Annotated in this window: 55 protein-coding genes, 3 pseudogenes and 1 riboswitch (1 of these 59 running past the window's edge); of the genes and pseudogenes, 7 read left to right on the forward strand and 51 right to left on the reverse strand. The window is 38.1% G+C overall.

All coding sequences use genetic code 11. The features are described 5' to 3' along the window. Positions 1 to 24: 24 nt before the first annotated feature. A complete protein-coding gene (locus tag ED2_RS03145) occupies positions 25 to 867 on the reverse strand; it encodes a DegV family protein (RefSeq protein WP_005878537.1) in 843 nt (280 codons plus the stop codon). A 127-nt stretch (positions 868 to 994) separates the two neighbouring features. On the opposite strand from ED2_RS03145, the gene trhA reads away from it, so the two are divergent. Beyond that, entirely contained in the window at positions 995 to 1648 is a 654-nt protein-coding gene (trhA, locus tag ED2_RS03150; protein ID WP_005878539.1) for a PAQR family membrane homeostasis protein TrhA, read from the forward strand. Between the two features lie 118 nt (positions 1649 to 1766). Here trhA and ED2_RS03155 read toward each other — a convergent pair whose 3' ends face one another. The 8 genes from ED2_RS03155 to ED2_RS03190 form a co-directional block, all read right to left on the reverse strand. Then, positions 1767 to 2282: a dihydrofolate reductase gene (locus ED2_RS03155; protein ID WP_005878541.1), complete on the reverse strand. Its 516-nt coding sequence runs from the start codon at positions 2280 to 2282 to the stop codon at positions 1767 to 1769. A gap of 18 nt (positions 2283 to 2300) precedes the next feature. After that, the gene (locus ED2_RS03160; RefSeq protein WP_005878543.1) at positions 2301 to 3248 is read right to left on the reverse strand and encodes a thymidylate synthase; all 948 of its coding nucleotides are present in this window, start codon (positions 3246 to 3248) and stop codon (positions 2301 to 2303) included. 10 nt (positions 3249 to 3258) lie between these two features. Then, the gene (locus ED2_RS03165; RefSeq protein ID WP_060789690.1) at positions 3259 to 5145 is read right to left on the reverse strand and encodes an ABC-F family ATP-binding cassette domain-containing protein; all 1887 of its coding nucleotides are present in this window, start codon (positions 5143 to 5145) and stop codon (positions 3259 to 3261) included. Positions 5146 to 5413: 268 nt separating this feature from the next. Then, on the reverse strand, positions 5414 to 7513 hold the full coding sequence (locus ED2_RS03170) for a cation:proton antiporter (protein WP_016176821.1): 2100 nt from the start codon (positions 7511 to 7513) through the stop codon (positions 5414 to 5416). A gap of 12 nt (positions 7514 to 7525) precedes the next feature. Further along, complete coding sequence (locus ED2_RS03175; RefSeq protein WP_005878548.1) at positions 7526 to 7801, reverse strand: hypothetical protein; 276 nt, start codon at positions 7799 to 7801, stop codon at positions 7526 to 7528. A gap of 246 nt (positions 7802 to 8047) precedes the next feature. Beyond that, positions 8048 to 8503, reverse strand: a complete 456-nt coding sequence (locus ED2_RS03180) for a hypothetical protein (RefSeq protein ID WP_005878550.1) — start codon at positions 8501 to 8503, stop codon at positions 8048 to 8050. A gap of 301 nt (positions 8504 to 8804) precedes the next feature. Then, on the reverse strand, positions 8805 to 10016 hold the full coding sequence (locus ED2_RS03185) for a CCA tRNA nucleotidyltransferase (RefSeq protein WP_005878551.1): 1212 nt from the start codon (positions 10014 to 10016) through the stop codon (positions 8805 to 8807). A 22-nt stretch (positions 10017 to 10038) separates the two neighbouring features. Further along, on the reverse strand, positions 10039 to 10374 hold the full coding sequence (locus tag ED2_RS03190) for a nucleotide pyrophosphohydrolase (protein WP_005878553.1): 336 nt from the start codon (positions 10372 to 10374) through the stop codon (positions 10039 to 10041). A gap of 151 nt (positions 10375 to 10525) precedes the next feature. On the opposite strand from ED2_RS03190, the gene ED2_RS03195 reads away from it, so the two are divergent. Next, complete coding sequence (locus ED2_RS03195) at positions 10526 to 11401, forward strand: YitT family protein (RefSeq protein WP_005878555.1); 876 nt, start codon at positions 10526 to 10528, stop codon at positions 11399 to 11401. A 90-nt stretch (positions 11402 to 11491) separates the two neighbouring features. Here the strand turns inward: ED2_RS03195 and ED2_RS03200 are convergent, their stop codons facing one another. From ED2_RS03200 to ED2_RS03245, 10 genes are all read right to left on the reverse strand, one after another. Further along, positions 11492 to 12070, reverse strand: coding sequence for a ReoY family proteolytic degradation factor (locus tag ED2_RS03200; protein WP_016176822.1), 579 nt, complete (start codon positions 12068 to 12070; stop codon positions 11492 to 11494). A 5-nt stretch (positions 12071 to 12075) separates the two neighbouring features. After that, positions 12076 to 13335, reverse strand: coding sequence for a tetratricopeptide repeat protein (locus tag ED2_RS03205; RefSeq protein WP_005878560.1), 1260 nt, complete (start codon positions 13333 to 13335; stop codon positions 12076 to 12078). After that, a complete protein-coding gene (locus ED2_RS03210) occupies positions 13332 to 14381 on the reverse strand; it encodes a hypothetical protein (RefSeq protein WP_016176823.1) in 1050 nt (349 codons plus the stop codon). Before ED2_RS03210 ends, ED2_RS03205 begins: the two co-directional genes overlap by 4 nt. A 580-nt stretch (positions 14382 to 14961) precedes the next feature. Continuing rightward, entirely contained in the window at positions 14962 to 15237 is a 276-nt protein-coding gene (hbs, locus tag ED2_RS03215) for a non-specific DNA-binding protein Hbs (protein ID WP_002290178.1), read from the reverse strand. 244 nt (positions 15238 to 15481) lie between these two features. Next, positions 15482 to 16792, reverse strand: coding sequence for a ribosome biogenesis GTPase Der (der, locus tag ED2_RS03220; protein ID WP_005878566.1), 1311 nt, complete (start codon positions 16790 to 16792; stop codon positions 15482 to 15484). A 333-nt stretch (positions 16793 to 17125) separates the two neighbouring features. Beyond that, entirely contained in the window at positions 17126 to 18358 is a 1233-nt protein-coding gene (gene rpsA / locus ED2_RS03225) for a 30S ribosomal protein S1 (protein ID WP_005878568.1), read from the reverse strand. 135 nt (positions 18359 to 18493) lie between these two features. Further along, positions 18494 to 19171 carry a (d)CMP kinase gene (gene cmk / locus ED2_RS03230; protein ID WP_005878569.1) on the reverse strand — a complete coding sequence of 226 codons (678 nt, stop codon included), beginning with the start codon at positions 19169 to 19171 and terminating at the stop codon, positions 18494 to 18496. A gap of 185 nt (positions 19172 to 19356) precedes the next feature. Further along, positions 19357 to 19992, reverse strand: a complete 636-nt coding sequence (locus ED2_RS03235; protein WP_005878571.1) for an SAG1386/EF1546 family surface-associated protein — start codon at positions 19990 to 19992, stop codon at positions 19357 to 19359. A gap of 69 nt (positions 19993 to 20061) precedes the next feature. Further along, positions 20062 to 21468: a RecQ family ATP-dependent DNA helicase gene (locus tag ED2_RS03240; RefSeq protein ID WP_016176824.1), complete on the reverse strand. Its 1407-nt coding sequence runs from the start codon at positions 21466 to 21468 to the stop codon at positions 20062 to 20064. Continuing rightward, positions 21452 to 22477: a helix-turn-helix domain-containing protein gene (locus tag ED2_RS03245; RefSeq protein WP_016176825.1), complete on the reverse strand. Its 1026-nt coding sequence runs from the start codon at positions 22475 to 22477 to the stop codon at positions 21452 to 21454. The genes ED2_RS03240 and ED2_RS03245 overlap by 17 nt, the downstream gene beginning before the upstream one ends. Before the next feature lie 31 nt (positions 22478 to 22508). Here ED2_RS03245 and ED2_RS03250 point away from each other — a divergent pair, with 31 nt between their 5' ends. Beyond that, entirely contained in the window at positions 22509 to 22727 is a 219-nt protein-coding gene (locus ED2_RS03250; protein ID WP_005878576.1) for a ferredoxin, read from the forward strand. A gap of 126 nt (positions 22728 to 22853) precedes the next feature. Here ED2_RS03250 and ED2_RS03255 read toward each other — a convergent pair whose 3' ends face one another. The 22 genes from ED2_RS03255 to ED2_RS03355 form a co-directional block, all read right to left on the reverse strand. Next, the gene (locus tag ED2_RS03255) at positions 22854 to 23582 is read right to left on the reverse strand and encodes an alpha/beta hydrolase (RefSeq protein ID WP_016176826.1); all 729 of its coding nucleotides are present in this window, start codon (positions 23580 to 23582) and stop codon (positions 22854 to 22856) included. A 203-nt stretch (positions 23583 to 23785) separates the two neighbouring features. Continuing rightward, complete coding sequence (locus tag ED2_RS03260; protein WP_005878580.1) at positions 23786 to 25126, reverse strand: M20 family metallopeptidase; 1341 nt, start codon at positions 25124 to 25126, stop codon at positions 23786 to 23788. Between the two features lie 160 nt (positions 25127 to 25286). After that, entirely contained in the window at positions 25287 to 26810 is a 1524-nt protein-coding gene (locus tag ED2_RS03265; RefSeq protein WP_005878582.1) for a YfcC family protein, read from the reverse strand. A gap of 694 nt (positions 26811 to 27504) precedes the next feature. Then, positions 27505 to 27951, reverse strand: a complete 447-nt coding sequence (locus ED2_RS03270; RefSeq protein WP_016176828.1) for a hypothetical protein — start codon at positions 27949 to 27951, stop codon at positions 27505 to 27507. Between the two features lie 14 nt (positions 27952 to 27965). Next, positions 27966 to 28532: a hypothetical protein gene (locus ED2_RS03275; RefSeq protein WP_016176829.1), complete on the reverse strand. Its 567-nt coding sequence runs from the start codon at positions 28530 to 28532 to the stop codon at positions 27966 to 27968. Between the two features lie 395 nt (positions 28533 to 28927). Continuing rightward, a complete protein-coding gene (locus ED2_RS03280) occupies positions 28928 to 29185 on the reverse strand; it encodes a Txe/YoeB family addiction module toxin (RefSeq protein WP_005878588.1) in 258 nt (85 codons plus the stop codon). Beyond that, positions 29178 to 29447, reverse strand: coding sequence for a type II toxin-antitoxin system Phd/YefM family antitoxin (locus tag ED2_RS03285; RefSeq protein ID WP_005878590.1), 270 nt, complete (start codon positions 29445 to 29447; stop codon positions 29178 to 29180). The genes ED2_RS03280 and ED2_RS03285 overlap by 8 nt, the downstream gene beginning before the upstream one ends. Before the next feature lie 57 nt (positions 29448 to 29504). Further along, entirely contained in the window at positions 29505 to 29651 is a 147-nt protein-coding gene (locus ED2_RS15605) for a hypothetical protein (RefSeq protein WP_155854551.1), read from the reverse strand. A gap of 412 nt (positions 29652 to 30063) precedes the next feature. Next, positions 30064 to 30672, reverse strand: coding sequence for an ECF transporter S component (locus ED2_RS03290; protein WP_005878592.1), 609 nt, complete (start codon positions 30670 to 30672; stop codon positions 30064 to 30066). Between the two features lie 127 nt (positions 30673 to 30799). After that, a riboswitch (FMN riboswitch) is annotated at positions 30800 to 30921 on the reverse strand. 82 nt (positions 30922 to 31003) lie between these two features. Then, positions 31004 to 31720 carry a pseudouridine synthase gene (locus ED2_RS03295; protein ID WP_005878594.1) on the reverse strand — a complete coding sequence of 239 codons (717 nt, stop codon included), beginning with the start codon at positions 31718 to 31720 and terminating at the stop codon, positions 31004 to 31006. Next, positions 31720 to 32295, reverse strand: coding sequence for an SMC-Scp complex subunit ScpB (gene scpB, locus ED2_RS03300; protein WP_016176830.1), 576 nt, complete (start codon positions 32293 to 32295; stop codon positions 31720 to 31722). Before scpB ends, ED2_RS03295 begins: the two co-directional genes overlap by 1 nt. Continuing rightward, positions 32279 to 33049: a segregation/condensation protein A gene (locus ED2_RS03305; protein ID WP_025479929.1), complete on the reverse strand. Its 771-nt coding sequence runs from the start codon at positions 33047 to 33049 to the stop codon at positions 32279 to 32281. The genes scpB and ED2_RS03305 overlap by 17 nt, the downstream gene beginning before the upstream one ends. Then, entirely contained in the window at positions 33046 to 33417 is a 372-nt protein-coding gene (locus tag ED2_RS03310; protein ID WP_005878601.1) for a GNAT family N-acetyltransferase, read from the reverse strand. The genes ED2_RS03305 and ED2_RS03310 overlap by 4 nt, the downstream gene beginning before the upstream one ends. A gap of 18 nt (positions 33418 to 33435) precedes the next feature. Next, entirely contained in the window at positions 33436 to 34323 is an 888-nt protein-coding gene (xerD, locus tag ED2_RS03315) for a site-specific tyrosine recombinase XerD (protein WP_005878604.1), read from the reverse strand. Positions 34324 to 34416: 93 nt separating this feature from the next. Further along, positions 34417 to 34890 carry a ferric iron uptake transcriptional regulator gene (fur, locus tag ED2_RS03320; protein WP_005878606.1) on the reverse strand — a complete coding sequence of 158 codons (474 nt, stop codon included), beginning with the start codon at positions 34888 to 34890 and terminating at the stop codon, positions 34417 to 34419. 105 nt (positions 34891 to 34995) lie between these two features. After that, positions 34996 to 35859 carry a CvfB family protein gene (locus ED2_RS03325; RefSeq protein ID WP_016176831.1) on the reverse strand — a complete coding sequence of 288 codons (864 nt, stop codon included), beginning with the start codon at positions 35857 to 35859 and terminating at the stop codon, positions 34996 to 34998. Positions 35860 to 36067: 208 nt separating this feature from the next. Continuing rightward, positions 36068 to 38185, reverse strand: coding sequence for a cell division site-positioning protein MapZ family protein (locus ED2_RS03330; protein WP_016176832.1), 2118 nt, complete (start codon positions 38183 to 38185; stop codon positions 36068 to 36070). Positions 38186 to 38575: 390 nt separating this feature from the next. Beyond that, positions 38576 to 39685, reverse strand: a complete 1110-nt coding sequence (rpoD, locus tag ED2_RS03335; RefSeq protein WP_016176834.1) for an RNA polymerase sigma factor RpoD — start codon at positions 39683 to 39685, stop codon at positions 38576 to 38578. 23 nt (positions 39686 to 39708) lie between these two features. After that, entirely contained in the window at positions 39709 to 41553 is a 1845-nt protein-coding gene (dnaG, locus tag ED2_RS03340; RefSeq protein ID WP_005878616.1) for a DNA primase, read from the reverse strand. 211 nt (positions 41554 to 41764) lie between these two features. Then, complete coding sequence (locus ED2_RS03345; protein WP_016176835.1) at positions 41765 to 44110, reverse strand: cation-translocating P-type ATPase; 2346 nt, start codon at positions 44108 to 44110, stop codon at positions 41765 to 41767. A gap of 159 nt (positions 44111 to 44269) precedes the next feature. After that, positions 44270 to 45052, reverse strand: coding sequence for a DUF368 domain-containing protein (locus ED2_RS03350; RefSeq protein ID WP_205596692.1), 783 nt, complete (start codon positions 45050 to 45052; stop codon positions 44270 to 44272). 121 nt (positions 45053 to 45173) lie between these two features. Then, a complete protein-coding gene (locus ED2_RS03355) occupies positions 45174 to 45806 on the reverse strand; it encodes a lysozyme family protein (RefSeq protein ID WP_005878621.1) in 633 nt (210 codons plus the stop codon). A 209-nt stretch (positions 45807 to 46015) separates the two neighbouring features. Here ED2_RS03355 and ED2_RS03360 point away from each other — a divergent pair, with 209 nt between their 5' ends. After that, a complete protein-coding gene (locus ED2_RS03360) occupies positions 46016 to 46732 on the forward strand; it encodes an alpha/beta fold hydrolase (RefSeq protein WP_005878622.1) in 717 nt (238 codons plus the stop codon). A gap of 22 nt (positions 46733 to 46754) precedes the next feature. Next, on the forward strand, positions 46755 to 49343 hold the full coding sequence (gene mprF, locus ED2_RS03365; RefSeq protein ID WP_016176836.1) for a bifunctional lysylphosphatidylglycerol flippase/synthetase MprF: 2589 nt from the start codon (positions 46755 to 46757) through the stop codon (positions 49341 to 49343). A 238-nt stretch (positions 49344 to 49581) separates the two neighbouring features. Here the strand turns inward: mprF and ED2_RS03370 are convergent, their stop codons facing one another. From ED2_RS03370 to ED2_RS03405, 9 genes and pseudogenes are all read right to left on the reverse strand, one after another. After that, complete coding sequence (locus tag ED2_RS03370) at positions 49582 to 50373, reverse strand: ABC transporter permease (RefSeq protein ID WP_005878626.1); 792 nt, start codon at positions 50371 to 50373, stop codon at positions 49582 to 49584. A gap of 1 nt (position 50374) precedes the next feature. Further along, positions 50375 to 51286: an ABC transporter ATP-binding protein gene (locus ED2_RS03375; RefSeq protein WP_005878628.1), complete on the reverse strand. Its 912-nt coding sequence runs from the start codon at positions 51284 to 51286 to the stop codon at positions 50375 to 50377. Positions 51287 to 51561: 275 nt separating this feature from the next. Then, positions 51562 to 52749, reverse strand: a complete 1188-nt coding sequence (gene tuf, locus ED2_RS03380) for an elongation factor Tu (RefSeq protein WP_005878630.1) — start codon at positions 52747 to 52749, stop codon at positions 51562 to 51564. 367 nt (positions 52750 to 53116) lie between these two features. After that, the gene (locus ED2_RS03385; RefSeq protein WP_016176837.1) at positions 53117 to 53521 is read right to left on the reverse strand and encodes a GNAT family N-acetyltransferase; all 405 of its coding nucleotides are present in this window, start codon (positions 53519 to 53521) and stop codon (positions 53117 to 53119) included. Between the two features lie 77 nt (positions 53522 to 53598). Continuing rightward, on the reverse strand, positions 53599 to 53979 hold the full coding sequence (locus ED2_RS03390) for a VOC family protein (protein ID WP_005878633.1): 381 nt from the start codon (positions 53977 to 53979) through the stop codon (positions 53599 to 53601). Between the two features lie 154 nt (positions 53980 to 54133). Next, a pseudogene (locus ED2_RS16280) lies at positions 54134 to 54253 on the reverse strand (DUF3788 family protein); the annotation flags it as partial. A gap of 180 nt (positions 54254 to 54433) precedes the next feature. Then, complete coding sequence (locus tag ED2_RS03395) at positions 54434 to 54742, reverse strand: DUF1048 domain-containing protein (protein WP_005878635.1); 309 nt, start codon at positions 54740 to 54742, stop codon at positions 54434 to 54436. A 10-nt stretch (positions 54743 to 54752) separates the two neighbouring features. Next, complete coding sequence (locus tag ED2_RS03400; RefSeq protein WP_016176838.1) at positions 54753 to 55100, reverse strand: DUF1048 domain-containing protein; 348 nt, start codon at positions 55098 to 55100, stop codon at positions 54753 to 54755. Then, on the reverse strand, positions 55097 to 55450 hold the full coding sequence (locus tag ED2_RS03405) for a PadR family transcriptional regulator (RefSeq protein ID WP_005878639.1): 354 nt from the start codon (positions 55448 to 55450) through the stop codon (positions 55097 to 55099). The genes ED2_RS03400 and ED2_RS03405 overlap by 4 nt, the downstream gene beginning before the upstream one ends. Before the next feature lie 198 nt (positions 55451 to 55648). Between ED2_RS03405 and ED2_RS03410 the strand changes: the two genes are divergently transcribed. Further along, on the forward strand, positions 55649 to 55993 hold the full coding sequence (locus ED2_RS03410; RefSeq protein ID WP_025481344.1) for a YxeA family protein: 345 nt from the start codon (positions 55649 to 55651) through the stop codon (positions 55991 to 55993). A gap of 97 nt (positions 55994 to 56090) precedes the next feature. Here the strand turns inward: ED2_RS03410 and ED2_RS14715 are convergent. Next, positions 56091 to 57095: pseudogene (locus ED2_RS14715) on the reverse strand (nucleoid-associated protein). Between the two features lie 169 nt (positions 57096 to 57264). Between ED2_RS14715 and ED2_RS03430 the strand changes: the two are divergent. Beyond that, a pseudogene (locus tag ED2_RS03430) lies at positions 57265 to 57671 on the forward strand (aldo/keto reductase); it runs 447 nt beyond the window's last position.

The following is a 57671-nucleotide window of genomic DNA, read 5'->3' on the forward strand; positions in this document are numbered from 1 at the left end:
CCTGTCTTATCCTCTCAAATTAAATTAATCGACGTAATACATGATCGCAAAAGCGTTTTTACCTGTATGCGTAGCAATAACCGGATTTGTGTGCAGAACGGGGATATTCATATCTGGGAACAATTCTTGCAGCCCTTCCTTAAACTCTTGAGCGAGTTCTGCGGCATCAGCATGAGAGATACCGATTTGTCGAACATTTGGCAAAGCCTTTAGTTCTTTTTTCAAATTGTTGAACCATTTATCAAATGTCTTTTTGCCTCTGCCTTTTGCAACTGGGATCAATTCACCATGGGTAAAATTCATGACAACGCGGATATTCAAGACACTAGAAAGTAGCCCAGTGGTCCGACTGATTCTGCCACCCTTGACCAAATTGTCTAAAGTAGATATTCCAATATAAAGTGTTGTATTTTCTTGCACTTTTTGGACTTCTTTTAGAATTTCTTCTGCCGATTTTCCTTCTTTTGCTAATTCAGCTGCTCGAATTACTTGAAAGGACAGCCCTTGGTCGGTGGTGTCGCTATCGATCACCGTTACTTTTGTTTTTGTTAGATTACTTGCTTGGCGAGCCGCTTCGACAGTGCCACTTAATCCTTTTGTCATATGGATCGAAATGACTTCGCTGCCATCTTCTCCAAGAGAATCATACATCGAAATAAACTCCCCAATTGGTGGTTGACTCGTTTTTGGCAATGACTTTGCTTGTGCCATCATTTCCATAAACTTTTCTCCACTTAACTGATCATCATCAGGATAAACCACACCGTCGATCATTATCGCTAACGGCATCACGTGGATATCTAAATTATCTCGCACACTTTTTTCGATTGTACAAGAAGAATCTGTTACGATTTTTACGTTTGTCATTCTATCTCACTCTTCCTTTAACAAGATGCCCTCTTCGTGGTAAACTAAAATAAAGGCAATTACTCTTTTTAGTATAACAGACAAGTCTGGTTTTTTCATTAAATACATTCGGGAAGGAGCCGTTTTCATGGAAAACACAAAATTCAATCGTACCTATCGTATTTTAAACGAAGTCTTCAATGCTGTCACACATGGTATCGGAACTGGGCTAAGTATTGCTGGTTTAGCGATTCTTTTAGTGAAGGGTGCTAGACTCCATTCATCCGTCCATGTCGTCTCCTATGCCATCTATGGCTCTATGATGATTTTACTATTTTTGACTTCTACCTTGTTTCATGCGCTGATTTTCACGAAGGCAAAAACAGTCTTTCAAGTACTGGATCACAGCACTATTTTTCTGTTGATTGCTGGTAGTTATACTCCTTTTTGTTTGATAAGTATTCGTGGCTGGTTAGGTTGGACTTTGTTTGGGGCCATCTGGCTATTTGCGATTTTGGGGATCATTTATAAATCATTGACCCTTCATAAGCAACAGCGAGTCTCAAAAATCTCCACGCTTATTTATATTTTGATGGGATGGCTCTGTGTAGTGGCAGCGGGTCCTTTGTACCACTCATTAAGTCTAACTGGGGTGATTTTGCTAGTTGCTGGCGGTCTCTCCTATACCATTGGTGCCTTTTTTTATAGTTTGCATTCCATTCGTTTTATGCATGTGGTGTGGCATCTCTTTGTTATGTTAGGCGCTGGTTTTATTTACTTTTCAGTCTTGTTTTATACCTAAAAAAGAGACCGAAACAGAAGCAGTGAACTCTGTGAAAGTCACTTTCTGTTTCGGTCGTATATTCATGCTTGAGCGTGAGCCAAAAGTATTCTTTACTTTTGCCTCACGCTCATCTTTTTTATTCGGGAGATTCTTCTGATTGGGTTTCTTTTCTTTGATAGGTTTCAAACTGGTGATTGTAACGATTTTTTTCATCTGTTTCTCCTTGACTGACATTGATCATTGACCAATCCTCCCAGTCAAGCGTAGGAAAGTAGCTATCGCCTTCGAACGTGTGATGGATCACTGTACGATAAAGGACTGTACAAAAAGGGAGAAATTCCTTGTAGATCGTTGATCCTCCAGCAATAAAAATAATTCCATCCGTTTCCTTCTCATACGCTAACACTTCGTCTATACTATGCATCACCATTACACCTTCTGCTGTATAATCCCGATTGTGCGTCAATACAATCGTGTGACGATTTGGCAGCGGACGACTCCCCATTCCTTCAAACGTTTTTCTGCCCATGACCAGAGTGTTCGATTCAGTCATTTGTTTGAAGAATTTCAGATCATTGGGTAATCGCCAAGGTAGCTTATTCTCTTTTCCAATCAAACCATTCTCATCTTGTGCCCAGATTGCAGCTAACATACGCTCATCCTCTCTACCTTATACTGCGATAGGTGCTTTGATAGAAGGATGTGGATCATACCCTTCTACTTTGATATCTTCCATATCAAAATCAAAAACAGAGGCTTTTTCTGTGTTCAATTTCAATGTAGGAAATGCACGAACCTCGCGTGATAATTGTTCTTTCATTTGCTCGACATGATTGGAATACAAGTGTGCATCGCCTAAAGTATGGATGAATTCTCCGACTTCTAGACCTGTTTCATGTGCGATCAGATGTGTCAATAACGCATAACTTGCAATATTGAATGGTACGCCTAAAAAGATATCGCCACTCCGTTGGTATAACTGACAGCTGAGACGACCGTCAGCAACGTAGAACTGAAACATTGTATGACACGGTGGTAATGCCATACTTGGTACGTCTTCTGGATTCCATGCTGAAACGATCAAACGTCTTGAATCGGGTGTTTTTTTGATTGATTCAATCACTTCTTTGATTTGATCAATGAAGCCCCCTTCTTTTGTTTCCCAATGACGCCATTGATATCCATAGATGTGTCCAAGATCGCCAAATTTTCTAGCAAAGTCATCGTCAGTCAAGACTTTTTCACAAAATAGCTGATGTTGTTCTTTGTATTGCTCGTTGAATACTGGATCAGTCAAACTTCGATGACCAAAGTCTGTCATGTCAGGACCTTGATATTCGTCACTTTTGACATAACGTTCAAATGCCCACTCATCCCAAATGTGATTATTGTTTTGCAACAGAAAACGGATATTCGTATCTCCTTTTAAAAACCACAGCAATTCACTTTTGATCAATCCGAAAGGAACACGTTTAGTCGTCAGTAATGGAAAGCCTTTTTGCAGATCAAACCGCATTTGGTACCCAAATATGCTCCGTGTACCTGTACCTGTACGATCGCCTTTTTCATGTCCTTCTTCGAGTAGTTTTCTTCCTAAATCGAGATATGCTTGCTCCATGTTACTCCTCCTATTCTTCTGCCCATTCACTTAGGTATTCCCATCGTGCCATCTTTTCTTCTAGTTTACTTTCAGTCTGTGAAACCTCCGTTTGCAATTCCTGCAAGCGAGTAAAATCATCTCCTTGATGATTCATTTCTTCTTGAAGTTGGTCGATCTTTTCTTCAAGTACAGCGATCTCATCTTCAATCGTTTCCCATTCTTTTTGTTCCATATAAGAAAGCTTCTTTTTCGTTGCCGCTTCTTTTACTGGTTCTATTTTTCTTTTTGTTTTGTCACTTGTTTGCTCTGCTTCTTTTTGTTTGCTCAAGTAGCTCGACATATTTCCATAATATAATTCTTGTCTTGCATCTCCTTGGAACACCAACAGTTTTTCTGCAACTTTATCTAAGAAATAACGGTCATGGGAAACTGTGATCACAGCTCCTGGGAAACTTCTAAAATAATCTTCTAAAATCGTTAAAGTCGCAATATCCAAATCATTCGTTGGTTCATCTAAAAGCAACACATTCGGTTGTTGGATCAATAATTTCAACAAATACAAGCGACGTTTTTCGCCACCAGAAAGTTTCTTGATCAACGTTCCATGCATAAATCGTGGAAACAAAAATCGTTCGAGTAATTCTGCTACACCGATCTGCGTACCATCCGCCGTTTGTGCTTCCTCTGCCGCTTCCTGTAAATAAGCAATCATCCGTTTTTCAGGATTCATTTCTTCATTTTCCTGCGTGTAATAAGCGAAACGTACTGTTTCCCCTACCGAAAGAGTTCCTTTGTCTAATGGGATACGGCCAGCTAAGATATTCAGTAATGTTGATTTTCCAGCACCGTTTTTCCCAGTGATCCCTAGTCGTTCCTTTGATTGGATCAATAACTCAAAATGATCCAATAGCTGTTTGCCATCGATAGCATAGCTACCGTCTTTTATTTCTAATACTTTTTTCCCTAAACGTTTTGTTGCGATATTCAACTCAAGATCTTCTTCGTGATTCACTTGATAGAGATTTTCTTTGAGGTCTTCAAACCGATTGATCCGTGCCTGCTGTTTTGTTCCCCGTGCTTGTACACCAGCACGCATCCAAGCTAATTCCTGTTTGTAAAGACGTTTTCGTTTTTCTTCCTGCTCAACTCCCACACGGTCTCTTTCTGCCTTTTCTAGTACATAGGCTTCATAATTTCCTTTATATTCGTGGAGTTTTCCAAACGCAAGTTCAAAGATTCGATTAGTCACGCGGTCTAGGAAATAACGATCATGTGTGACCATCAGCAATGCGCCGCGGTATTGTCTAAGATAATTTTCTAACCATTCGATTGCTTTATAATCAAGATGGTTCGTTGGTTCATCTAATAATAATAAATCAGGTTCATCGATTAATACTTGAGCTAAACTTACGCGTTTCTTTTGCCCACCAGAAAGTTCACCGATTTTTTTCTCTAATTCACTGATGCCTAATTTCTGTAAAATGATTTTAGCATTTGTATCAGTCGTCCAAGCATCTTCTTTGTTCATCTGTTCTTCGGCTTTTGAGTAACGTTTTTGGATTGCTGGATCATCCCCATTTGCAGACAGAGCAATCAGCGCCTCTTCGTATTCTCTTACTACACTGATCATCGGGCTATTCCCTTGAAAAACAGCTTGTAGCACCGTCAATCCTTCATCCAATGCTGATGCTTGCGAAAGATAACCAATGCGGTAATCATTCGGATAAAAAACAGTCTGACGATCTCCGTCACCTGTATCGATTCCCGCTAAAATATTTAGTAGACTTGTTTTCCCAGTCCCATTTGTCCCAATCAGACCAATACGATCTTTTTCATGGATCAAAAACGAGATTCCATCGAACAAATCTTTTTCTCCATAAGTTTTTTTGAGGTCAGTTACTTTTAATTCTTTCAATACATTCCCTCCTCGTCTTGGACATTGTATCATAAACAATTTGTTTATAGATATGTTTTTCTAATAAAAAAGGAGCGGTCGAGACAGAAATATTTCACGCCAAGAAATAAAAAGGGAATCATGGAAATCGCTTTTCAAGTATTTGTGAATTTCCATTTATTTTCCGATGGATTAGCTTTTTACTATTCCAATTTTGTCTAGATCGTAGTATAAAAAACAGCGGATAGCCGAAAGAAAGTTTTCAACTATTCGCTGCCAATCAACAGATTCATTTTTTATTACTATCGTTCATTTCTGCTTCAGATAAAGGTTTTCTCCTCTTTCTTAAAGCAAATCTAAACGAAAAATTATCGGTTGGTTTATTCATTGTATAGGATTCTAATAAGTTGATATTTTTACGGTAAATGTTCGCAGAAAATGTCGTTATCTTTTCTGCTTCTTCATACTCATCAACGATTTTACGTTCAAGGTAATAGCCTCGCAGCATCCTTTTTGAAAACAGACTATCTTGTTGGATCAGCCACGCTGAAATAAGATTTCCTGAAACCATTTTGATTCCTTGGATTTTTCTTTGTTGAATAAAAAAATCAACCATTGTTTCATCGTAAACATCTGTTAAGTTTTCTAAACTTTCAATGATCAATTGTGTATTTTTTTGATAGGTATTTCGGATTTCCTGTATATCTTTTTCTGAAATAAATGTTTGTCGATCAGAATGGCGTCGTTCCCAGAACATCTTAGGATGCAAAATGATCCGGATCAATCGACGAACGAAGATAAACCAAAAACCAATGAATGAGAGAAATTGACTAGTGATCGAGTGCTCGAAGTTCGAAAGAAAACGAGAATAAAAACGATAGCCATTAGCAGAAAGCTTTCCTGAACGAAAACTTTCATCTAATCCGTCACGTTCGATCGATAGTATGAGTGCTTGGATCTCCTGTACTTCTTGTTTCTCATCGTCAGAAAGATCTGCTAAATATAAATCACGAATCCGTTCCTGATAGTTTTCGATCACCGCATCTGTCGCTAAAAATTCTTTGGAATCCTTGTCTAATTGTTTCATTTCAGATTTCAATATGGCAACAACTTCTTCTAAGATCATCAATGCATTCAGATCCGTGCTTTTCGCTTCTTCTGTTTCAGTCAACATTGGTAACACAACGATACCCACGATCAGAGTAACCAAGATCACTCCGGCGGTCAAAAACAAAAGTAACGATCGTTGGTAGAACATCATGTTATTGATCGAAAAAGGCAGGATAAAGATCGTTGCTAAACTCACTGTTCCTTTTACTCCACCAAACGTCAAGATCAATATTTCATTCAACTGTTTTTTACAATTTTCAAAACCATCTTTGAAGATATAAAAGAGGCTGATCGATACAAAACGGATCACAAACAAGATAACAGAAATCAACAAAATCGTTGCTAGGAGCAAGCCGTTTGGATAGACACCATCTCCCCAAACAGGTGAAAAGACTTGTGTAAGTTCGATCCCTAGAAAAATGAACACTAACGCATTAAGGGTAAAGGCAATCGTTGTCCATGTACTATTGGATAAACTCGATAATTCTGCATCAAACACCGTGATTTTTCTAAAACCGGAAGCCTGTAGTATTCCGGCTGCCACTGCGGCAATAATTCCTGAAACATCAAATACTTCTGCTAAAACATACGCTAAAAATGGCAATAACAATTCAATCAATAAATAGCCTGTGACATCCCTAGCCGAAGCTTTCTCAATCAAGTTGATGACTTTTCTTTTGACCCACACAAGTAAGAAACCTACAACTGCTCCGCCTATACTTGATATCACTAAACTAAATCCAGCATGGACTGCTGAAAATGAACCGGTGATCAAAGCAGCTAACGCAAATTGAAACGCGGTAACGCCAGATGCGTCATTCAGCAATCCTTCGCCTTCCAAAATGTGCATCGCCTTTTTAGGGATATTTACTCGTCCAGACAATGAACTGACTGCTACAGCATCGGTCGGACCGAGTGCTGCGCCAAAAGCAAAACAAGCGGCAATCGGGACACTTGGTAATAGAAAAGATAAGGTCACTCCAACTCCGACCAGTGTCAAAATCACACCACCGAAAGCTAAAAACAAAATCGTATCGAAGTTTTTAAGTATCGAGGAGATATCTGCTTTTTCACCTTCTCTAAATAGCAACGGGGCAATGATCATGACCAGAAATAATTCCGGTTCAAAATTGATGGATTGCCCCCATTTAGTCAAGCCTAAGACAATTCCTAGGAATATTTGTATCAGTGGAGCTGGAATCATTGGTAAGATGCGGCTAGCTATATTAGATAGCGTAATCGTTACTGCAAATACAATAACTAACTCTGCAAATTCCATGGTCCATCCCCTTTATTTTTTATTTTGAGCAAGTACCTTCAGAAATTGTTCTTTCTTTTTCAATATTTTATTTTCTACCGCTTCGACTTGAATCGCATTCCCTTCCAGTTCACACTGTACGCGTTTGGATTCCAAACGCAATAGATCATGTTTCAAGCGCTCTAACTGGCGGTACATGAGTATATTTCTTTTACGCAACTTACAAAGAATTTGACGACGATCTTCCATTGAAAATACGCCGTAACGATCATACAACAATTTTTTTTGTTGTTCAAAACTCTCTCTCATTTTTAAGATCTCCTATATACAAACTTTTACCATTATAACAAAAGCTAGTGTAAATGAAAAACAACCAAGTTTCTCTTAAACTATTCTATACTTTTAGCTGTTCATAAGTTTGCTTCAATTTCCGAAGCTTATTCTATTCCAAAAAACATAAAATAACAAGTACAGAAAAAAAGCCAAGAAAATGGACATTTATACGCGACTGTCCTCCCCTTCTTGGCTTATGATCGTCCGGCTTACATGACGGATCTATTCAAAAAATTCTCCATAAACATCGTCTACTCGTTGCTCTGGATTGATTACGATATAAAGATTGCCTGTTTTTTCACTGATTTTTGTTGATTGATATTGATTATCTAGACCTTCTGTTCCTTTATCAAGGTATGGGAAATAAACAAGGTCTGGTGTACCATTACGGTATAGGATTTCCATGCGTTCGATATCTTCATATTTCAATGCGCGATTGAACATTCCCATCTCAAGTCCGCCCAAATTGATATCATGCGTTGCTACTGAATCCCCTTCATGGAAGATTTCGATTTTAAATCCAGCACATGGATGGATCTCCATGAACTCACTGCCGTTGATCCGACCAAAGCTAGTTGTAATTTGTTTGATCCACAAGTCCCCGATATGACGACGGTTGATTGTCCAAGTTTCGCCGTTTCGGAAATAAAATTTTAGCGCTGTCATTTCTTTACTCATTAAAAAATCCCCTTTTTGACGTCATTTATTCTGGTTCATCTTTAGTTTAGCATAAACATCGCTTCATGGTCACATCTAACGTTTTTTACCAGAAAATCCTCTACAGGAATAAGGCTGGGACAGAAGCGTTTAACTCCGAGAAATAAGAAGAAATCAACGAAAATTGCTTTTCAAATTTTTGTGGATTTCGGCTTATTTAAGAAGGAGTTGCTTCTACTCCCACCGTTTATTCGTTTTTAAAGAATGAGACAAAAGTGTTTCTTACTTTTGTCCCACACTCGTGAGCAATACCTTTGAATTGTCAGATCCCTATATTTTGCTCTTTCAAATAAACAAGTAGTTCATCTTTGTCGTTAGCAACTGCTCCTGTAATAACGCCACGTTCAGCTAATTGCAACGCTTCACTTACCCATTTTCCAGGCTTTTTTTGACTTGTTTCTAACAATAGATTTCCATCAATAGAAAGTTCACTTAACGATTTGATAGGAAGCTTATCATAATTTGCCGTCACTTGCTGCAACTCAGGTGTTTCAGCAAAATAGCCGATCAGCTCCTCTACGTTCAAAGCGGATTCTCTTCCCAAACGGTATAAATCAAGTGCCTCTAAAAAGTGCTGTTTACGTTGTTTCAATCCATATACTAATAACTGGACCTCTTTGATCATCTGATTGGAACATTTCCATTGTTTTAAAAATGAACGGATTTCTTTTTCTTCAAGACCTAATTGATCGATCAGCAATGTCCATGCCTGACTTTCTGTTCTCAACGTTTTTTTAGGTAAATCAGCGAAACGCAATAATGCTTCACCATATTCCTTCAGTCCTGGACAATAAACGTAGCATTCTGTTTCAACAAAGGCACGAAGTCCTGCCGAACGCTCTTGTCCTAGCAACATCTTGACAAACTCGACATTGATACGTTCTACAGAGATTTTTTCTAATAGATGATGGTTTTCTTGAATTGCTAGCGCCGTCTCTGCCTCAAGTTCGAATCCTAACTGGCTAACAAATCTCAAGCCACGCATCATGCGCAACGCATCTTCATGGAATCGTTCATGGGGGTTTCCCACAGCTCGAAGGACCTGGTTCTCTAAATCAGATAGTCCGTCAAACAAATCAATGATTTGTCCATCTTCCTTTAAAGCAAATGCATTGATGGTAAAATCCCGTCGCTTGAGATCTTCTTCCAATGAACGGACAAATTCAACACTATCAGGTCTTCTATAGTCCTGATACGTCGATTCCGTACGAAAGGTGGTGATTTCGTATTGCTCATCGTCAACTAGAGCCAACACTGTTCCATGTTCGATACCAATATCGATTGTTTTCGGGAAAAGTTGTTTGATTTCTTCTGGAAATGCGCTTGTAGCGATATCCACATCATGAATGTTTTGTTTCAAAAGGGTATCTCTGACACTTCCTCCCACAAAATATGCTTCAAAACCTGCATTCTCTAGTTTTTTCAATACTGGGATGGCTTTTTCATACTCCTGTGGTAATTCTTTTAATTTCATCATTTTCCCTCTTCCGTGTCTCTTATTTCTCTTCATTTCGTTCAAATCGATCATGATCTCGTTGATTGAATTTCGCCATATTCTTTTCAAAGATCTCTGTTAGATCTATTTCTAAAGAATTCGCCATGATCATCGTCACAAATAATACATCTCCTAATTCTTCCGCAACAGAATTGTCAGGTTCAGAGGCCTTTTTACTTTTTTCTCCATATGTATGGTTCACTTCTCGTGCTAGTTCGCCTACTTCTTCGGTTAATCGAGCCATCTGCGCCAGCGGTGAAAAATAGCCCACCTTGAATTGTTGGATATAGTCATCTACTTCTTTTTGCATACTTTTTAATGAACGTTCGTCACTCATCTGTTTCACCTCACACACTATCTTACCAAAATTTTCTGCCAAATCCTAGGCAAGAGCAATTGTGAAAATGAATATTCCATGCTACATTATGTAAGGAAATGTAAAAAGTTGAAATATTTTGAAAAATTAATCATTTGAAAGTAGGGATTTGATGACTTCATTAAAAACAATCAAAGAGATAGTGCTTATCATTATCGGGACAAGCATCTATGCTTTTGGTTTAGTTTATTTGAATATCGCTAATCAATTAGCAGAAGGCGGTGTATCAGGTATCACCTTGATACTTAAAGCACTTTTTGGGATTGACCCCGCCTATTCTACCTTATTTATCAATATACCGTTGATCCTTATCGGTGGTAAGATCCTCGGTAAACGTTCCTTGGCTTACACCGTCTTAGGTACGCTCTCACTGTCTGCATTTCTTTGGATCTGGCAACGTGTACCTTTACAGATCAATCTGCAACATGATCTGCTGATCGTATCGTTACTTGCTGGATTAGTTGCTGGTATCGGTAGCGGTCTCGTTTATCGGATGGGTGGAACAACCGGTGGTAGTGATATCATCGCACGGATCTTAGAAAAAAATTATGGCATCTCCATGGGGCGTTCGTTGTTGGCGCTAGATGTCATTGTCCTACTTGCTTCCCTTTCCTATATTGATCTAAAACGAATGATGTACACCTTGATCGTCTCTTACGTATTTAGTCGAGTCATTGATTCGATTTTAGACGGTGGCTACGCTGCTAAGGGAATCTTGGTCGTATCGAATAAAAATGAAGAGATTGCGCCACTCCTTATGACGGGTTTAGAACGTGGTGTGACGTTTTTATCTGGTGAAGGTGGTTTTTCTGGACAGTCGAAGAAAATCATCTACATCGTCGTTAGTTCAAGTGAAATAACCGAAGTGAAGCGAATCATCCATGATATTGATGAAAAAGCATTTGTTTCTGTGATCAACGTCCATGAAGTAGAAGGAGAAGGGTTCACTTATCTTAAACCTCAAACAAAATTGTTGAAGCGATTATAATAACCAAACTGCCTGATTTCGCCCATCAAAAAAACCCCGTATTTCCTGACTTTGGAAATACGGGGTTTTAAAATACTTTTTTACGCCTTGTTACGGACGTTCTCGTGTCTGCTCGCTCATTTCCGAACTATTTTTGAGAATGAGCCGATTGACCTCATCTGACAATGCAAGAAATGCATCTTTGTCTTTTTTTTCTAATGCTTGATCGATTTGTGCATAGAGCATCTTCAACCGTGCTTCTTGCTCTTTTTCTTTAAAGTAATGTTCGATCAATTCTGCATCTTCTTCACTGATCGAATCATCCCATGAAGCAAAAGGATTATCTTCCAATATCATTAAATACTCTCGTGTTTGCCACGCATTCTCAAATAAGCATTCTACATATAATGGTCTTTTCCAATTCAAACGGATCTCATGAAAAATTTGATCTGTATCGGTAAATTCTTTTCCTTCCAAAAACAGCTTCATTGGTTCCCCATCGAAAGACAGATCACTAATCTGTAAGCCGCGGTTTGCTTGGTTGGCTCCCTCCACGAAGTGAACATTACTCAATATCGCTTCATGGTTTGCTAAATAATTTAAGATCCAAAAAACTTCCCTTCGACTAAAAGAGACGTGATTCACCATCCAAGTCAAAAAATTCTTTTTTTCTCTTACATCTATCAGCATCTTTCTCACCTCTCTGCTAGATCATCTAAGACTGACAGTGCCTCCAAATCTCCAGGTTCATGTTCTAAATAATGGGTAAGTAATTCTCGTGTTCGCTCTAGTTGTCCTTCCTCACGTAAGAAAAAGGCATACTCTTTCAGAAAGTCTGGTTCATGTTCTAGTTCATGATACGCTTGTTCATAATGGACAGCCGCTACAGCGAAATCTTCTAGTTCATTATACGCATGGGCTAGATTCCATTCTGCATAAGGATTAGCTGTTTCCTCCATCTGGTTCACGACTTCGATCACATCTTCATATCTTTCATCATCTAGATAAAGATTACTTAACGTCAATAACGTTTCATCTTGTTTTTCTCCTAACTCAAGCGCTTCTAACAGCAGCTTTTCAGCCTTTTCTTTATCATGAAGTCGAAACGCATTCTCTGATGCCAAATGATAAAGTTCTACTTGATATGGATTTTCCTTTATTCCTTCTTCTAAAACTTTTTGAGCCTCTTCAATCAGTTCTTCTTCCTGTAATGCTTGTCCTAAATAAAGATATAAAGACTGATATTGCGGATTGACTTCTCGCAACTCTTGGAGATAATTGATGGCTTTTTCATTTTCTTTTAGTTGAAGATTTGTAAAAGCAAGTTGGAAAAGACGGTCATCTGTTCGTTCCTCTTGGAGTGCTTTCTCTAATGGTTCGATCGCCGCTTCAAATTCTCCTTGCATGCTAAGCGATTGACCCATGCGTTCTTGCATAGAAATACCAGAGATTTCATCTATGTCAGAAGATAGCAGACGTTCATAGATCATTGCTGCTTCTTTAAAACGATCAACTGAAAAATAAAGTTCTGCTAAAGCAAATTGGATCAGCGGTTCTTCTGGTAATAACACTGCTGCTTCCTTCAATTTTGCTTCACTGACCTCTGGTATGCCAATTACTTGATATAGATCAGCAATCGCTAATAAAGCTTGTGGGTAATATTCACTGTCTTTAGAAATTCGTTCTAAATAATCAAACGCTTGATCGATCTCATTGTCTTCGATCGCAATCTCCGCTAATGGAATATTCAACTCGTCATTTTCAGGATATTGTACGAGTAACTGCTCATAGATTTGTTTCGCTTCTTCTAAGAAACCGAGTGCTAATAATTCTTCTCCCAATTCAGCTAATACATCTGCTGGATCTTCTTTTAGAGCCTGTGCTAGATATAGCTGTGCTTGCGTTAAGTCTTCCTCTGATAATGCTTGTAGCATCTTTTCACTATTTGTATTCATTTAATCCCTCTTATCTCATTGACAATCTTTTCGTAAGTTGCCATAGTTTTCAATAATTCTTTCTCAGTTGGTGATTGGTAACCACCTATTATACCGATTTCTTCCAAAATGAGAATTTTTTTGCTTTTTTCAGCTAATTGCAGAACATTTTCTAAATAATCCGTTTTCGATAGCTGCTCTGGCCAATCGATTGGATAATTGAGATGCTTTAACCATATAAAGAAATTTTTTAATTGAAAAGGCATATTTGTGATCTCTACGTTCCAAACAAGTTGGAAAAGCATCCCTAGCAATTTTTTCATACTGGCAGATAATAAATGCCCGTTTTCTGACAAATAAAAAGCTTGTTCAAACAGTTTACCATAATTTGCGAGTTTGTCAGCCTCTTCTTGATAAAAATAGATCATTTCTTCCAACATCCCAGTAAACGGTCGATGGTATAACTGCTGCGTAGTTGGATAATTTTTATATAATGTCTGTAAAAATGAGTGATCACATAGGATCCCACAAAAAACAAAAGTCAAAAAATCGATTTGTTTGCCACTGATTTGTTTTTCACTGATGGTTTGATCGTAGACGATTCGTTCTGGGAGGGTCTGCGTTTGAAGAACAACTTGGTTAGGCAGCTGTAAAATGATTCGCTCTGGCGTCAATGCCCGAGCCATCGAGCGAATAGATACCGGAATAAGCCATAGCTTCGATTCCAGCGGTGTATGTTTTTGAAAAAAGCCAGCCAAGTCCATGATCCCTTCATTTCCAAAACCGATAATGAGGAATGCTTCATTTTCAGGATAACGTTTGGCAAAAGTAAGTAGATTGCTTAATTCAATCAAATGATTGCATTGCGTGTTTGCACAGATGTACCAATCAATCTTACGAGGATTCACAAACAACTGATTGATTTTATCAGCAAATAAGTCATAATACCGCTGATTCGTCAAAAACAGCACAGATTGCTCGATCTTCATAGACTTTAACTGACTAACTAAAGTTTCTGCATAAAAGATTTTAGCTATTTCACCATGCAACTCATAATCCAATTCCATGTGCATCCCTCCTTTACCTTATTTTACCATTAGTAAGTAAAAACGAAAAAGGATAAGATATGTATAAAGGTTGTGAAAAGGCTGTTCTGCATCAAGCAATAAGAATGAACAGAGAAAAACAGCTTCTCATGTTTTTCATCTGTTTAGGCTTATTGTTGAAGATGCAAGCCTTTGAACACCGTGGATAAAGGTTGTGAAAGAAGCGTACAGCTCCGAGCAAATAAGAACTGGATTTCTAAAATAGCTTCTCATATTTTGGAAATCTAGAGCTTATTGCTGAGGAGTTGCTTCTTGAACACCGTGGATAAGGTTGTGAAAAGACAGTTCAGCTCCGCCGACAATAAGAATGGATTTTTTCGAAACAGCTCTCCATGTTTTGAAAAATTCAGACTTATTTCAAGGAGTTGGTCTTTGAACACTATGGGCTAAGTTGTAAAAAGATCCGCTCCACGAAACTTGACTAGTTCCTACAATTCATGAGAGCGAACGAGGAGCCTTTTTCATTTTTTTATGCTTAAGCCACGTCATGTATAAAGAAAAGCACCTGTAGCATGAGAGCTACAAGTGCTTTTTAGCTGTCTTATTTAACAGCATCTTTCAATGCTTTACCTGGTTTGAATGCAGGTACTTTGCTAGCTGGGATTTCGATTTCTTCACCAGTTTGTGGGTTACGTCCTTTACGAGCTGCGCGTTCGCGAACTTCAAAGTTGCCAAAACCGATTAATTGAACTTTTTCGCCGTTAGCTAAAGCATCTTGAATAGTTGAAAATACAGCATCTACTGCTGCAGTTGCATCTTTTTTAGTTAAGTCAGTAGCTGAAGCAACTTTTTCGATTAATTCTGCTTTGTTTGCCATGGATAGATTCACCTCCTCCACAAGAGATATGATGTAAAACATCAGTTTAGTTAAAAACATTCTGAGTGGTCCAGAAGTTTAAAAGAAATATTGATCAAGTTCAATATTCTGTTATCACGATATCATATGAACCGCTTAATAGCAAGGTTTTTACCAATTTTCACATGCTTTTTTTAGTCATGAAAACGTAATATTTAAAACCAACTATTTTTTTTGAAAAATTCTACTTGATGTGTTAAAATGCCTATTTTCTTCTTCTAGGAATGATGCGAATCGATGTCCCTTCAAAGGTAAATGCTTTTCGAATTTGGTTTTCTAAGAAACGTTCATAAGAAAAGTGCATCAACTCTTCTTCATTGACAAAAACAACGAAGGTCGGTGGCTTAACAGCTACTTGAGTTGCATAGAAGATTTTTAAACGTTTTCCTTTATCCGTTGGTGTCGGATTGATGGCCACTGCATCCATGATGATATCATTAAGAACAGCAGATGATACCCGTAAGTTTTGATTCATGCTTACATCTTCAATCATTTCAGGCAAACGTTCAAGGCGTTGCTTTGTGACTGCAGAAACAAAAACGATCGGTGCATAATCGAGATAGCGGAATTCTTCGCGGATTTCTTGTTCAAAATCACGCATCGTATTCGTTTCTTTCTCGACAAGATCCCATTTATTTACCACAATGATCACACCACGGCCAGCTTCATGAGCATAGCCCGCTACTCGTTTATCTTGTTCGCGGATTCCTTCTTCTGCGTTCAATACCATCAAAACAATATCAGAACGATCGATGGCACGCATCGCACGCATCACACTGTATTTCTCAGTATTTTCGTAGACTTTTCCGCGCTTTCTCATCCCAGCGGTATCGATCATCAAGAATTTTTGACCATTTTCTGATACAAAGTGCGTATCGATTGCATCACGTGTAGTTCCTTCAATATCAGAAACAATGACACGATCTTCTCCCAAGATTGCATTGATCAAAGAAGACTTACCGACGTTTGGACGACCAATCAGACTAAACTTGATCGTATCATCATCTTCCTCTTCATTCTCATCAGAAAAGAATTTCACTGCCTCATCCAAGATATCACCAATACCTAATCCATGGCTCCCAGATACTGGGTATGGATCGCCTAACCCTAATGAGTAGAACTCATAGATGTCATTTCTCATTTCAGGATTATCTACTTTGTTAACAGCTAATATCACTGGTTTGTTACTACGATATAATATTTTTGCAACGACCTCATCCGCATCAGTGACACCTTCACGTCCACTAACCACACAGATGATCACATCCGCCTCTTCGATGGCGATCTCAGCTTGGTGTTTGATCTGATCCATAAATGGTTCATCACCTAAATCGATCCCACCTGTATCGATCACGCTAAACTCACGACCTAACCATTCACCTTTTGCGTAAATGCGATCGCGAGTTACTCCAGGAGTATCTTCGACAATCGAGATACGCTCACCAGCGATGCGGTTAAAAATCGTAGACTTACCGACGTTCGGGCGGCCAACGATTGCAATTGTTGGATTTGCCATAGTTATTTCCTCCTCACAAGTTTCCAATCTTATTCAGTTTAACGAATGTCTCACTAACTTTCAAGCATAGACTGACAAATAAACAAAGTATTTATCTTCCTTTCAGGCAAAAACAGCTTTTTGATCGTAAAACCTGTCCTATTTGAAAGTTACAATCAAAAAAAAGTCTATTCTAGCCTACTATACTAAAAAGTTCTCTCGAAGTTACGGATTCATATTTACTATTTCCGCTACTTCCCCCTAACTTCAAACAACCATCAAAAACAAAAAACGAATCAAAAACCTTTTTAAGATTTTCGATCCGCTTGCTTTTGATTTTACCAAACGATACGATTATTTTTCTGAATCGTCTGATGTGTTTCCTTCTACTTCTTCTTTTAATGCATCCCCTAAAAGATCTCCCATTGTAAATCCAGTATTTTCTTCTGGCAATTCATAAGATTCTACATCTTTAGGTTCTTCTTCAGAAGCTGGTTTTTCTTCTAAAGCTTTGATGCTAAGAGCAATACGATGCTCTTCAGGATTTACTTCTAGCACTTTCACTTTCACATCATCGCCTTCATGAAGAACTTCATGAGGTGTAGCGATATGTTTGTGTGAGATTTGAGAAATGTGAACAAGTCCTTCTACCCCAGGGAATACTTCCACAAAGGCACCAAAACTTGTCAAACGCTTCACTTTACCGTCTAAGACTGATCCAGCTGGCGCTTTTTCTTCGATATCTGACCAAGGTCCAGGCAACGTATCTTTGATTGATAATGATACACGTTCCTGTTCTGGGTTGATAGATAGTACTTTCACTGTTACTTCATCGCCTACAGCTAAGACATCACTTGGTTTAGCAACATGGCTATGAGAAATCTCAGATACATGGACTAGTCCATCGATTCCGCCTAAGTCAACGAAAGCACCAAAATCAGTAAGACGTGCTACACGACCATCGATCGTGTCGCCTTCATGAATATTTGCTAAAACTGCTTTTTTCTTCTCTTCTTTTTCAGTTTCGACAACTGCTTTATGTGAAAGGATCAAGCGATTTTCTGAAGGTTCGATTTCAACGATTTTGAACGTCAACGTTTGCCCTTTGTATTCTGAAAAATCAGCAACAAAATGGTCTTCCACCATTGAAGCTGGTACAAAGCCACGAACGCCTACATCAACGACCAATCCGCCTTTCACGACGTTTGTCACTGGTGCTTCGATCACATTTCCAGCTTGGAAATCTTTTTCGATATCTTCCCATACTTTTTTTGCATCTAAACGACGTTTGGAAAGTAAATAGCTCCCGTTTTCTTTATCTTTGCCAATCGTACTGATAACAACTAGATCCAAGACATCTCCAACTTTTACTATATCGTTGATTTCTTCGACAGGTGAAGTTGACAACTCTTTTGCAGGAATGACGCCTTCTACTCCAGCCCCTTCGATCCCTACAACCACTTGTTTGTCTTCGATTACTAACACTTCGCCTTTGACAACATCACCGACATTTACTTCTTGGACGCTATTCATTGCATCTTCCATCGATTGATTGCTATCTGTTTGATTTTGTTCAAATTCTGTCATAACACTTGTCCTCCTAACCAACATTCTGCCGTAACCACGGTACTGCTTTAAGTTTAATTGATTATTTAAAAAAAATAAAGCGATTTCGTTTGTTTTACTCTAAAAAAAGCGGAATTTTCGTAATTTTTCATTTTTTTACAAACGATAGCCTTTTTCGTTGACTACATCTTTGATTGCTTGCACGACTTGCGGGATCGATTTACCAGTAGTATCGATTCGAACTGCATCTTCTGCTTGTTTCAATGGAGATGCTTTTCTGGTGGAATCATAATGGTCGCGTGCTTGGATCTCTTCCGTCAATGTCGCTAAATCTGTAGGGATTCCTTTTTCGAGATTCTCTTTATATCGTCGCTGTGCTCGTTCAGTGACACTGGCAACTAAAAAGATCTTCACTTCTGCCTGTGGCAATACTGAAGTTCCGATGTCACGTCCATCCATCACGACTCCTCCGTCTTTAGCAATTTGACGTTGGATCGCCACTAACGCTTCACGCAGCTTTTTATGTGCTGAAACTTCCGAAACAGCTCGAGTCACATCTGGTTGACGGATAGCTGTTGTAACATCTTCGTCTGCTACCCATACATGCTGCCCATCAATTTCTTGACTAAAAGAAATCGGATAGTGATCCAATAATTCTACTAACTTCGTTTCGTCTGAAAAAGCAATCTGATGAGTTATAGCCAGATAGGTCACTGCGCGATACATTGCTCCTGTATCAGTATAAATATAGTTGAAATCTTTTGCTAAAATTTTCGCAACAGTACTTTTTCCTGAAGAAGCAGGTCCGTCTATTGCAATACTGATTCTTGTCATTTTCTAACTCCCTTTTCTCAAAAAAGAAGGGGCTGCGACCAAAGTCACTGCGCCTTCTTTTTTTACAGTCAACAGTGCAAACAACTTCATGGATGCACTCTTTTTTTATCTACCTTCATACAAAAAGAGACTGTAGAAAAAGAGTCTTGAGTATCAGATGACTCTTTTTCTAACATGTCTCATGATTATTTAATTCGTAACTCTTGTCCTGGGTAAAGGAAGTAGTTGTTTGGATCGATCCCATTTAATTCAAACAGTTGATCGATCGTAATACCTGCACGCTCTGCAACTTGTTTAGGACCTTCACCTGATTGGACCGTTGTAGTTGAACCTGCTGGCGCAGTAGATGAAGAAGATGGTGTCGTTTCAGCCGCCGCACTACTTGAAGGTTGTACTTCCTCTTGATCTACAACAGATGAAGAAGGAGTTGCTTCTCCTTGACTAACACTGCTGCTTGAAGGAGTAGTTTCCACTGCTGCTTGACTCTCAGAAGTACTTTCAGATTCTTTACTTGATTCTACAGCCGAAGATTCTTCTTTTGTGGAAGAACTTTCAACCAATGATGATGTTGTCGAAGAAGATGATGCACTTGATGCACTATTCGTTGAACCGTTTCTGATCCAGAAATAAGCTCCTGCTGGAATCGCGATACATAAAACTAATAGAACTAAAAAGAGAGACAAGAATAATGTATTGCCTTTCTTTTGTTGTCGTTGAGAACTTCTTGAAGAAAATTCATCTTCCGTATCATAGATCGGTTGTTCCCATGGTTCTTGTGTTTCGTTATTTTCTGATGATTGATGTCGATCTTTTCTGCTCACCTTGTTAACCTCCTAAATTCTTTCGTGAGTATTATACCATAGTAAGAACTCCATTGTCTTAAAAAAATGCTATCCTTTGTTTTTTTTAAACAAATTTAGTAAAATCTCCTGCCACGAGCTTTTCTGTATAATTGGTGGTGTTATTGTTTTTGCTTCTCCATATAACTCTGCTCCGTCTTTATCACAACATTGTATTGGCTTGTCGACCAATTTTTCACCAAAATAATCAAGAATCAATTCTCTTCGACAAGTTTCACTATTGATATAATGAAGCATTTGCTGTAAGCGATACTGCTTTGCTTTTTCTTGTGCCTTTAATCGATCCACCCATTGTTGCGGATCAGTCATTTTTTCAACGACCTCCAACCACTTTTGCTGTACTTCATCAAAAAATTCGTTGTTATCAAGATCATTTTCTAGATAAAATTCAAATACTTGGCGTTGTTCTCTTGACAATTGGTTAAAGAAATAATGGATACGCTCATTGTTTTTTTTGTATAACAAAATTGCTTTGCTTGGTTGCTGATCCCTGCCGGCTCGACCAATCTCTTGAACATAATTTTCTAAACTATCTGGCAGATCATAATGGACGACTGCTCGGATATCTGGTTTATCGATACCCATTCCGAAAGCATTGGTAGCAACTAGAAATTGTAATTTATTTTGACTGAACTGTAACTGCAACTGTCTCCTTTGTGAAGCATCTAATCCACCATGATAATAGCCAACTGAAAATGATCCTCGATACAATTGATACAGTCGTTCCACTTCTTTTTTAGTCGCACAATAGATGATCATTGAGCCATTCGCCTGTTTCATCAAAGTAGCTAATTCTTCATCTTTGTCTTCCGTTTTTCTGACAAATAAAGAAATATTTTTACGATTGACAGAATGACTCACTACTTGCGGTGGCAAATCAAAAAGCACCTTTTCGATATCCTGTTGAACAACCGTTGTCGCCGTTGCCGTCAATGCGAGCGTCACGGGTGATCCTAACCGTTTACCAATCACTCCCAATTGCTGATATTCCGGACGAAAATCCACTCCCCACTGAGAAATACAATGGGCTTCATCAATGACATATAAGCCTATTTTTTGTCGTTGCAAAACATTCAGAAGCTCTTTTTGAGTCAACATCTCTGGACTTAAAAACAAAAATTTATATTCTGCTAGATGTTGCAGCACATAAGCTTTTTCTGATTTAGACAATAAACTATTGTATGCAACTACTCTTTTCTCTCCTTGCTTTTGAAGCTGTGTGACCTGATCTTCCATCAGCGATAGAAGCGGGGAAACGATGACTACTAGCCCTTCCCTCAAATAGCCAGTTAGCTGATAGCATAGACTTTTCCCATTGCCAGTTGGTAAGACAGCTAGCACATTTTGTTCTTGCAAAAGGGCTTGGATAATTTCTTCTTGACCTGGTCGAAAAGATGAAAAACCAAATCGTTTGCGTAGCTCATCGATCAGTTCCATGTTCAAGTTCTCCTTTCAATAGACCAAGTTGATAAAAGCGGAATTCTCCGTAATCTAGAGAGAACTGCGCATTTATTTCTCGATAATTCCAAGAACGGACATCATTCAACCGACTAAGAGAGTCCACTGTTTTCTTTGAAATCATCGTTGTGTAAGGAAAATCATCAAAAAAAAGCAACCATTCAATCAAGTGATCTGTTACTGTTCCTTTTTTTAGTTGACGCACAGACATCACTTGTTCAACAGAATATCCTTCTAAAATAAGCTTTCGCGTAATCAGCATACTCTGATTTAGATTCTGATCAAATAGCGGCTTGAGCAATCTAAAAAGTAAGAAGTCATTTCTTTTTTCGAGATTCTGTAACATGACATGAATTGCTTTTGCTTCGAATAACGTTGCTTGAGTTTCTTGTTTATCCGTCAATTGATAAGGTAAAAGCCCTAAGTCATGTTCTCCTGAAAATTGATTGGCTAGAAAGTCAGCCAATTCTTCTGGCATCCCAGTAAACAACGCTACGAATTCCTGATAGATTTTTTCTGATAATTCTTCTCGGTTCAACTTTGTACTAGCTAGCCATCTTTTTATTTGGAATGTATAAAACGGACTTGTTTCAATCGGTAAATAATTTGCTGTACCATTTGTCAGATTCGAGACTACTTGGACAGCAAACTTGAGGAGACGCCAGCAAGTCAAATAGGTCCTGCCATATCGATCATAGTGGACTCCTTGATAAGAAAATTCGATTTTTTCTAATTTCTTCTTCCCAAGCGTGGTGATTGATGCGTGGTTATCAATCAGAACAATCAGCTTTTCTTGCTCCAAGCGAGTAATGATCGCCAAAAATTCTTCTTGCTTCAATGTTGGAAAACTCCCATGAACCAATAAAAGATCATTCAAAAAACTATAAATCAAAACAGACGTCGTACGCTTTCCACTAATTAGTTGAAATAGGCTAGATACCCTTAGCTTGTTTCTTGATAAAAATAAAGATAAAATAAATTCAGTCATATTAATCCCCTTAAGAATAGGATGGTTAGAAATGTCATTACTATGTAAACTCGTCCCTGAGCGTTGTATCGCTTGTGGCCTTTGCCAAATCGAGGCGCCAGATATTTTTGATTATGATGAAGAAGGCATCGTGCTATTTGCACAAGAGCCAGAAGCCCATCAACAATTCGTCTCTGAAAATGAAAAAGAACCCATACAAAAAGCCTACCAAAAATGTCCGGTAAGAGCAATCTTACTAGAAAGATCATAATACAGCTATCTCATTAACAAGAAAAAATTTAGAAGAAAGAAGAGGCTGGGACAGAAGTGTTTCTTACTTTTGTCCCACGCTCCTTCTTCTTGTGTCTTATTTGACCCTAAACAGCGACTGAGCAGATCACAGCCCAGCTAACCAATTCAGTAGAGTGTTGACGATTGCTGTTTGTTGATCTGCGTTCGTGATCTCCGCTTTTCCATCTCCCTTTTGTTCGCCATAACTACCAAAGCCCCCATGATTTCCACCTTCGATCGAAACATATTCTGTCTGCGTTGGCAAATATTCTTTTGCTGACTCATAAGCTTCTTGGTCCAATACCTGATCGTTGGAAGCAGTGATGCTCAAGATAGGTAGTTTACTTTTTGCAAGTGTTCCTTTTTTGTCAGGGTAACTTGCTAAATAAAAGATCCCTTTTAATTGTTGTTCTTTTGAGTTTGCATTCGCATAACGGCTTGCCATCACGCCACCCAGCGAATGGCCACCAATCACGTAATTTCTATCGGGAAAATCTTCTCTGATTTTATCTGCGCGGTTTCCACTCAAAATGGCTAAATCTAGCGGCATTTTGGCAATAGCAACAGTATAGCCGTTTTCTGCTAAATCATTTGCCCAAATACTGTAACTTTCTGGTTCTACTAATGCACCTGGGTAAAAGATCACTAAAGGTTCCTTTTTATTGTTCTTTTGTCCAAATAATAAGTAGTCTCCATTATCTTTGCCATGTTGAGAAGCTTGAGTTGCTTGCATGGAAGGCTCATACGTACTCTGTTGCAGATAGTAATAACCAGCGCCGCCTGCTATGCCTAATATGATGACTAAACCTATAAGTATTCGTTTAAATAATTTCACTGTCTCTCCCCTTTTTCAATCAATTTTATCTGATCATTATAAAGTTACACTAAGGAAATTACGCTGAAAATGCAACTATTTTTTACTGATTCCTGAGGTAAATAAATAAAGCGATCCTCAAGTGTTAGATTTTGCACTAACCTTTGAAGATCACTTCAAGAAATTTCTGATTCACACTATTTTTCAAAAAAACCTAGTGAAACTTATTTCCCACACAAACGATAAATCGCTTCTGCATAGATTTCCATCGTTTTATACATACTGCTCAATTCCCATTTTTCGTTTGCTTGGTGCATTAGGTCTGGTGTATCAGGGAATAAGGCACCAAAGGCTACACATTGATTCATCGTTCGCGCAAAGGTAGCTCCACCAGACACAAGTGGTTCGGTCATATCACCAGTGATATCACGATACGTTCCTAACAATTGTTGGATCAATTCGCTATCTTTTGGAACATAAAGTGAATCAAGGAAGTCGAACTCTTCATATGTCAAATCATATTTTTCAACAGTTTCTTTCATTTTTTCAACAAGATCTTCTTTTTTGAATGAAACAGGGATACGCATATCTACACCAATTTTTGTATGTTCTGGTGTGATTTCCAAATTAGCAAAGTTCATTGTCAATTCGCCTGACTGTTCATCGATTGTTTTACCTACCACTTTTTCACCAGTCGCATTTTCTTGTACTAATTGACCTAAAAATTGGATAGGTGCAAAATCAAATACTTCTGAAAGGGCAATGGCTAAACGTGAGATAGCATTGACACCTTCTGCCGCATCTTTTGCATGGATACTCTTACCAAGGACCACGATGCCATCACCTTTGTCTTCAAAATCGAAGTGATGTTTGTTCAATGCATCTTTAACTTCCGCTAATTTTTCACCTGAATAAGGTGCTTCATCAGGAACAACATTTAATGCTCCACCAGCATGAACAGAGAATTCACTTGTTCCAGGTCCAGTTAAATAAGCTTGTAATAGGCCTTTTTCTGCATAGATCAATGGGAAAACAGCATCTGGCGCAAAACCTTGTGTAACGCCTTCTTCTTTTTCATTGTATTTTTCTAGGCAACGCCATAGATTTTCTTCGTCTGTTCCGAAAATGAAACGAATACGCGTTTTGAATTCAACACCTGCATCCATCAGAGCTTTAACAGCATACATCGCCGCCATAGAAGGCCCTTTATCGTCTTCTGATCCACGTCCGATGATGAAGCCATCTTTTACAGTTGGATCAAATGGTTTTGTCTTCCAGTTATTTTCATCTCCGGCAGGCACCACGTCCATATGACATAAAATACCAAAGAGTTCATCTCCTGAACCAACTTCTGCATAGCCATAGTAACCTTCAGGATCTTTAAATGATTTGAATCCTAAACCTTCGGCGATTTCCAACACTTTGTCTAAAGCCGCAACAACTTTTTTACCAAACGGATGACCTTCACCAGAATCTCCTTCATCTAAAACAGACGGGATTCGAATCAACTCACTTAAAGATTCTACTGCTTGTTCATGATGTTGTTCAGTTACAAATTGTTTCATGTTTTTAACCTCCTAATATAATAAAAAGGTCATGTCAAAACAACAGACACAACCTCTTTTTTCAAAAATAATTAGTCTACAAGAGCTTGGATCTTGTAACGTGTAGGTTATTGCTACACCCCATATTTCCTCTACAAATCTAAAATTTGTTAGGAGAGGATCATAACATTGCTGCTACACCTAAGATAACACAAATGGCTACAAAAAGTATAGCAATCAACTTACCAGTAAATTTCCACCATACTGAGATATCGAAGCGGGCAATTGCTACGGCACCCATCACGATTGCAGAAGTTGGTGTGATCAAGTTCACTAAACCTGATGCAGATTGATAAGCCGTGATAACTAAGTCTTTGCCGACTCCAGCAAATTCACCCATTGGTCCCATGATTCCCATCGTAGCAGCTGCTAAACCAGAAGTTGATGGGATCAAGAATGACATTGGGATATAGAAGATGAATGTCAAGATCAAGAAGACACTTGATGATAATGAACTTAGTCCTTGTTCGCCCCAATGTAAGATCGTATCTGTGATCAAACCATTGTTCATTACGACTTGGATACCGCGAGCTACTGCTACAACGATTGCTACACCGATCAAGTCAGAAGCACCAGCTAAAAACTCAGAGATAAAATCTGATTCTTTCATCCCATAAGTAAATGCCACAACGATTGCCATTACTAAGAATAGCATTGTGATTTCAGGGAAGTACCAATCACCTAGCGGAAGCATGTTCTTACCTAAAACTGTACCAACAACAGGTATACCTGTTATCCATTTTGTCAACGATTCAAAAATAGTGAAGTTTGAATTCAAAGTCGTCCAAGGAATCAAACTGATGATCATGATACCAAATGTAATAAAGAATAGAACGTTTACATGTTTTTGACGTTTCGTGATCGTTTCTTGGCGACCAATCGAATCGATATCAAAATGTTTCATGTCTTCGTCGCGTTGGTTGTAAACCAGTGATTTTGTCGGATCTTTTTCGATCTTTGATGCATAACGATAAACATATAGAATAGAAATCGTGATTAATACAACGAACATCAAGAAACGTAAGCCAATTCCTTCACCCATAGAGATACCTACAGCCTGTGAAGCAACCCCTGTGGCAAATGGGTTAACTGTTGAAGCCAAACAACCCACTTGTGAGCCTACTAAAACGATTGCAACAGCAACTACAGTATCAAAACCAACTGCCATCATTACTGGAATAAGCAACGCATAAAATGGAATCGTTTCTTCTGCCATCCCATAAGTTGATCCGCCTAGAGCAAACAAGATCATCAATACAGGAATCAACATTTTTTCTTTACCTTTAAATTTTTTCACTACAGAAGCAATCCCTGCATCTAGTGCCCCTGTCTTGTTGATGATCCCTAGGAATCCCCCAACAACCAAGATAAAGAAAGAAATCGGAATAGCCGCTGGTGTTTCTTTTGTTAGTTCTCCAGCAGGAACCCCTAACATCCCATTGATTGGTGCCATGAAAATATCCCATAGTCCTTGGGGATTTTGTTGCACTCGTTCATAAGATCCAGCAATAATATTCCCATCAGCGTCAACACCATAATGTCCTGCCGGGATGAACCATGTCAATACAGCGATAATCGCAATAATGATGAATAAGACCGTATACGCTGAAGGCATCTGAAATTTTTTCTTTTTTGTTTGTTCCATGTTCTTCTTCCTTTCTTATTTCTTTAAAATCTTTTTAGTTTCGATTCAAATGTTATTTTATCAAAAATAGCTAAATAACAAAAATAATAACTCGTGGAATCGAAAAGTTTTATTCAAAAAGGTTCGTTTTTTCTATACCTCCTTCTATAAAATTATTGGAAAGCTTTTTCATCTTTATTGTAGCGGTTTCTTTCAGCTAATAAATAAACCTATTTATCATTCAAAAAGCGATGATTTTCACACTTGTTTGTATAAAATACATTTTTATGCATTAAAGAAGAAAATACTCAAACACTATCTATAAAACGCTTACATTATTTTATATAATGTATTTTTTTTCATAAAAATAATGCGAGAAAATTTTCATTTTATTTGTTGATAACTATTCTATTCACATTTTCAGTAAAAAAATTGAGGCTGGGACAGGAGTGTTTAACTCCGAGAAATAAGAAGAAATCCACGAAAATTGCTTTTCAAATTTTTGTGGATTTCGGCTTATTTAAGAAGGAGTTGCTTCTGCTCACACCGTTTATTCGTTTTTAAAGAATGAGAAATGAGACAAAAGTGTTTCTTACTTCTCACGTTCATCGGGAAATCTGGTTGGGTCCACTAAAAATGTTGGTCTTTACGTTTATTCATGATTTTCTCAAATCTTACTATCATTTTTCTATTTCACTGTCGGTGATTCTTCCAATCAATACGTATACAAATGAAAATTATCCAATAGTTCTTTGCTGCGCTGATATTCTAAATACCAATCATTTTTTTCTTGCCGGTCTTTCTCTGTGACACCGATTGCTACATATATTTCTAGAAAAAGGCGTACACAGTTGAGGTGAAAGTAGTCGACTTGTTCTTCCACAAAAACCAATAAAAGTTCTTCCTTATTTTCCAATGAAGGGATCGGATTAAAATGACTCTGACCAACCGAAAAATACAGTTCTGATGCTGTTTCTCGTTTGATTTGATACACTTTGACATGTAGCTCCATCCACGAGAGTTTTTGCGTATTTTTCATTGAGACAAGAGCGTTGAAACATTCTCCTTCATAAGTAGACTTTGGAATCATCTCTGGGTTGATCTCTGTTAAGGTAAATCGTTCGTTCAAAATTTTTAATGCCTGTGGCACAAGTCCTCTCATTCTCCGTCCCCTCCTTAATTGATCGTTGCCCCACCTGAAAAGTTCATTAAGGTTCCCCAACCATCTTTCATTGATTCAACCATCGTACCTGTAGTTGTTACATACCCTCTCGTTTCTCCTAATGGTATGGACAAATGGCCGATTCTTTCCGTTCCATAACGATTTGCATCCAAACTTCGTAGTACTGAACGAAAAGTAGCGTACGTTTGTTTATTGATCAAATCCAAGTTTTGCACCTTTACTTGTTCCCACCAAAGAGTCTTGATTGGACTAGTCGCATTAAATCTTGTTAGTAGCTCACAATTTGTTGTATTGCCACTGCGAATAATGAAATAGGTCAAGGCAACACCAGTTGCTCTCGGCAAGAGCTGTCTTCTACTCTCATGTATTCTCTCTAATAACTCGTGCTTTTCTGTTTCTGTTAGTGGCACGTTTGAATCAATGAAAAATGTTTGGCTTACTTCATTGGTTGTTTCTTCGATCGTTAGTTTCTTCGTCATCGTTCGATTTTTTCCTCTCTCACTGATAGCGATATCTGCAAATGCATACTCTGAAAAACCAATAATAAAAAAGTTAAACAAATCAAGATGATTCCTTCTATTTTTGACATCATAAGTCACTTACTCAATTTATTGTCATTAGCTACTTCTTTTTGCTATACTCCTTCCTGATTTATTTTTTCAATGTAGCTAAGTTCAACCATTCCTTGTATCTCGAATGACTATTTCAAGAATGCTAATCACCAGTCAAAGGGAATAAATGTTATTTAAAATAGGATTTTTCTGATTTTCCCCTTATCTAATTTATATGTACAGTATAATTCATCCTCTGTATCTTTACTATAATAACAAGGTATATGTAATTTTAAAACAGCAAAAAAGCTTAGAAGAAGTGGCTCTATAATTTATGAGAGTGGGACAAAAATCAGAAAAAAACTGATTTTCGTCCCACTCTCCCTTCATTTATTTTCTATTAATTAATAATGGTCTTTTGCAGAATAGATAAATATCGTTTCATTTTCAACTCTATATATCAGTCTGTGTTCATCTGTAATTCTTCTTGACCATTTCCCAGATAAATCGTGCTTTAACGGCTCAGGCTTTCCTAATCCATTAAAAGGGGAACGATCAATGTCTTTTATCAATTTATTAATCTTTTTTATATTGCTTTTGTTTCCTTGCTCATACCAATAAAGATAATCGTTCCATGCGTCATCAGACCATGCCTTAATCATCAGATTCGACCTCAATTAAGTCATGTTTCTTAAATGTACCTTTTGAAAACTGTTCGTCCCCTCTACGAATTTTTTCCATCACGTAATTGTTAGAAAGTGTTCTCAATGTTTCTTGCATAGAATCATAATCTCTTTTTGATAATACAACAACTGTATCATCAACATCTTTACTTGTTACGATAAGTGTTTCAGCATCTTCATTTACTTGTTTCATATAACCACGCAAATTTTTTCGGAAGTTTGAATAAGATACTGCTTCCATTCCTATCACCCTTTTTTATTTCTATACAACATACTGTACAATATGTTGTACAATTATTCAAATGATAAAGCCTTCATTAGGTTCATTTTTTATTTCCTGGTTACGTCTATCTTTGTTGTTTTCTTCGTACTTATCAATTTTATCTATTGCTTTTTCTTCCCTATCAATTCCATCGACAAAGTAAGGTCGATATTTTTCTACCAATCCAAAATGATCAAGTTTCGAGATATCAAGTAACTTATTTCGCGTATCTTCATAAAACTTACAACCTTCAACAATCGCTTTTCATTCTTTTTCTACAACGTCACGTAGTCGTTCTTGTAAGTCAGGAACTGAAATAATATTTTTAGCTTTAATGATATTTAAAGCCCTAACAAATTGAAATGAATTGATTTTTCGTTGATTATTCGTTTTACTACCGCTATTTTCTGTACGAATATTCCAGTGACCCCATCTCTAGCAAAAAAATGGTAGAAACAGAGCTATCTTCTTTTCCTGACATTGTACGATTTGCTTAGGCACATTAATAAACAGCAAAAAAGCTTAGAAGAAACATCATTATCTACATGAGAATCTTCCAAGCTTTACATTTTATAAGTTATTTAATGATTGATAGCTATTTTATTACCGTATGTCGCTGTTCCAGTTTATGTTGTTTGCGACTTAACCAAGGGAGTAGTTTTGCATGCAACACTAGGAACGCTGCACTAACGATAAATCCTTTGATCAAATTAAACGGTACGATACCGATCAACACGTAATTTGTTAAAGGCATCCCCAACATCTGATTCGCATTTAAACCAAGAAACATCAGGTATAATGGCGTGATCACGAAATAGTTGGCTACGCTCATGAACAAAGTCATCGCAAGAGTACCAGAAATCACTCCAGCAAATTTATTTCTACCTTCATTTTTTTTCTTTCTAAAGAAGTAGAATATCGGTAATGTAAAGATCGATGTTGCTAAGAAACTTGCCGCATCTCCTACTAGATTATCTGGTGAAAAGCCAGTAGTCACTAGATGTAGGATTGAACGCAAGAATGCTGTGACTACGCCTGCTAGTGGTCCAAATAAAAACATACTGATCAGTACTGGGATATCACTAAAGTCGATCTTTAGAAAACCAAAAGCTGGCATGATTGGAAATGCAAAATATTGCAAAACCAAACCGATCGCAGCAAACATTGCTACAGCGACCATTTTTTGTACACGGGTGTTCTTCATTTGAAATCCTCCTGTTAGGACTCCTCTTCAGCGAACTTTTTTAACGACTCGATCATTTGCAAATAAAAAAACTCTCCTTAGCACAGGGAGAGTTAGAGTTATTTGGCAAAAGTCTGCGTCAAATAAGCTCTATCTTCTTTATCCAGACTGTACTGTCGGTACCGGAATTTCACCGGTTCAGCTACTTGAAAAGTAGGTCGTGGACTTTAACCACCGGTCGGGAATTTCACCCTGCCCCTGAAGACGAACCATTTATGATTTTTTGTTTACCCTTTCATTATACATACCTTTAGAAAAAATGCAATCTTTTATACTTATAATTAGTAAGTAATTATTTTGAGTGATTCAATAAACTGCTTACTTCCTTTTTGTTCAACTCACGATAGTCTCCAGGACGCAAGCCTTGAAGCGTCAAATCACCATATTTTTCACGCTTTAGTTTTTGGACGGGTAGCCCTACTGCCTGCAGCATATTTTTGACTTGGTGGTTGCGGCCTTCATGGATAGTCAATTCCACGATACTATGGTTTGTCTTTGGATCTACAGACAAGATTTGATATCTAGCTGGAGAAGTCCATTTTCCTTCGATTTTGACACCTTTAGTGATCGGTGCTAGGTTAGACTTCGTGGCAATACCTTTTACTTTAGCAACATATACTTTATCTACTTCATGTTTTGGATGGGTCAAACGTTGTGCAAAATCACCGTCGTTTGTCAATAACAGGATGCCTGATGTATCATAATCCAAACGTCCAACTGGGTAGATCCGTTCCTTGACCATCGGAAGAAGATCGGTCACAACTTTACGTCCTTTATCATCAGCGACTGCTGAAATGACCCCTCTTGGTTTATACAATAGATAGTAGCCAAATTCTTCTTGATAGATCGGCACTTCATCTACTTCGATCACATCATTTTTCGTTACTTTGACCCCTAGTTCTTTGATGACTTGGCCATTGACTTTCACTCTGCCAGCTAAAATATATTCTTCTGCTTTGCGTCGTGAAGTTATGCCAGCATGGGCAATTACTTTTTGTAGTCTTTCCATTACGATTGTTCTCCTTCATTCGTTCCATCAAAAAATAGATCTAATGGTGCATCTTCTTTTAATGAAAGTTCCATTTCTTGTATATCCGGTAATTCTTTCAGCGATTTGAGACCAAAGTAATCTAAGAAATAAGAAGTTGTCCCGTATAATATCGGACGTCCTGGTCCTTCTACTCTCCCTTTTTCCTCAATCAGATTGTGGGCAGATAGACGTTGAACGGCCCCTGAAACTTGTACACCTCGGATTTGTTCGATCTCGACTCTTGTGATTGGCTGTTTGTAGGCAATGATTGCCAAAGTTTCAACAGCTGCTTGGGAAAGCGTATTTGACGTTCCTTGAGCATACCGTTTCAACAACGGCGCTAGCTCTTTTTTGGTCGTCAAAACGATATGCGCCTCTGTCTCCAAAATATGTAATGCACTCGTTGTGTCATTTTCATATCTCTCTTCTAGCTCTGCGACCAGTCGTAGTACTTCCTCTTTGTCGATTGCTAAAATATGGCTGATTTCATCTAAGGCGATTCCTTCTTCACCGACTATAAAAAGAATCGCTTCAAGTTCACTTAATTTCGTCATTGTTGGTATCTCCTATTGCTGGATAAAGCATGATTGATTCATAATTTTCTTCTTGTTGGGCAACGATCTGTCCATTTTTCATCATCTCTAATATTGCCATAAAGGTTGTCACGATCTCTGTTTTTGAGGGCGATTCAAAAAAAGAATCAAAAGTGCAACCTTGTTTGTTTCTTTTTAAACGCTCTTCAACAAAGATGATCCGCTCCTCGATCGTTGTATCGTCTGGCGCAATGGTCTTTTCAATTTTTTTCGAAAATTGCTTTCGTTCCAAAATCTTCTGCATTGCACGAAACAAATCGACTTGCTTCACTTGTCCACGTTTCAACGGCCTTTCCTGTCCGATCAAGTCATCAACGGCTAGTGGTTCTTTTGTAAAATACAAGCTTCTTTCCTGTGCTTTTTCTGTTAGTTTTTCAGCAGCATATTTGTATTTCCGATATTCAAGCAACTGATTCACTAACTCATCGCGCGGATCTTCTTCCCAATAGCCGTCTTCTTCAATGATTGTTTCTTGAACAGGCAGTAAAGTCTTGCTTTTGATAGCCATCAAGGTAGCAGCCATCACCAGGTATTCTCCCGCAACTGCAAGTTCTAGCGTCTTCATGGTATGGATATAATTCATGTATTGTTCCGTGATCGTCGCAATAGGGATATCATAAATATCGATTTCCATTTGCTGGATCAAATGAAGAAGGAGATCCAATGGTCCTTCAAATACATCTAATTTGATATTGATCTCTGTCACCGTGTTCACTCTTTCTTCTTTTTCTCATTCAGCCATTTGGTAAAATAAGGCTCTGTGATCTCTGTGGCACGAATTTTCTTTTCAGGATATTTCTGTTCAAGTTCATCCAACATTAGAAAGCCCATCTTTTCTCCACGATAAGAAGGATTCAACGCTACATCATGAATGACTAGTTCCTCTTCATCTCCCCAATAAACGCCAATGATCCCTTGGATATTGGTTGAGCCTTCAGGAGTGAAGAAGAAAATCTCATACTTTTCTTCTGTTTCATACGTATCGATCTCTTTCAGCCGGTTTTCTTTATCCGCTAATTTCTTGTGGAAACTTAAAAGTCCCATAGCGATTTTACGATTTTCTTTTCGGTAATGTGTTAACATTTTTTCACCTTCCTATGACTAAGCCCTTGGAAAATGCTGCTTATAAACATCCGTCATTCTTTTCTTCGTGATATGTGTATAGATTTGGGTCGTTGATATATCCGCATGGCCTAGCAATTCTTGAACAGTTCGGAGGTCCGCACCGTTTTCAAGTAAATGAGTAGCAAAACTATGGCGTAAAGTATGTGGCGTCACTTCTTTTGTGATACCGGCATCACGCACTAATTGTTTCAAATTTTTCCAAATACCTTGTCGTGATAATCCTGAACCATGATTATTCACGAAAACGTGGACTTCAGTAGCGTCTTTGACAAGTAATGGTCTCACTTCGTCTAAATAACGTTCCAACCATTGGATTGCATAATCACCTAAAGGAATGATTCTTTCTTTATCTCCTTTACCGATCGTCTGTACTAACCCTAAAGATAAATGCAGATCGCTCAATTTCAAACCGATCAGTTCACTCACCCGCATTCCTGTAGCATACATGACTTCCAGTATTGCGCGATCTCTGATCCCCAGATTTTTGGTTGTATCTGGAGCTTCGATCAGACGTTCAACTTCTTTCAAAGACAGTGTGCTAGGTAACTTTTGGGCTTTTTTAGGTGTATCGATATGCTGCATCGGATCATGATCAGTAATACGTTCTTGGCGTAAGAATTGATGAAATCTTCTTAAACTTGTGATCATCCGTGTGACAGTCGCGGGTGCTTTTTTTTCATCATGCATCTTCTCTAGATAACTGATCACTATGAAACGATCGACATCTTGCCATGCAGTAATTTTTTTTTCCTCCAAAAAATGAAGGTATTGCGCTAAATCACGTTCATAACTTTTTCTAGTATTTAATGATAATCCTCGTTCAATCGTCAGATAGTGGAGATAATCATTGAGTTCTTCTTTCATAATAATCCACCTCGTGCTACTCTATCATATCAGATAGCCTTCTTTTTCGATAGTCTCTTTTAGGTGCAGACAAAGAAAAAGCCGTCTGTTCCATTAGACGGTTTTACTTTCTTTTTCCTGATTATAACATTTTTGGCAGATACCGTGAAAAGTTAAGCGATGATCTTTTACTAAAAAGTGATAGCGGTCCTCTACTACTTCTTCTACCTGAATCAATAGATCTTCTTCCACTTCTTCGATCGTTCCACATTTCAAGCATAATAAATGATGGTGGAAATGTTTAGCCCCTTCTTTTCGCAAGTCATATCGTGCAACACCGTCGTTAAAGTTCACCTTATCGATGATTTTTAGATCAGTTAATATTTCTAATGTACGATACACCGTAGCTAAACCAATTTCTGGGCTTTTCTTTTTTACTAGAAAAAAAACTTCTTCTGCGGATAAGTGTTCTTTTTCATTTTCTAACAGAACAAGCAAAGTTGCTTCTCTTTGCGGGGTCAGTTTAAACCCAGATTCGTGTAACTGCTGTTTTGTTTTTTTCATTACTGACATAGCGTTCATAACCATTTTTTTCAACCCCAACAATTTATAATAATTATAATTAACCAGACTATTTTTACTCTCTAAATTAAAATAATTATAAGCTAGTTAAGAAAAACATGCAAGCCATTCTCAATTAGAATTTTTATTTCGTTTCGTTACACCATCTTCTTGCTTGATCAATCCTTGTTTCAATAGATTGCCTAGTGCACGTTTGAATGCTCCCTTGCTGATTCCAAATGCTTTCATGATCTCTTCTGGATCTGATTTATCTGTGAAATTGATTTGCTGATCGGCAGACCGTTCGATGATCGTTAAAATCATTTGTGCATCATCAGAAATTGCTTCATATGCTCTTGGCTTCAAAGAGATGTTTAGTACCCCATCTGGTCTGACACCGACTACCCGGCCTTTTACCTGTTCTCCGAGTCTTGGTTCATTGTATCGTTCAGATGGATGGATGAATCCTAGGTAAAAATCATCTGTCAATATATAGGTACCAGTTAATTTTAAGCGATACGCTGTCCCAGTGATATCTTTGTTTTTCATTTCTTCTGTTCCAAATTTACTTAATGATTTAAAGATTTTTTCATCCGCTAAACTACCCCAAATACGATCCTTCGCATCCACTTTTAGAGAAATCATCAAACGGTCGCCTTTTTTAGGCCAGAGTTCTGTCATTGTAGGTAATTCATCTAGTGAAACGACAAAATCTTTATCGGGCAAGCCGATGTCTACAAAAACCCCTAGATCTTTTCTGGAAGAAGTGACTGTGCCAAACGCGTAATGTCCGATCCGACTTTTCGGTATCACTGTTGTAAAACGGTTTTCGTGCTTTTGATTTTGGTAGCCGAATCCCTCAACCGCTTCACCGATCCGATGTTCGCCTTCTACTTTACTTAATCCAAAAGTTTGTCCATTTTTTTGAACAAAATAATTTTTTTCATTTTCATCAATTACCATACCGGTAAATATCGTTGCTAATAATTCATTCATTTTATTTCTCCTTTATACGAAAGACAGATTATCTCTGCCAACTTTCTTTGCTATCATACCATAATGTCCCTTTGATTAGTAGCGGGTTACCCAGCAATAACTACAAAAAAACTTAGGCTCCTCATTTCCCAACATACTGAATAGAGATCCCCTACTCATGTTGAATAGAAAAATAAAGTAAACCTAAGTTTTTGTTCTGCGCATCCTTTTAACGACTGCCGTTACCGCCAAACCAGCCTGTTTTACAGTTGATCGTCACAATATAAAATGGTAACGCACTTTCACCGATTCCATTCATTAATGAGGATTTGGTAGAAGTTGCATAAAGATTGTAATACCCTTGGCCATTTTCGATTCTAACTTTTTCCAACCGATAACCGCCTTGAACGATGTATCCTCGCTGAATACATGTATTAATCACGCTTTCTTGAACACCGGGTGCCCAATTCCAAGCTGCATTTGCTGTATCTGCTACATCACTTTGACGTGTAGCCATGATTGGCTGATTCGCAGAATTTTTATTTACTGAAGAAGAATTCGCTGCTTGCTGTGCAGCTTGCGCTTGTGCTGCTTGTGCTGCTTGTGCTGCAGCCTGTGCTTTTCTTGCTGCCTCTGCTGCTTCTGCTGCTTTCTTCGCTTCTTCTGCCTTTTTCGCTTCCTCTTCTTTTTTCTGTTGTTCCTCTTTCTTGGTCAATATATCATCTACTTGTTTTAACTGATCTTTTAGAGTCACAGCTAACTCTTGATTTTTCACCTGATCTACAGCCTTTTGTGCATCTGTATATTGCTCACGAGTTGCAGAGTCTGCGACTTTATCATCAGCGAAAACGATATTGGTTTTCTCTTTCGCTGTTTGCAGTTGATCGTATTGTGCCTCAGCTTCATCTTGCGCTTTTTTTAGCAGTTGTCCAAAATCAGAATCGTCTGTTGCGAAACGTTTGATTTCTTGGTCCGCTTTTAATTTCAGATCATCAGCTAAGTGATCATCAATGATCGCCTCAGTAGTAAACAACTCGTTGACACCTTTGATATCTTTTACCTTTGTTTGGATATCTTCATACGTTTTTTCTAGATCAGCATAGCCTTTTTCTCCTTTGACCTCATTCAACGATGTTTTTAACTTCGTCAAATCTTGATTGATCATAGAAGTACGTAAAAACTGATGCGCCCCATCATAGTAAAAAGTAGCGAGTGTCTTCTTCAACTCATTTACTTTTCGCTGTTGCTTTTTCGCTTCTGCTGCAATTTGTGCTTGAACCGTTTGCTGGTGATCATAATACGCCCAGCCGCCCGCTCCAATCAGTACCGCAACTGCCAATACTATATACGGGATTTTTTTTGATTTTTTCTTTTTAGCCGCTTTTTTGTCATCCTCATTTTCTTCTGATAATGGCAATTCTTCCTTTTGAGACTCTGTTTCAGGAATCACCGTTTCAGGAGTCGGCTGTTGTGTTTCATTTTCTTTCGTATCAGTTGCCTCTTCGCTCTTCTTGATAGAAACAGCAATAGGTGTATCTATCTCTTTTTCCGAATCAGAAAGTGGCTTATTCGTTTTTATTGTCTCTAATGGTCCACTGTTTTCTTCTTTTACTTTGTTTTCTTCTTTTACTTCTTCTACTTCTTTTCCCGCCTTTTCCTCTTCCTTTATGGATTCGATTACTGGCGGTACCTCTTCTTCCAATCGTGCTTTTGCTTCTAGCGGTTTTGATACCTCTGCTTTTTCTGATACAGATGCATCTTTGTCTTCTTGCATTTGATCTGAAGATCGACCCTCTTTTGCTGCGATTTTATCGTTGATCATCTTCATCAATTCTTTTGCATGCTCTTCAGTCGTATCTTCACGATGGGCTTTGATGTAGGCAGCTAAGATGGAATTTTCTTCTTCCTGATCCACAAATTCCTTTAGTTCCGCCACTCGTTTTTTCTGTTCAGTATCTATTGTTTTTTCAAGAGACTGGTCTTTTGGCTGATCTTTTGTTTGTTCTTCTTTCACCAGCTTTTTCTCTATCGTCAGCGATTGCTTTTCTTCTTTATCATTCAAGTTCGTTGCCGTTTGCGACATTGTGTTTTCTTCAGGGGTTACATCATTTTTAAAGATTTCCATCACAGATTCCAAAGGTAGATCTTTTAGTTCTGACCACTCGATTGGATCATTTAATTCACTATCTGGAAAAACTTCTTCTGAAGAACCCTCGTGTGACTGGGTAATTGATTCGTTTTCTTCATTGGTGTGTTGATCTATCTCTTCGATTTGATAACCGCAATCAGGACAAGTCGATTTGTCCTCGATTTTATCTGATCCACACTTTGGACATTTTTTTATCACTTAGGGATCGGCTCCTTTTGTTAGGTTTACGCTATCATTAAATCTACCATATTCTGAACCTCACGCCAATAGCCTATTTTTATGATTTCCATAAAATTGCTTGAAACAATTATTTTCTTTTTTAGAATTATTGGTTTTTCCAACAATTGATTCTAAAAAATGCTTGATGTAATGTGATGGTCTGTGATCGAGAAATTCTTATTTATTCAGTAAAGATGGATATTCAATAGTGAATCGAAAAAGCAAAAAACCAGGACAGAAATGTATAATTTCTGTTCTGGTTGTTCTACTTTGAGTGATTCCACGAAGAGTGTGGGAGCAGAAGCAACTCCGAGAAATAAGCCGAAATTCTCGGAGTTAAACACTTCTGTCCCAATCTTATTGCAGATACTATTCTAAGAAATCTTTCAATTGTTTTGAGCGAGAAGGATGGCGTAGTTTTCTCAATGCCTTCGCTTCGATTTGACGGATACGTTCTCTTGTAACCCCAAACACTTTTCCGACCTCTTCTAATGTTCTAGTGCGTCCGTCATCTAAACCAAAACGCAAACGCAGAACATTTTCTTCACGGTCAGTCAAGGTATCTAATACATCTTCTAATTGTTCTTTCAATAATTCATACGCTGCATGTTCCGCAGGACTCGTTGCTTCTTGGTCTTCAATGAAATCACCTAGATGTGAATCGTCTTCTTCACCGATTGGTGTTTCTAAAGAAACTGGTTCTTGCGCAATTTTCAATATTTCACGTACTTTTTCTGTAGGGAGATCCATTTCTGCACCGATTTCTTCAGGTGTTGGTTCTCTTCCAAGGTCTTGCAGTAATTGACGTTGGATACGGATCAATTTATTGATTGTTTCAACCATATGCACTGGGATACGGATCGTACGCGCTTGGTCAGCGATGGCACGAGTGATTGCTTGACGGATCCACCAAGTAGCATACGTAGAAAATTTAAATCCCTTACGGTAATCAAATTTTTCAACAGCCTTCATCAATCCCATGTTACCTTCTTGGATCAAGTCTAAAAATTGCATACCTCGTCCTACATATCTTTTAGCAATACTTACAACCAAACGAAGGTTTGCTTCAGCTAAACGCTGTTTTGCTTCTTGGTCGCCTTCTTCGATTTTCAATGCTAGAGCTACTTCTTCTTCTGCTGTTAAAAGGGACACACGGCCGATTTCTTTTAAATACATTCTTACAGGATCATTGATCTTTACACCCGTTGGCGCAGATAGATCTTCAGTCTTCGCTTGTTCTGCTTTTTTCTCTGCACTCTTTAAACTGTGAACAGATGGTTCGCCGTTTTCATCAACGACACTGATTCCTGCATCTTCCACTTTTTGGATCAATTTATCCATTTCGTCTGCATTCAACGTGAATGGTGTCGCAAGTTTATTTGAAAGATCATCATATACAACTTGTTTTTTTGGTTTGTTTTCTTTGATAAAAGCTGCTACCGCTGCTTCATACTTTTTCTTTTCTGTTACATTTGCCATAAAAGAAGGCCCCCCTTGAGTAGCTATTCGGCTTTTTTTAACTGTTTTGTTAAATCAATGATTTCAATCGTCAATTCCAACTCCAACTGCTTATTACCAGTTCTTCTAGCTTCTTGCTGCATCTGTTTTTTTATCATTATTTCATCAGCTAAACCAGATTTACTGATCACTCGCAATAGGTCTTGGATCTCCCTTGGCGTACTTTCTTCTGCCACGCGCAAGTATTCGATCTCCACCACTAACCGCCTTAATTTTTCATCTTGCAAAAAGTCTAAAAACTCTGCAAGGTTGAATTCATCATGTTGTGATACAAATGCATCGAATAAAAAATAGACCTCTGCATAAGTATCATGGATAAACTGGAAATTCTGCTCTTTTAGAAGATTACGAACAGAAACCTCTTTGAATATCCGATACAAAAGTATCTGTTCTGCTTTTTCAACCTGGGTCAGCGGTCTTTTTTTCGCTGTACTTGTTTTGACAGCTTGTCTTTCTGGGACCACCGTTGGCTGTTGTTCTGTGCGACTTCGCTGATTTTCTCGTCGAAGTTCTCTCAATTGCGTCTGGATCGTTTCACGGTTCACTTGAAATTCAGCTGCTAATTGCGAGAGATACATATCTTGTTCGATCGGTGACACGACCTTACTTAACTCCGTGATCACCTCTTCAAGATATTCTATTTTATCTTTTTCATTATCTAAATTCTTTTCTTGCTTCAAATAGCGGCTTTTAAATGTAAATACCGTTTCTCGACCATGGGAAAGCAATTCATTGAAAGACTCGTTTCCATATTTACGTAAATATTCATCAGGATCAAGTTTTTCTGGTATCACAATGATCGATAGGCGTAATCGACTATTTTGCCGAAGCAATTCAATTCCTCGATTTGTTGCTTCAAAACCTGCCTTATCACCATCATAACAAAAGACTAGCTCTTTTGTTAAACGTTCGATATGCTGGATCTGTTGATTTGTTAAACTAGTCCCCATAGAAGCAATGCCATTTTTTATGCCTGCTTGCCACGCTGCAATCACATCCATGAAACCTTCAAATAAAAGAACTTCACCACTTTTTCGGATTTCACTTCTGGCTTTGTCTAAATTAAACAACACTTGTCTTTTATTGAACAACTCTGTTTCAGGACTATTTAAGTACTTAGGCTGGTCTTTTTCTTGTCCTTTTTTCGGTGCGAGCCAGCGCCCAGAAAAACCAATCGTTCGTCCCTGTGGATTCTTGATCGGAAACATGACTCTTTGATAAAACCGATCTGATAATCGGCCATCATCATGGGATACAAATAAACCAGAACGTTCCAAAACTTCTTGATCATAGTTTTCATTTTTAAATACTTGATTTAAAAATGACCGCTCATTTGGTGCAAATCCAATTTTGAACTCGGCAATCAGTTCCTCTGTCAGCCCTCGTTGGAGCAGATAGTTCAAAGCTTGTTCACCTGCTTTTGTATGAAGCAACATGTGATGATACACTTCTTCTGCTTTTTCATGGGCTAAAATCAATTTTCCGTTTATTGAGTCACTGTTTTCAACAGGCAACGCTTGATTACGCCACTGTTCTTCCAAAGGGATTTGTTCAAAATCAGCAACTTTTATCACTGCTTCCGGAAAATTAAGCCCTTCTAGCTCTTGGAGAAAGGTAAAGACATTTCCTCCTTTTCCGCAACCAAAGCAATGAAAAATCTGCTTATCTTCAGCCACTGAAAAAGATGGCGTTCTTTCTTCATGAAATGGACATAACCCTAAGTAATTTTTTCCAGATTTTTTTAATTGGACATATTGCCCAATTACCTCAACGATGTTCGTTTGACTTCGGATCGATTCAATGACTTCTTGAGGTATTCGCTGAGCCATGTTTTCACCCCCTGTAAGCAATACTTGTAGTATCTTAAGAGAGATACTCTCAGGAGAATAACCGGTAAAAAATCGCACTAACGAAAATCAGTGCGATTTTAAGGGACACAATTATACATCGTTCATTGTACCATAATTCAATACTTTTTCAAGCATTATACTCACGATTCATTTTTTGCCCATCTACTCCTACAGAAAGTAGCACTATTGCTTACTCAAAAACTTTAGTTGTTGCAAATTTATTGAGCAAATAACTTTGGATATCTGCCTTCCAATAAAGCAAACGTAAGACGATATTTATTCCCATGAACCCGACAAAGTATGGCCAAGTCGTTCCTAGACCAAGATTGACTTCTAGTAAATGATGGAAAAGCATTGCTGCAACATATATACCGATCACTGTCGTGACTGCTAAGAATATACGTAACGGATTGAATGGGTAGCAAGCTTTGATTACTGCCATACAACTGATCCCTATCAGCAAGTAATACATCAGTGTCGTTGTTTCCAGATTCGTAAACGATAAAATGTCGCCTAACAAGTACACCACAATGATATTTAATACAACAAGCAACGCATTCGGTAATGCATTGATCAGAGCGGTTGGTAAATAGCGATAAGTGACTTTTCTTCGATCTTGTTCAAACGAAAGGAAGAAAGAAGGATATCCTTCAATGGCTAGATCGATCAAAGTGATTTGGATTGGGATGAAAGGAAAACCAATCGCTGTCACTGCACATATAATAGACAAGATAAACGAATAGATCGTCTTGATGAAGAAGATCCCTGAAACTTTCGTCACGTTATTTACTACTCGTCGCCCTTCAAACAAAACTTCTGGTAAAGTAGTAAAATCGGAATCCAACAAGACCAAATTAGCGATTTGACGAGTTGCACCATCACCTTCCGCCATTGCAATACTACAATCGGCCTCTCGCAATGCTAAAACATCATTGACGCCATCGCCTGTCATGGCAACTGTACGTCCACTTTCTTTTAATTCGTTCACTAAAATTTTCTTTTGTTGCGGGCTCACTCGTCCAAAGACGGAATATTCATGTACAGCATTTCGAACTTCTGATTCTTCCGTCAATGTTGAAAAATCAATATAAGAATCATAATTTGGTAGGCCTGCACGTCTGGCAATATTCGATACTGTAAATGGATTATCACCTGAGATGACTTTTAGATCGACTCCTTCATTATGCAGGTAAGCCAAAGTTTGCTTAGCATTTTTGCGGATCGGATCATCAATTTCAAACAATGCGAGTGGCTCCACGCCATGTGGTGCATCATCCGTCAGCCGCTGATTTGGTGCAAGTCCAAGCATCAGTACTCGATACCCGTTGGCTTGCGCTGACAATAAACTTTCTGGTAATTGTTCTTCTGCAACTAAACGCTCAGGCGCCCCAACATAAATGACTCCTAACTCAGGGAATTCCATCGCCCCCCATTTACGGTCAGATGAAAAAGCTAATTTTTCAGTTACATCGTAGCGATTTGAAACGGCAAAATAATCTCTTAATGCGCGCATCGTGATATTATTGTCACTGCTCTCAGCTAAATAAGTACCCATGATCTCAGAAATGGCATTTTCATAGACAGGATGAAGTGCTTCAACTCGTTGGATACTCATTTTACCTTCTGTAATCGTTCCTGTCTTATCTAGACAAAGCGTATCGACATGTGCGAGTGTTTCGATCGAATACATATCCTGGACTAAGATTCTCTTTTTCGCCAGTTTTGTGACACCAGTCGTTAAGGCAATACTGATCAAAAGCACTAAGCCCTTTGGCAACATTCCTAATAAAGCAGCTGCCGAAGCAATAACTGATATTTTGATCGACGCATCACGAATGAGCAATGCTTCTAAAAATAAAATAATACCTAGTGGGATAATGACAAAACTAGTGAATTTTGAAACCTTACGGATCGAATCCACCAATTCTGAATGGATTGATTTGTGTGTTTTTGCTTCACTGGTCAGGCGGACTGCATAATTGTCTGCACCAACTCGAATCGTTTCTGCAAAGACGGAGCCACTTGTCAGATAACTACCTGACAGTAATTCATCACCTGCTGTTTTTACGATCAAATCTGATTCACCTGTCAATAACGCTTCATTTGCTTCAGCGCGACCAGATAGCACCCGCAGATCTGACGGGATTTGTTCCCCTGCACCGATTTTGACGATATCACCTAATACCAATTCTTTTGTACTAAGGGATAACTCTTTCCCTTCGCGGATAACTAAAACTTCCGATTGCGAAACAATCGATAATTTTCGCACGAGATTTCGGGCATGGATTTCTTGATAAATACCAATGATGATATTTACCATGATGATTGCTAGATATGCCATATTCGAGTACGCACCGACAAAGAGTAAACATACCCCAATACCAAAGTTCAAAAAATTAAAAAGCGTCAAAATATTATCGCTGAAGATCTGCCCAGTACTTTTCGTAGCATCCTCTTGATAATCATTTTGTTGTCCAGAGGCAATTCTTTCTTTCACTTCTTCCTGAGAGAGACCTCTTATTTCTTTATTTTCCATTTTTCGCCAACTTTCAAAAAATAATCAACGTAATTAAGTCTAGCTTGTTCCAGTAGCAAAAACAACTTATTTTTTTATATTTTAAACAAAACAAAAACACACGATCGAACACCAAGCATTTGTTGTTGGTCTGACCAATCATGTGTAAAGCAACCGTTTCTATTTATATCGTTCTTCCAGACGACTCATCCACCAACCGAGCAGTGCTCCGGCAATGAATAAAACTGGACAAAGTAAGATTCCCAAGAGTCCAAGTCCAGAATAATCTGTTGGAATGATCATGATCGTTGAAGCAAAGACGACACCTAGAATAAAATGGAACAGTTTACTATAGGCTTTAGAGAAAATATAGTCCATGATCTTTGATAATCCCAACACACAAACAATTCCGCCCAATGCAATCGGCAAAATCACGTCTAAACGCATCTCTTTAAAGCCATCTGCCATTGCTTTATAAAGACCCATGTATACAAGGAAATTAGAAGGGCTAAGTCCAGGAACGATCATTCCAAGACCGATCAGTCCGCCTGCGATGATCCAAGTAACCGTATTTTGCTCCACTTGACCATCGAAAAGTTGTGCCCCATAAAGTAGAAAAAGATAAGCAACTACAAAAGTAACGACCATGATCACGACATCCGTCGTTTGCCGTCCCTTTTTCCCTGCCTCTTTCCACAACGTAGGAACTGTTCCAGCGATACACCCGACAAAAAACCAGAGAATGGTTGTTTCGTACGCCCCTAGTAAAAAGCTAACTAAAAATGAAAGTAAGAAAACACCAGTGACGCCTCCAAGTCCCACAGGCAAAAAGAACCAAACATTTTCTTTGAAATTCTTCGTGATGTGAGCCAAAAAAGAAATCAACCGTTCATACATACCAAAAACAGCAGCTAATGCGCCACCACTTACCCCTGGCAAAATAAATCCAGAGCCAATAAACATTCCTTTGATAAAACGTAAAAGCCAATCTTTTGATCCATTTCTAGTGACATTTTCTGTTGCTTCTTGTCTATTTTCCACCTATATTAGCACTCCTTCTTTCTTAATCATTCAATACTTGGAACTATTTCCATACTTTTTCATATAATTCGATTAGTTTTTCATTCATATCCACAACATCTGAATAGAACATGTTACCTCCATTATGATAGAGATACCCACCATTGTAAAGCAAGGACTGAACTCGCCAATAACGATATTTCGTTTTCCCATTATTTCCTAGTAACGGGCTTAGTACGTTTTTGGAATATTCTTCTGCTAATTCTACGCTATTTTTGCCTCCATGCTTTTTGACGTAAGCAATATAGTCTTTGCCAAAGTTATACGCCTGGATAGCCGTAGCAAGATCACAGCCTTGTTTGTTTGCCTCAGTGATCATTTCAGCCAAATAGCTAACTCCCTGATCAATGCTTTCTTCTTGGTTGTTGATCATATTTGCTTTTCCATAGGCACTTTCCGAGCTTTGCATCAAATCAATACCCTTACCCTTTGATTCTGTGAGAATGATCCCTTTGATCAGATTTTTGTAATTTTCCATTTGATATTTTTTTGTAGCTACCGCAATTTCCGAATCGTATTGTTCCACCTGCTTGATGGATGTATAGGTTCTTCCTCCGATAAAAAGGATACCTACAAGCACCGCAATGGCAAGCAACCGTAGCGGCCACCGAAAAATTGATTTTCTTTTTTTCTTCATAAAAACTCACCTAGTTATTTTGACATCTTATTTATCTTACTATTTATTATCTTCCTTGGCTATTTAAGAGAGAAAATTCGTTGCTTCTCTTAATAAAAAATGAAAAATTCAGTATTTTTTTTACCTTACGAAATTGATCGTTGTTTTTTTAGGAAAAGCATTGTCCTTATCAAAGAAAAGTCGTTATAATTTAACCAGTAGGTGATTATGTGGAAAATGAAAAGAAATATGCAAAAATGGCAGATGGTAGTGAGATTTATTACGAAAAATGCGGTAAAGGATTTCCGCTTTTCTTACTTCATGGTAATGACGGCAGTGGTCGCTTTTTTTCAGAACAAGTACCTGTTTTTAAACAGTTTTATACGGTATATCTGATCGATAGTCGCGGACACGGTCGATCAACGAACAATGCAAATACCTTGAGCTTCCGTTTAATGGCTGAAGATCTTTATACCATCATGTTGTTAGAAGGGATTACAAAAGCAAACATTTTAGGATTTAGCGATGGTGCAAACCTCGCTTTAGTATTTTCAAGTTGTTATCCTGAAAAAGTACATCGGTTGATTTTAAATTCAGGAAATACTCTAGTAGAAGGTGTTCTTTTTTCTGCAAGAATAGCTAGTTACTTGCATTATGCATGGGTTTGGCTGCTATCGATCTTTCGTCCAACGCTTAGAAGAAATCTACTAGTAATAAATCTATTATTGCAAGATGTGGGACTTTCTACAGCAGATTTGGAAAAAATCAAATCGAAGACATTGATCATTGTTGGGAAAAAAGATGTGATCAAATTAAAGCATTCACTTTACTTAGCCAAAACGATCCCAAATGCTTCCTTCGTTCTTGTAAAAGAGCAGGGGCATCAACTCGCTAGAAAAGATCCAGAACGATTTAATCAAGAAGTACTAGAATTTTTAGCTGAATAATAAAGAATAGTAGGTGATTTTTTTGATAAAACAGACCGTGCAGTGGATCAAAAACCATTTAGGTCTCTTTAAAATGATATTTTTGATTTCAGTCATCGTAATTATCGTTAGTGAACTAATTTCAATTGGAAAAACATTATCTGTTGACCAGTTAGCAGAGACATTCGCCACCATTCCTCTTTGGAAAACCGGATTGATGCTGCTCATCGGCTTAGTCGCGGTACTTCCTATGATTGGTTATGATCTTATTTTAAATCGATTGCTTGGACAAAAGCAAAAACCGCAATATTTATTTGAGACAAGCTGGCTGATCAATACCATCAACAATATCGCAGGATTTGGCGGATTCGTCAGTATCGGCTTGCGTTCTGAACTTTATGGCCACAAAAAAGAAAGTAAACAACTGATGCAAGCCCTCTCTAAGATTTTTCTTTTCTTGATGGCTGGTCTTTCGGTTTACAGTCTGATTTCCTTTTTCATGGTCTTATTTAGTCCTGTCGCTCCATTCCTTAAACAATACTGGATCTGGTTGATTGGCGGAGGATTGTATTTCCCGATCGTGTTCCTTGTCACTACGCTTAAAAAAGAAGGGTATGTCGGCGGGCTTTCCTTAAAAACACAAGGTCAATTATTGCTCGTATCTTTTCTTGAATGGTCAGGGGTATTATTTAGTTTCCTAGCAGTAGGCTATTTGATGGAAATCAAGATCGATCTTTGGCAAACGATTCCTCTGTTTATTGCCGCTTCGGTTATCGGGATCGTCTCCATGATACCCGGGGAAATCGGTAGTTTTGACGTCATGATGATCATCGGCTTATCCGCGATTGGCGTACCTAAAGAAACTGTCGTTGTTTGGATCTTACTCTATCGGGTCTTTTATTATATTATCCCTTTCTTGATCGGGATCGTCTTTTTCTTTAAAAATATCGGCTCAACTTTTGATAAACGTTACTCAGGTATCCCAAGGCAATTAGCGACAGAAATCGCGCATAAAATCGTTGTTGTCCTTTTATACTTTTCAGGAATCATGTTGGTTCTCTCTGCAACAATCCCACAAGCTTTTACTGAGTTTCGCTGGTTGCACAGTTTGAATCCTTTGAGGTTGCACTTGATCATTCAATTTCCAAGTATCTTATTAGGCTTTTTATTTGTAGTCATGGGAAGAGCAATGGCAGCTCGCGTAAAAAGAGCCTACTGGCCAACGATTGGCTTGATCCTCCTTTCACTGATCTACGTTGGTATCACAGATCTTAGCCTAACAGCAGTTGTTTTTCTAACGATCCTATTGTTGATCATCGTTGCTTCCAAAAATGAACTATTTCGGGAACAAATCATCTATTCTTGGGAATGGTTGACAGTAGATGGTCTGATCACCGGCACCTTATCCCTTCTTTACATTATTATTGGGGTATACAACATGCCGGAATTTCCCCATCGGAAGCATCACTTTATCTCGTTTTTCCTTTTCCCTTCTGAAAAGATTTGGTTCTCTGGATTACTTGCAATTATCGCTGTAAGTTTCATCATCATTCTCCTCGTTCATTTTTTACAAGGAAAGAAACAACAGATCGGCGAACCATTTAACGAAGAACGAGCATTGTCAGTATTACATTCTTTTGGCGGAAATTCGGATAGTCAACTGATTTTCTTAAAAGACAAGCGGATGTTCATTTATGAAAAAGATGGGCAAGGAACCGTCCTGCTCCAATTTGCTTGCTATAACAATAAATGTATCGTGAAGGGTGATCCTTCTGGGAAAAAAGAAGATTTTGCTGAAGCAATCGAGGCATTTATTGAAGAAACAGACCGTTTGTGCTATCTCCCTGTCTTCTATGAAACAAGTGAAGAGATCGTGATGATCCTCCATGAATTCGGGTACGACTTCATTAAAATGGGTGAAGAAGCGCACGTAAAATTAGCCGATTTCACTACTTCTGGCAAGAAAATGAAGGGATCTCGGGCAATCTTAAACCGAATCGAGCGTGAAGGCTTTACCTTTGAAGTCATCCAACCACCCTTTTCAGCTAGTCAAATGGCTGACTTGAAGAAAATTTCTGATAGCTGGTTGGGTACGCGAAAAGAAAAAGGTTTTTCTTTAGGATTCTTTTCAGAAGATTACTTGCAACGAGCACCGATTGCTATTGTGAATAGCCCAGAAGGAGAAATGGTCGCTTTCGCCTCCATTATGCCTACCTATACAGATAATAGAATCGGCACGATCGATTTGATGCGTTACGATCTAGACCGAGCACCATCTGGAAGTATGGATTTTCTCTTCTTACATCTCTTCGAGTATATGAAAGAAGAACAGATCGAATACTTTAATTTGGGAATGGCACCTTTAGCAAATGTGGGAACTTCTAGAAAGAGTTTCATTCAAGAGCGAATCGCTTATCTTGTCTATGAATTCGGTTCTCACTTCTACTCATTCCATGGGTTGCGTGAATACAAAGATAAATATGCAACCAACTGGATTCCACGCTATACGCTTTACTCAAGAGATAGTTGGATCACCTATGTCATGATTGCCTTATTGATCATCGATAATGCGCCTGTAGAAACTCCAAAAAACCGATTATTTGGATTAAAGAAATGGTTTCGCAGACGCTAATGCGAATAAAAAGAAATCTTAAAAGTATTGTTTCTCAAGAATCCTATCTTGCAAATACTTGCCGTCTTTCATCGGAAACGGTAAATCAAAAGCAGCAGTTATCTTCTTAGTAAGAAGATAACTGCTGCTTTTGTCTATTTCATATTCCTCCATTTCACTCCGCAAAATATCTTCTTTTGATCCTAATCGTCACTTCTAGTTTCATTCTTGATTGAACTACTCTCCTCGAAAGATGCTTCTACTTCAATAATGTTTCATAGCTTAACTTCCTCGTAACTCCTCGTACAAGCAACCAAGCAAGGAGGATCAAAGCAATACTCAATCCTAATGTGATCCAAGTGTTTACAAGCATGATTCCCATAAACTGTCCAATGATAAAAAGCAAGATAGGTAAAATCAGAAAAACAGCGCGTTGCTGTGCTTCTTCTACAGTCTGCGCTTTTGCAGAACCGCGAACAGTAATCGTGATCGCGATAAAAGATATTGCAGGTGACGCCAATAACAGAATGACTAGCCAACTTATACTAGGTAAGAACATGGTACCCATCAACACAAGTATTTCAACTTGCGTCACGATCAGCATAGCAAAAAATGAAGTAAAGGAAACGATCATACTTAATAGAAATGCTGCCGCTATTTTTGATTGGAAAATTTTTTTTAGTGGAAGAGGACAGTAAAGCAATGTTTCCAAGGTCTGCTTTTCCTTTTCTCCCACGAATGAGCTTGCCGCCATAACAGACGAAGCCATGATAGGTATCATCAAAAAGAACACAGGCATGATATTATTCATCAATAGCTTGATCAAACTCTGTTTGACATCCTGATCCGCACCTGTCCGTGGGATCATCTCTAATAGTGCTTGTAAATTGAGAGAATCTAATGGGACAAAATGGACCATCATAATAAAAATAGTGGGTAGAACAATCGTCAATGCCAAAGGAACCATCAATATGGTAACAAATACCTGTTTGTTGGTCGTGATACTTTTCAAATCTTTTTTGATGATGGCCCACTGCATAGTATGCAACATTTTACTCGTTCCCCTTTCGTTTTTCAATCAAGCTGAAATAGATATCTTCCAACGTTGGCTGCTCGGCAGAAACATGGTAAATATCCCCACCTGCCTCCACGATCTGCTTCACAAGTGAAGGGATTTCTTTTTCTGTCTGAACGTTAACTTCAAACATCCCTTGTTCGATTTTTCGATAAGACACACTATCCGGCATATAATTCGTCTCGATTTTTACCGTCATACCAGAATGGATCTTTGTACGAAGCTGTTCAAGTGTGCCTATTGCAAGTAGTGCTCCCTTGTCGATCAAACCATAAGAAGTACAAATCTCCTGAGCATAACGCAATTGATGTGTACATAAAAAAATCGTCATTCCTTCTTCTTGGGCCAATTTTCGAATCATGTGATTGACGCTTTGGGCACTTTCAGGGTCTAACCCAGAAGTAGGTTCATCTAGAAACAAAATTTTAGGTTGATGGATCATTGCACGCGCAAGAGAAAGTCTTTGTCTCATCCCAGTAGAATAAGACCCTAGCTTGCGATCTTTTGCTTCAGTCAGATTCAGTCTTTCCAAAAGTGCAGTAGCACGCTTGAAACTCTCGCTCTTATTTATACCGAATGCTGCTCCATAAAACATAAGATTCTCAATACCTGACAAGTTATCGTACATTTGTGCATGCTCTGTGACTACACCGGCCAATGCATGTACTTTTTCAGGATTTTCCATAGGATCGATATCGAATACCCGGCACTGCCCTCCTGATAGTTGAAGCATACCATTGAGTATCTTCACAGTGGTAGTTTTCCCCGCACCATTCGGACCTAAGAATCCAAACACTTCTCCTGGTTCAATGCTAATCGTTATATTGTCTATTGCTTTATTTTTATCAGGAAATACTTTTGATACATTCTCAAGCAAAACTGCTTTCATCGTTTCTTCCCTCCTGCAACCATTTTGAGTTCCACCGCATCCTACGTTCATCATTGCTTTTTATTCTATAAAAACTATTCACTCTGACTGGATACACCTGGATCAAGCTGTAAACGACAATCTTGATCTGCGCATCTTGAACAGAACTGGATGTTCGTAGAACTACTTCGTAAAAAGCAAACGTTATCTTTTATTATAACAAAAAAACTGCAGATCAAAGAATTTTTTCTTTGTCTGCAGTCTTTTATTTAAATAGATTCTCTTTAATGACCAAATTAGGCTTCGATTTCTGTTACGATACCTGAACCTACTGTACGGCCACCTTCACGAATAGAGAAAGTTGTTCCGTTTTCGATGGCAACTGGATGGATCAATTCAACGTCGATCGTTACGTTATCTCCAGGCATAACCATTTCAGTGCCTTCAGGTAAAACGATTGTTCCAGTTACGTCAGTTGTACGGAAGTAGAATTGTGGACGATAGTTATTGAAGAATGGTGTATGACGTCCACCTTCTTCTTTTGTCAATACGTACACTTCTGCTTTGAATTTTGTATGTGGTGTGATTGAACCTGGTTTTGCGATTACTTGTCCACGTTCGATATCTTCACGTTGGATACCACGTAACAATACCCCAACGTTATCTCCTGCTTCACCATAGTCTAATGTCTTGCGGAACATTTCGACCCCAGTTACAACAGCTTTTTGTGTTTCAGGTTTGATACCGACGATTTCGATTTCATCACCTACACGAACTGCACCACGATCGATACGACCTGAAGCAACAGTCCCACGACCTGTGATTGAGAAGACATCTTCCACTGGTAACAATAATGGTTTGTCTGTATCACGTTCTGGTGTTGGGATATATTCATCAACAGTATCCATCAATTCCATGATAGCTGCTTCTGCATCAGGATCTCCTTGTAAAGCTTTTAATGCTGAACCTTTGATGACTGGTGTATCGTCACCTGGGAAACCATATTCGCTTAATAATTCACGAACTTCCATTTCGACAAGATCAATCAATTCTTCATCATCTACTAAGTCGATTTTGTTCAAGAAGACGATCAAATATTTAACACCTACTTGACGTGACAATAAAATATGTTCACGTGTTTGTGGCATTGGTCCATCTGTTGCAGATACAACTAGAATGGCTCCGTCCATTTGAGCAGCACCTGTGATCATGTTTTTCACATAGTCCGCATGTCCTGGTGCATCGATGTGTGCATAGTGACGTTTTTCAGTTTCATATTCTACGTGCGCAGTATTGATAGTAATTCCACGTTCACGTTCTTCAGGTGCTGCATCGATACTAGCATAGTCTTGAGGATTTGCTAAGCCTTTTTTACCTAATACTGTAGTGATTGCAGCAGTCAAAGTGGTTTTACCATGGTCGACGTGACCAATAGTCCCAATGTTTACGTGTGGTTTACTTCTATCATAATGTTCTTTTGCCATAATTAACAAACCTCCTAAATGTTTTAGAGCTCGATTTTTCGCTTTCACTTGTTCATTATAGTCCTTTTTAGCTTAAATAAAAAAGATTATGTCCGCCTTACTTTTTGTAAGTATTGAACAAACCCTATTATACGTCAAACTTGGTCAAAGTCAACTAAGAACACTCGCCTTGTTGAACAGTTCAGTATTCGAAGAGCGCACATACACAACCATTGAAATTTCGGCAATTAAGTCGTTTAAAAATAACCTTGCCATTCATCAATGATCACTTGGAAAAGTAAGGGGTATTTCGTGATCACCAAATCTGCTTGTAACAAAAACACACTCTGATCGGTTCGTTGGGATCAACTGAATACTGATATTCTATTTAATATTCTTTATAAAAGCAAACTGCTCCTTGCTGCTCTGCTAGATGGAACCCATTTTTTTCATAGAATCTTTTTATCACAGGGTCATTTTCTGCCAGTAATACTTTTTGCCTCACATTTGGATAAGCTTCTACCATCTTCTTCATCAGTGCTGTCCCAATGCCTTGCTTTTGATAGATAGGGTGTACCAACAAGTCTTGAATGTAAAGAATTGTTTCACCATCCCCCACACTGCGGATCAATCCAATCAATTCTTTCTCTTGCCAAACTGTGATGACCTTAAGTGATTGCTCCACCGCCTTCATTAGTTGTTTGCTATCTGTTGTATAAGCCGTCCAGCCAACAGAGCCATAAAGTTCTAGTAATGATTGTTCATCGATACATTTTTGTTCATGAAAATGCATAACTACACCTCCTTCATCATACATACCATTATTTCTTGTGCTTAGCGAAAAAACTTTAACTACTTTTGAACTCTCAATCAGCCAGCTGTAAGTTCAATAAAATTCCCCTCTGGATCTTGGATTACTGCCTCATAATAGCCATCTCCCGTCGTTCTTGGGCCACTTAGTAGTGGATAGCCATCAGCGATGAATCGTTCCGCAAATGAATCCACATCTTCTTTTGTTCCGACTGCTAATGCAAGATGCGCATAGCCTAACGTATCTACCGATCGATCAGATAAAAATGGTTTGGTGATCAATTCGATTCTGCCACCAGTAGGAAAACTTAAAAAATAAGATTGGAACCTCGTTTTGGGATTGGTATATTTTTCTGAACTTTTTGTGCCAAAATAGCGCTCGTAAAACGCTCTCATTTTTTCTAAATCCTTTGTCCAAATCGCAATATGCTCGATATGCATGAATTCCACTCCTTTATATTTTAAATCTAGATAATTATTTATACCACGCTTGATGATTCACATAAAGCGTCATCTTCCTATTTTATTTTTCTATGATAAACTAAAATGAACAAGAATGTAGAACAAATCTAAAAATCAGGTTTGCTACAGACGCTCGAATAAACGGCGGGAGAAGAAGCAACTCCTTCGGAAATAAGCCGAAATTCACAAAAATTTGAAAAGCAATTTTCGTTCATTTCTTCTTATTTCTCGGAGTTAAACACTTCTGTCCCAGCCTATCTCAAATAAACGGCGTCCAAAAGTCAGGCTTTTCGGAAATTTCAAAAAAAAAACGAGCAATACAAAAAGCGTATTGTTCGTTTTTTTCTCCAATTTCTCAAACCTAAACGACTTTTGTCTCAGCTTCTTCTTATCTACTGATGTAATACAAAAGTTACACGAATTATCACTCTATCTAATGTGCTTGTTTCATTTGACGATTTTCGATCAATGTTGGTTTTCCTTCAATTAGTTGATCTGCAAATAAAGCGACGTCTTCTCCTGTGATATCGAGAACTGTTTTCCCGCTTTGTGCCCCTTCTTCGAACAACTCTACTAATTCAGAAAGCACACCATCCTTTTCAGTCACACCAATCGGTGCTACTTTAAAAAAATATTTTTGGATCTCTTTATAAACGATTTGATAGTCTTTCGGTAAACTCTTGACACGGATCATGTGGACACGCCACTCTTTTTTTTCATCGATCATTTGTTGGATTCCCATAGTTTATCCCTCAATTCTTCAGTTTTTTAGCTATGGATTCGTTTAATTGCTTCCGCCATTTATCGCGGTAATTTTCTGCACCTTCAACTCCTGCGACCGCTGCACTGAATTTCTTCGCATCCCCATCAATGATTTGATCGATTGGTATTCCATCCAGTGCAGATTCCTCTAGCAGTCCCAGAATCCCATCCAAAATAGGGACTAGGTTCCTACCGGAAAAATTCGAATAGTCCCACAAACTACTTTGGATCTCTTTCCATGCTATCTGATAATCTAGCGGCAGTTTATCTGAACGCACATCAAATTCCTGATACGCTCTTCTAATATCATTACCTGTGATTTTGTCATAAAATTTCATTTTTCATCTCTTCTTTCTTCACTTGCTTCATTTGCCTTTACTTTTGCCAATTGAGAGACTAAGAAACGCCATTTTTCCCAAAATTCTTCTAGATATCTATCACCCTTATTATTCAACTGATAAAACTTCCGTGCTGGACCAAGTTCTGATTTTCTCTTTTCAGTCGTTACTACCCCCTTCTTTTCCAATCGCAATAAAACAGTATACACTGTTCCTTCCACGATTTCTGAAAAGCCAGTAGCCACTAGCTCATTCGTGATCTCATACCCATATGTTTCCTGCTTGTTCTTTATGATTTGCAGGACGATACCTTCTAATGAGCCTTTTAATAACTCGGTCATCCCTTTCAACTTCTGTCACCTTCTATGTGTAAAAATACTTTGTAACACTTAGTACTGGAGTTTCATAACAGCATCATCAAAAAGAAGCAACTACCTAGTATTAAAAAGTAGAAGATTTAATTTTTCTTTATAAAGTTTTACATTCCAATTGATTCAATAGACGAATCGACTATTTTCATGAATAATAAGATTGAGGTGAAATGGATGATGAAAAAATGGCTTGGCGCGCTCATTGTAGTTGCGATTTTTTTAGGCGGTAGTTTTGCTACTTATCGTTATTACTACATTGGAGAAACCTATTATACAAAGATCACGACAAATGGCGAAAGACATACAGAGGGCGATCGAAAAAACACGTACTATACGTATAAACAACCGGCTTATAATGAAGAAGGTCAAGAAAAAGAAGTCTCTTTTAAAGAACTAAGAGAAAGACCATTGAAGATGAACGCATATCTCAAATTAGAAGTGAACGAGAGAAAAGGCGTTTTGAATTGGGAAGAAGTAAAGGTCAATGAGATTCCAAAAGCTGCTGCGCAACAGTTAGAATAATAAAAATAGCCTGAACACTACGAAAATAATCATTTCTGCAGTGTTCAGGCTTATTTGTTGAAAATCTAGCCGACTTTTTGAATCGCTCAGTCGTGTCCTATAAACGATTTAAAACTTCATCGACATTTTTGATCATGACTGAAATCGTTCCATCTGGATTATTCACGAATTCGATCAAATCAGGATTGCGGTAAACATCGACAGGTACAATCAATTCGATTCCATTTGATAATTTAAATTTTTGTTTTCCAAATTTTTTCTCGGATATTTCTTGTACTTCTTTAACAGGTGGTGCTTCTGGAACAAAACCTTGTTCCTGTACTTCTTCTTGAAACGCCAATTTTGCTGTGATGTTTTCTTTGAACACCTTTTCAGCAATCATTTCATGATCTAATCTGCCCTTTTCTTCGATCGTATCATAGACGGCTTCCTTCAAATCTGCCATGATATCAAACTCTTCCGTTTCAAATTTTTTACCTAGACTCTTGGCAACCTTTTGGATAACCTTGACGTTTTCTTCTAATGAGGGAGCGGGAACACTCTCGATCACTCTTCCAGAAAAGTAAAGTTCTTTTTTTCCAGAGAATTCATATTTCTTTTCAATCAATTCATACGTCAAGTCAGTTAAGTTCACAGCAAGTGCTTCATCCGCTTTCTGTGATTTTGAACCAAGGATCGCCCTGTTCAAAATCAAACGATTATCGATTCCTGTTTCATCTGCTTCGACAAAGTGAGTATATGATTCTCAGTAATTTACTTTTAACAAAGCTAAATACATGACGGTATCCATCTCGTACAAGACAACAAAAACATCTGCGCTTGGTGCCTCTTCACTTTCTTGATAGACGTCAAACCACCGTTGTACAATCAATTCACTCGCTTCAACAAAATTTTCTTCACAGTTTTTTAAATGCGTACCGATTACACTTTCTTGTGTCAACTGGCCGGTCTTTGTTTGTGCAGAAGAAATTTTTTGGATTTTCTTTTGTAAAAACTCTCGAGTAAAATCTTTTGTCAAATCCAATTCTTTTTGAGAAAAAACTGGAGAACCAGTTTCGCGATCAATAATATGCAAAATTGCTTTTTTTAAATAGATATCCATTCTCTCATTCCCTTCTGATTTAGTTTACGTAATTTACCGGCAAAATACTATAATGAAAAACATTTTTTTATTGATTTTACTAAAATAAAAAAAGAAGAAACAAAATGGATTCTTTTTTTGGAAAAATGAGCTAGAATTAAGGAGAAATAAAAATTAAGGAGTTGAGAGTATGGATTCATTAACAAGTACGTATCGTTTAGCAAACGGCTATAAGATCCCAGTCGTTGGTTTTGGCACATGGCAAACACCAGATGGAGATGTTGCCGTTTCATCAGTAAAAGAAGCATTAGCAGCACAGGGTATCGTCACATCGATACTGCACAAGGCTATAAAAATGAGGAAAGTGTAGGACAAGCAATAAAAGAAAGCGGCATTCCTAGAGAAGAAATTTTTCTTACTACAAAATTGTGGAATGCAAATCACAGCTATGACTTAGTGATGTCTTCCTTTGAAGAATCCTTGAAAAAATTGCAAACAGACTATGTTGATCTATTCTTGATCCACTGGCCTAATCCCGTTGCATTTCGCGACAATTGGGAAGAAGCAAATGCAGAAACATGGCGTGCATTTGAAGAA

Source organism: Enterococcus durans NBRC 100479 = LMG 10746 (genome assembly GCF_001544215.1).
Taxonomy (GTDB): Bacteria; Bacillota; Bacilli; order Lactobacillales; family Enterococcaceae; genus Enterococcus_B; species Enterococcus_B durans.

Excerpts from the sequence above, each read along its gene's own strand:
- ED2_RS03160 (WP_005878543.1), bottom strand. The coding sequence starts at position 3,248 with ATGGAGCAAGCATATCTCGATTTAGGAAGAAAACTACTCGAAGAAGGA.
- ED2_RS03395 (WP_005878635.1), bottom strand. The coding sequence starts at position 54,742 with ATGGGAATCCAACAAATGATCGATGAAAAAAAAGAGTGGCGTGTCCAC.
- cmk (WP_005878569.1), bottom strand. The coding sequence starts at position 19,171 with ATGACAAGAATCAGTATTGCAATAGACGGACCTGCTTCTTCAGGAAAA.
- ED2_RS03260 (WP_005878580.1), bottom strand. The coding sequence starts at position 25,126 with ATGAAACAATTTGTAACTGAACAACATCATGAACAAGCAGTAGAATCT.
- der (WP_005878566.1), bottom strand. The coding sequence starts at position 16,792 with ATGGCAAATCCAACAATTGCAATCGTTGGCCGCCCGAACGTCGGTAAG.
- ED2_RS03200 (WP_016176822.1), bottom strand. The coding sequence starts at position 12,070 with ATGCTGATAGATGTAAGAGAAAAAAAGAATTTTTTGACTTGGATGGTG.
- ED2_RS03190 (WP_005878553.1), bottom strand. The coding sequence starts at position 10,374 with ATGAGTGACGAACGTTCATTAAAAAGTATGCAAAAAGAAGTAGATGAC.
- ED2_RS03170 (WP_016176821.1), bottom strand. The coding sequence starts at position 7,513 with ATGGAATTTGCAGAGTTAGTTATTGTATTTGCAGTAACGATTACGCTA.
- ED2_RS03270 (WP_016176828.1), bottom strand. The coding sequence starts at position 27,951 with ATGAGAGGACTTGTGCCACAGGCATTAAAAATTTTGAACGAACGATTT.
- ED2_RS03155 (WP_005878541.1), bottom strand. The coding sequence starts at position 2,282 with ATGTTAGCTGCAATCTGGGCACAAGATGAGAATGGTTTGATTGGAAAA.
- ED2_RS03290 (WP_005878592.1), bottom strand. The coding sequence starts at position 30,672 with ATGAAGAACACCCGTGTACAAAAAATGGTCGCTGTAGCAATGTTTGCT.
- xerD (WP_005878604.1), bottom strand. The coding sequence starts at position 34,323 with ATGAAAGAAGAACTCAATGATTATCTCCACTATCTGACGATTGAACGA.
- ED2_RS03350 (WP_205596692.1), bottom strand. The coding sequence starts at position 45,052 with ATGTTTATTGGCTCTGGATTTATTTTGCCAGGGGTAAGTGGTGGCGCA.
- ED2_RS03145 (WP_005878537.1), bottom strand. The coding sequence starts at position 867 with ATGACAAACGTAAAAATCGTAACAGATTCTTCTTGTACAATCGAAAAA.
- ED2_RS03325 (WP_016176831.1), bottom strand. The coding sequence starts at position 35,859 with ATGAATGAATTATTAGCAACGATATTTACCGGTATGGTAATTGATGAA.
- ED2_RS03185 (WP_005878551.1), bottom strand. The coding sequence starts at position 10,016 with ATGAAATTAAAAGAATTACCACAGGAGTATGAAAAAGCCATCCCAGTA.
- fur (WP_005878606.1), bottom strand. The coding sequence starts at position 34,890 with ATGGTTATGAACGCTATGTCAGTAATGAAAAAAACAAAACAGCAGTTA.
- rpsA (WP_005878568.1), bottom strand. The coding sequence starts at position 18,358 with ATGACAGAATTTGAACAAAATCAAACAGATAGCAATCAATCGATGGAA.
- dnaG (WP_005878616.1), bottom strand. The coding sequence starts at position 41,553 with ATGGCTCAGCGAATACCTCAAGAAGTCATTGAATCGATCCGAAGTCAA.
- ED2_RS03355 (WP_005878621.1), bottom strand. The coding sequence starts at position 45,806 with ATGAAGAAAAAAAGAAAATCAATTTTTCGGTGGCCGCTACGGTTGCTT.
- trhA (WP_005878539.1), top strand. The coding sequence starts at position 995 with ATGGAAAACACAAAATTCAATCGTACCTATCGTATTTTAAACGAAGTC.
- ED2_RS03400 (WP_016176838.1), bottom strand. The coding sequence starts at position 55,100 with ATGAAATTTTATGACAAAATCACAGGTAATGATATTAGAAGAGCGTAT.
- ED2_RS03210 (WP_016176823.1), bottom strand. The coding sequence starts at position 14,381 with ATGGAATTGGATTATGAGTTGCATGGTGAAATAGCTAAAATCTTTTAT.
- ED2_RS03195 (WP_005878555.1), top strand. The coding sequence starts at position 10,526 with ATGACTTCATTAAAAACAATCAAAGAGATAGTGCTTATCATTATCGGG.
- ED2_RS03295 (WP_005878594.1), bottom strand. The coding sequence starts at position 31,720 with ATGGAAAGACTACAAAAAGTAATTGCCCATGCTGGCATAACTTCACGA.
- rpoD (WP_016176834.1), bottom strand. The coding sequence starts at position 39,685 with ATGGCAAATGTAACAGAAAAGAAAAAGTATGAAGCAGCGGTAGCAGCT.
- ED2_RS03175 (WP_005878548.1), bottom strand. The coding sequence starts at position 7,801 with ATGAGAGAGAGTTTTGAACAACAAAAAAAATTGTTGTATGATCGTTAC.
- ED2_RS03310 (WP_005878601.1), bottom strand. The coding sequence starts at position 33,417 with ATGTTAACACATTACCGAAAAGAAAATCGTAAAATCGCTATGGGACTT.
- ED2_RS03205 (WP_005878560.1), bottom strand. The coding sequence starts at position 13,335 with ATGAATACAAATAGTGAAAAGATGCTACAAGCATTATCAGAGGAAGAC.
- ED2_RS03385 (WP_016176837.1), bottom strand. The coding sequence starts at position 53,521 with ATGCATTTTCATGAACAAAAATGTATCGATGAACAATCATTACTAGAA.
- ED2_RS03370 (WP_005878626.1), bottom strand. The coding sequence starts at position 50,373 with ATGTTGCATACTATGCAGTGGGCCATCATCAAAAAAGATTTGAAAAGT.
- ED2_RS03280 (WP_005878588.1), bottom strand. The coding sequence starts at position 29,185 with ATGATTAAGGCATGGTCTGATGACGCATGGAACGATTATCTTTATTGG.
- ED2_RS03180 (WP_005878550.1), bottom strand. The coding sequence starts at position 8,503 with ATGAGTAAAGAAATGACAGCGCTAAAATTTTATTTCCGAAACGGCGAA.
- ED2_RS03345 (WP_016176835.1), bottom strand. The coding sequence starts at position 44,110 with ATGGAAAATAAAGAAATAAGAGGTCTCTCTCAGGAAGAAGTGAAAGAA.
- ED2_RS03245 (WP_016176825.1), bottom strand. The coding sequence starts at position 22,477 with ATGACTGAATTTATTTTATCTTTATTTTTATCAAGAAACAAGCTAAGG.
- ED2_RS03390 (WP_005878633.1), bottom strand. The coding sequence starts at position 53,979 with ATGCATATCGAGCATATTGCGATTTGGACAAAGGATTTAGAAAAAATG.
- ED2_RS03250 (WP_005878576.1), top strand. The coding sequence starts at position 22,509 with ATGTCATTACTATGTAAACTCGTCCCTGAGCGTTGTATCGCTTGTGGC.
- ED2_RS03240 (WP_016176824.1), bottom strand. The coding sequence starts at position 21,468 with ATGGAACTGATCGATGAGCTACGCAAACGATTTGGTTTTTCATCTTTT.
- ED2_RS03410 (WP_025481344.1), top strand. The coding sequence starts at position 55,649 with ATGAAAAAATGGCTTGGCGCGCTCATTGTAGTTGCGATTTTTTTAGGC.
- ED2_RS03265 (WP_005878582.1), bottom strand. The coding sequence starts at position 26,810 with ATGGAACAAACAAAAAAGAAAAAATTTCAGATGCCTTCAGCGTATACG.
- ED2_RS03375 (WP_005878628.1), bottom strand. The coding sequence starts at position 51,286 with ATGAAAGCAGTTTTGCTTGAGAATGTATCAAAAGTATTTCCTGATAAA.
- scpB (WP_016176830.1), bottom strand. The coding sequence starts at position 32,295 with ATGACGAAATTAAGTGAACTTGAAGCGATTCTTTTTATAGTCGGTGAA.
- tuf (WP_005878630.1), bottom strand. The coding sequence starts at position 52,749 with ATGGCAAAAGAACATTATGATAGAAGTAAACCACACGTAAACATTGGG.
- hbs (WP_002290178.1), bottom strand. The coding sequence starts at position 15,237 with ATGGCAAACAAAGCAGAATTAATCGAAAAAGTTGCTTCAGCTACTGAC.
- ED2_RS03285 (WP_005878590.1), bottom strand. The coding sequence starts at position 29,447 with ATGGAAGCAGTATCTTATTCAAACTTCCGAAAAAATTTGCGTGGTTAT.